The organism is Nostoc sp. DedQUE08 (genome assembly GCF_034530895.1).
Classification (GTDB): domain Bacteria; phylum Cyanobacteriota; class Cyanobacteriia; order Cyanobacteriales; family Nostocaceae; genus Nostoc.
On sequence record NZ_JAVRCD010000063.1, the window covers coordinates 1 to 45,180 of the forward strand.

The window sequence follows — 45,180 nt, forward strand, 5'->3', positions numbered from 1 at the left end:
GATATTGCTGTTTACGCTGCTTGATTGAATTAAAAATGGATAAAGTCGAGCTAAGGTAGCATAGGCGTGCTACCTTACTAAAAACGAATGTTAACCTTCTTTGATCGCAATCGCTGCTTGATAGCGACCTAGTGCGATTAAAGGAAAGTATTGTTGATACAGATGATACTTGAGATAAAAATGGCAAGGGAAACCAGTACCTGTAAAGTCTGCCTCAAACCAAGTACCATCTGGCTTTTGAGTTGCCACCAAATATCCAATTCCCCGCTCGATCGCATCAAGAGCTAATTTACCTGTTGCTTCACCTGCTGCCAAAAGACCAATTAAAGCCCAAGCCGTTTGAGATGCAGTACTATTTCCTTTGCCTTTGAGACTGGGATCGTTGTAACTACGGCAAGTCTCGCCCCAACCACCATCTGGGTTTTGACATCCAACTAACCAAGCTGCTCCCCGTTCTATACTGAGTTTGTGTCTTTGAGGATCGATTAACGCCAAAGCTGACAAAACGCCACTGGTGCCGTAAATATAATTTACACCCCAACGACCAAACCAACAGCCTTCGGTTTCTTGTTCGCGCAAAAGATAAGTAAGCGATCGCTCCAAATTTTCACTATCAATTGACAAATCACAAGCACCCAGCATTTCTAGTACTCTAGCCGTAACATCTGCGGTGTTTGGATCGATCATGGCTTTCAAATCGCCATAAGGGATGGAATTAAGCCAATCTTGATCGTTATCCAAATCAAAAGCAGCCCACCCGCCTGGTTTACATTGCATAGATGCAATCCAGTTTAAGGCACGAGCGATCGCAGCCTGCTTGATTTCTTCATTGGGGAGTTTCGCTAAATGTAGTGCCATCACCACCACCGCCGAGTCGTCTACATCGGGATAAAAGCGATTCTCAAACTCAAAAGCCCAAGCCCCTGGTTTTCCTTGGCGATTTTTTACAGCCCAATCTCCGTAATCTAAAATTTGTTTTTGCAACAACCATTCGCCAGCTTTTACCACGACAGGATGATCTGGTGCAAAGCCAGATTCTATCAAAGCACGCATCGCCCAAGCTGTATCCCAGACGGGTGAAACACAAGGCTGAACTCGATAACTATCCTCTGTTTCAATGGCAAAGTTATCAATTGCTTGCAAACCTCGTTCCACAATGGGATCGCTTCGGTCATAATCCAGACAGCGCAAAGCTAGCATTGAATTCAACATCGCTGGAATAATGCCGCCCCAGTCGCCTGTAGCTTCTTGGCGCTCTAAAATCCATTTTTCGGCGGCTTTGATGCCTTCTTCACGAAAGGGTACTAAATTAAGGCTTTCTGCCAACTTAAACCCTTGATCGAGAGTGAGGAATAAATCCGTCCAATCGCCACTTTCAGGTAATTCCCACTGGACTCGATCGATACCTTCAGCGTATAGCTCATCTAGGTTGATAGCTGAGTCGGTGAGAAAAACAGGTTTGCGATCGCATACAATCAGTAATGGTACTGTACTAGAACGTGCCCAGCTAGACATCTCGTAGATATTGACAGGGAAAGCTTTCGGCAACAGCATTATCCAAGGTGGTAGCGAGGGAATACCGCGCCAGTTGTAGCAGCCAATCAAGGCTAGGTGCAACTTGGTAAAAATCCGAGTTTTGCCGATCCCACCCCGTTGAAGAATAAAAGCTTGCGCCCGAATCATCGCCGGATCGGTTGCTGGTACACCTAGCAATCTTAGAGCCATGTAGGCTTCAACCGAAGTGCTAAGTTCTCCGCCATCACCGTAGTAAAGTTCCCAGCCGCCATGCTCTCGTTGCTGTTGACGCAAATATGTTTCAACTTTGTGTAAAGGTCTGGTTTGGTCTGTTCCCCAAATTTTATGCAGGAGGACGACTTCAGCAGTGATGGTGACATTAGACTCCAACTCTGCCCACCAGTAACCTGCGGGATTTTGAATTGAAAGCAGATATTCTTGGCTAGCTGCGATCGCATCTGCAACTTTATTGACTTTTACCCTGTCTTGTGTTTGCATGAAAAACTATTTAACCTCAACACCCAACACTAGATATGAACGCGGTATTACAGCAAAAAAATTTTTTTTCCTCTATCAATAGACATAGTATTCTGTCTGAGTCACTGATAATTTGCAATAGGTCATGAATGTAATTGTATTAGGATTGATGCTCTTATCGTTGACAATTTGGTTAGTATTACTGGGTTTTTGGGGACAGTTTTGGCGAACAGACCAGCAATTAGAGTTTACAGAAACTCAGCTAGAATCGTTACCTGTGGTTTGTGCGGTCGTTCCAGCGCGTAACGAAGCTGAATTAATACCAACTAGTTTGCGATCGCTCCTACTCCAAGATTATCCTGGTTCTTTCAACGTGTTTTTGGTAGACGATCGCAGCACAGACCGGACAGCAAACTTTGCCGAAGGAGTTGCACACGCTGTTGGGAAACCTCAGCAATTGCATATTATTTCTGGCGCCTCACTACCTCCTGGTTGGTCGGGTAAACTTTGGGCAGTTGAGCAAGGTATAAAAAGTGCGAGTTTATTAGCACCTGACTATTTTTTGCTGACTGACGCAGATATCGAACACGATCCTGGTAATCTCCGCCGACTCGTGAAGAAAGCTGTGCAGGAAGATTTAGACTTGGTTTCGGTAATGGTGCGACTCAGGTGTGAGAGCTTTTGGGAAAAACTTTTGATTCCAGCTTTCGTCTTTTTCTTTCAAAAACTCTATCCTTTTCGCTGGGTGAATAATCCCAACAATCCCACAGCCGCCGCCGCCGGGGGATCTATTTTGATTCGTAGAGAAGCTTTAGAGCGAATCGGGGGAATTAAAGTGATTCGTCAAGCTTTAATTGACGATTGCGCCCTGGCTAAAGCTGTTAAGAAGAGTGGGGGACAAGGGGACAAGGGGACAAGGGGACAAGGGGACAGGAAGATTAACTCAATGCCCAGTCAAGGTCGTATCTGGCTGGGATTGAGTGGCTTGACTCGAAGCTTGCGCCCTTATGACTCGCTAGCGACGATTTGGGATATGGTTGCTCGTACTGCCTATACCCAACTGAATTATTCACCATTAATATTATTGGGAACTTTGGTGGGAATGCCTCTAATTTATTTAGCTCCACCTGTATGTGTGATTCTGGGTGCAGTTTTGAGTAATTGGGCGATCGCACTTACAGGTATATTAGGATGGCTATTAATGACTTTCGCTTACTACCCGACGATCCGCTTTTATAAATGTTCTCCGTGGTTCGCGTTGAGTTTACCTGCGATCGCTTTTCTTTATACTTTAATGACTCTAGACTCAGCACTCCGTCATTGGCAAGGGCGCGGCGGCGCTTGGAAAGGAAGAGTTTATCACAGCCCAGATAATTTATAGCTGGGATAAAATTAGATTTAAAAATTTGAATCAAGATGCAAAAGACCTTATTCAAAATAAGATAGCTTTACGTGTTGATAATAAAAACAAGCCAATTGATTCACCTCTTAAATCATCTTTACTGGCTGAAACTTCAATGACTGATCATCTGCTAGATTCAGGGATTTCTGTAGTATAGACCTTGGATGATCTCACCATCTGGAAACGAGGTTTCCAAGAAGAGAGCGCCTCTGCTACTGGGAAAGAGCATTCCAGTTTGTTCCAAGGGTGGAATACCCAGTTTCTTGGCTCCCCGGAAATCAGTATTGGTCAGGATAGTCCAATCCAAATTAATCCCAGCGAACTCAACATCAGTCAAAGTAGCACTGTCCAAAACAGCCCCCGTAAAATTAGCATTGGTCAAGTTAGCGCCATCCAAGGAAGAGCAAGCCAAATTAGCACATCTCAGGTTACCGCTGGTCAAATTGGCATTAGACAAAATTGCCCCTCTCAAATCGACACCTCGCAAATTGGTGTAACTCAAATTGGCACGCATCAACCTAGCATCCTCAAGATTGGCACCGATCAAGTCAGCCCCTTCCAAGTTGGCATCCTCCAGAAAAATATATGCCAAATTAGCTTCTCTCAAACTAGCTCTAGCCAAATTAGCTCCCCTCAACTTGGCTTCACTCAAATTAGCTCTAACCAAGTTAGCTCCTTCCAAGTCAACCCCACTAAAATCTCTCTCCCCAGCAGCATATCGCTGGAGCAACTCCTGAGCAGTTATCCTCATCTATAGACCTCCGCAATAAATTCTGGAATGAACTATATTTCAATTTCAGTAACATTAACATTTCTTAAGTTTACTCAATTCCCTATTGCTCTGGGAGCAAAATTGGACTTGATCTTATATCTACGGGTACTGTCCTTGACTTATCAATACTTGTCGAGAAAGCACCCGATTGGGAACATTAAATTGAAGTAACCTTGCAGTCCCTTGACCAATCTGAGTTTTTCCTTCTATCCTGGCCTTCTCAAGATAAAAATGTTCATCCCAGACCAGGCGGCGGGGATTAAACAATGGGACAATTTCTTGAGTAAATTGGTCTATAGTAGCGAAATCAGAGCCTTTATGACGGTTACAGGATAAACATGAAAGTGCCAAATTCTCAGCAGTAGTTTCACCCCCATGTTTGACAGCAATAATATGGTCTACTTCATGGGTATAAATAGAAAAGTTTTGATGGATTTGGCAATATTCACAGCGTGCTGAAGCTCTCTGGAACACTAACCTACGGAGTTCTACAGAAATCGAATTAGAAGTCATGTTAGCTGATTGCAGAATAAGCTCGTGCTTTTAATAAAATCATCATCTGCTCTAGCTGCTCGTAAACATCTAATTCTGCTAATTCCATTTGATCGAGTGTTGCAGAGCGATTTTTTTCTAGTAATTCTTGTAGGCGTGTTTGAGATTGAAATGAAACTTTAAAATTAATAATTTCTTCTGGTTTTGGCCCCTTAATCAAAAAATCAATAACTTCTTGATAAACTGCTGGAATATTTGTAGTCTCAGGACTAACTGTTGGCTGAATATTTGTTGGTAGATTAACAACGTCTAGTAATCGCCAAAGCAATTCGGGTAAGCGATTTTGCAGAGGTTCTAAACGTTGAGCTAGTTCATCGGGAATTTGAATAGTGAATTCTGCCATTGGTGCTTTTGTTGCGATTTTGCACTTTTAAGAATATGTGTTGTATCCTAATTATAGCTTTCAAACCTACCTCTGCATCAGATGCTATTGCCTCAATTAGGGCATCACACCCCAATACTTAGCGGCAGATAGATTTTTTTAGATCGCCCGCTTTATATTTCGTCATTGATTTGTCCTTCTCAAATACCATGGCGTGATATAAGGCGTGAAAGCTAAAATTAAAGTAAGCCAAAAGTGGTTGATTAAAAGAATTATGACAACCGCAACACCAACAAATAATCCTGTTATTGTCCCTAAAAAGCTGCCTTTTTTGGAATCAATTTGTTGGCAAACTGCTGATGTATATCGGTTTACTCCAGAAGAAATGCTGAGTCGCTACGAGCGTGGTTGGCAATATCGCAACCTATTTAATAATCTTGAGGGTGAAGAACTCAATTTTCTTCAGGAACTCGCCAGACGCTATAAATCCTGGTTGCAAGTTTATTTATGACCTCCAGATTTGAACATAATATATAAAATTCTCACAGTTCTTGAATCCTTAGATTCGGACATACTATCGATCTAGCAGTTCTCAGGCTGCGATCGCCAATACCTCAAGTATCAATTGAGAAGGCTGAAAAAGCTTATCAGGTTATGCGCCCTTTGAAAAGAGCGATCGCCCCATACCCCATACCCCATACCCCATACCCCATACCCCATACCCCATGCCCCATGCCCCATGCCCAATACCCCTAAATCCTTGAAACTGTTTGTTTAGTACTGGCAGATTCAACAGGTAATGGTTGAGCAGCTTTCAATACCACATCCAATAACCCTGGAAACAGCACCTCTAAATCTTCACGCCGCAGGATGTTAATATGGTGTGTCCCTTCTTTGCGTGTCAAGACTATCCCCGACTCCCGCAAAATCTTGAAGTGGTTGGACATAGTTGATTTGGCGATCGCAAAATCAAACTTCGCACAGCATTGTTCCCCCTCACTCGCTAACAGCCGCACAATCTCTAGCCGCACCGGATCGCCCAATGCATACAACACGCCTGGTAAAGAAATATTTTTTCTATCTGGATGATAAAGGAATCTCATAGTTGCATTATCTCATCAGGTGGCATATATTTTTATTATTCGATATTATCGAATTATAGAATTAAGTAGGAAGGCAATTTATGTCATCCATTACAAACGTCACAGAAGCCACATTCAAGCAAGAAGTCTTGGAAAGTGAAATTCCGGTATTAGTAGACTTTTGGGCACCGTGGTGCGGCCCTTGCCGGATGGTGGGCCCAGTCGTCGATGAAGTTGCTGTTGAATACGAAGGACAGGTGAAATTTGTGAAGTTGAACACAGATCAAAATCCTACTGTCGCTAGCCACTATGGAATTCGCAGCATTCCGACATTGATGGTTTTTAAAGGAGGTCGCCAGGTTGATACTGTCGTCGGGGCGGTTCCAAAAACTACCTTGAATAAGACCTTAGCACAGCATCTTTAATTTAAGTTAAGGGGATTAGGGACTGGGGACTGGGGACTGGGGACTGGGGACTGAGGATTGGGGAGAGACTTGTTGAATATTCTTTGTCCCCCTTCCTTGTTCTTCTAAAGTTCTGAGCGCCGACTTCCGGCGCTTAGACCTTTGTGCTTGTCCCCCTCGCATTCTCCCCAGTCCCCAGTACCCAATCCCCAATCCCAGATCATTTTGTTTCAAATAACGGGGAAAGAGCGAAATGGACTTGAAATTGCATGGTAAATCCGCACTGGTCAGTGGCTCAACCGCAGGTATTGGTTTGGCCATCGCTCTTGGGCTAGCTCAAGAGGGTGCATCAGTAATTGTCAACGGTCGGTCTGAAGAACGAGTAGCTCAAGCGATCGCTAAAATTAAGCATTCTACACCCGACGCAAAAGTTTCTGGTGTTGTTGCTGACACAGCCACCGCATCAGGGATAGAGAAACTCATTCAAGAGGTTCCTCACGTTGATATACTCATAAACAATGTGGGTATTTATGAGCCAAAAACCTTCTTTGATATTACTGATGAAGACTGGTTAAAAATATTTGAGGTTAACGTTCTCAGTGGAGTTCGTTTGAGTCGGCAATATCTGCAAAAGCAGCTAGAGCAAAACTGGGGGCGGATAATTTTTATCTCCAGCGAATCTGCTATTCAGATCCCAGTGGAAATGATTCACTACGGCACAACTAAGACGGCACAACTTGCCATTGCCAGAGGTTTAGCCGAAATGACTGTGGGGACTGGAGTTACAGTAAACTCCGTCCTCCCAGGGCCAACTCGTTCCGAAGGAGTTGAAGATTTTATCACCAACCTGGCACAGGAACGCGGTATTACTCGCGCTGACGTTGAGGCGGAGTTTTTTCAAAATGTGCGTCCAAGTTCCTTAATCAAACGCTTTGCAACTAATGAAGAAGTAGCAGCGATCGTAGTTTACCTTTCTAGTCCCGTAGCATCGGCAACTAATGGTGCAGCTTTGCGGGTAGATGGTGGCGTTATTCGATCGATTGTTTAGTGTGTGGGATTAGGGACTGGGGACTGGGGAATGGGGACTGGGGAAGAGTTACCAATGCCCAATGCCCAATGCCCAATGCCCAATGTCCAATGACTAAAATAATTTGGAGATATAACCAATGACTACTGAGATCGACTTATTCTCTCCTTACCAATTAGGAAATCTGGAACTACCTAACCGGATAGTGATGGCACCCTTAACCCGAAACCGGGCAGGTGAAGGAAACGTACCACATCAATTAAATGCTACTTACTACGTCCAACGTGCTTCCGCCGGACTGATTATTTCTGAAGCAACACAGGTAACTCCTGAAGGACAGGGCTATCCCGCGACACCAGGAATTCATTCACCAGAACAGGTAGAGGGATGGAAGTTAGTAACCGATGCCGTACATCAGCACGGCGGCAGAATTTTTCTGCAACTATGGCACGTAGGCAGGATTTCTCACCCTGATTTACAACCGAATGGAGTTTTACCTGTGGCACCTTCTGCTATTGCTCCTAAAGGTGATGCCTCAACTTATCAGGGGCCAAAACCCTTTGTTACTCCCCGTGCTTTAGAAACTTCGGAAATACCCCAGATAGTCGAACAGTACCGTCAAGGAGCCGCAAATGCCTTAGCGGCTGGGTTTGATGGCGTGGAAATTCACGCAGCTAATGGTTATTTAATAGATCAGTTTCTCCGAGATGGCACGAATCAACGCACAGATAAATACGGGGGTTCGATTGAGAATCGCGCCCGATTTCTGTTAGAAGTGACAGAGGCGGTAACTTGTGTGTGGGATTCTAATCGAGTTGGGGTGCGTTTCTCTCCCAGTGGGACTTTTAACGATATGCATGACTCCAATCCCCTGGAGACATTTGGTTATGCGGCTCAAGCCTTGAACCAGTTTAATTTGGCATATCTGCATATTTATGAGGCAACAGAAGCAGATATTAGACATGGCGGGATAACTGTACCCACTAGCCATATACGCGATCGCTTTACAGGTACACTGATCGTCAATGGTGGTTATACCCGTGAAAAAGGCGATGCAGTACTGGCAAATAAAGCAGCAGATTTAGTTGCCTTTGGCACATTATTTATATCAAATCCCGATTTACCCCGACGCTTGGCTTTGAATGCACCACTAAATGAACCAAATCAAGCAAGCTTTTATGGCGGCGGTGAAGAAGGATATACAGACTATCCATTTTGGTCGCCTGCTAACGAGCAGATGGTCAATGCCTAATTCCAATTCGTAATTCGTAATTAAGAAAGTCAGGTAGGGTCAGGGTTTCGGGGTTTGAATCTGTTGCCAGATTTTAGAGAATTGGTATAATTCTTCTCATCTAAATAATTAAAACCCACTTTCTGCACTCTAAAGTATCAAATCAAACTGAGGATTTTTAGATTTTTCCCAGATACAACATCAGTAAAATGATTGTAAAAATTGGTTGTGAACTATGAAAGATACTTTAGATGCAGCAAAAATCAAAGAACGCGTTAACGATTGGCTAGCTGCGTTTAGTCCAGGCAACAAATCCTTTGATTTTTCTCTTTTAGACAATCTCTACTGGCAAGATGAACAATTCCTCGCCTTCGATACCCTCTCACCCCAGACCACTCGAATTCAAGGATGGCAATCCTACGAGGAAATATGGAAGCCGTTCATGACAGCAATAACCCAGTGGCAAGTTAAATCAGTTGGGGATATTCAGATATTTCCAGGTGATAACATTACCGTCTCTGCTTTGATCTTCCACAGTACAGCAACCACCATAGGGAATGAGGCGGTTGGAATTACGGCTCATGCGACACTTGTATGGGAAAAGCGAGAGGGACAATGGCGCATTATCCACGAGCATATCTCTAACCCAGTTAACATTGCCAATTAGAGAGGAACATATTTGGATTGTCCTGCTCTTTAGAGCTTTTAATCACTTGAGATATAAAATCCGAAACCCTCTTATAATCCAACTATCAGGAGAATATCATGAGTTCCATCATCCAAACCCAACCTTTAGATGTACCCAGTGCGATCGCTCAACGTCGTTCTATCAAAACTTTTAAAACAGACCCCATCGCCCCAGAACTGCTCAAGCAACTGGTAGAGTTAACCGTGGCTGCACCCAGCAGCTATAATCTCCAGGACTGGCAAATTATTCTTGTGCAAGATGAAGCGCAAAAGGCAGCACTGTCAGCAGCATCTTTTAATCAACAGCAAATTGTTCAAGCACCTGTAACCTTCGTTTTTGCCGCCGATCCTAACGCAGGCGAAAAAAACTTGGCCCCAATTATAGAGCAAGGACTGGAAACTGGGGCATGGAATGAAGGCACAGTAAACTACTTTAAAACCGCCGTTCCGCAATTTCAAGCAACGCTAGGCGAGAAGCGACGCGAATATGCGATCAAAGATGCGATCATTGCCGCTACCCATTTGGTGCTAGCGGCAGAAAGTCTAGGATTGTCCACTTGTTTTATGAACGGTTGGATTGAGGATCGAGTAAAACAAGTGATTGGTGCAGGAGATAATCCAGATTTAGCGATCGCTGTTTTAGTTCCTGTGGGTTATGCAGCCGAACCACGCTTAAATCCAGGTCGTTTGCCATTCTCTTCTAACGTGTCTGTAGACAGAATTGGCAACCCTTATGCAGGGTAGTTCTCTCTAAATTGGCAATGGAAAATGGGGAATAGAGAATGAGTCTTTGATACTCGCCGACGAGTGTTTGATACTCATGAATGAGTCTTTAATACTCGCCGACGAGTCTTTGATACTCGCCGACGAGTGTTTGATACTCATGAATGAGTCTTTAATACTCGCCGACGAGTCTTTTATACTCGCCAACGAGTCTTTTATACTCGCCAACGAGTCTTTTATACTCGTGAATGAGTCTTTTATACTCGCCGACGAGTCTTTTATACTCGTGAATGAGTCTTTTATACTCGCCGACGAGTCTTTGATACTCGTGAATGAGTCTTTGAACTCCACTCCCCTGCTCCCCTGCCCCCTGCTCCCTGCTCCCCACTCCCCCCTCCAAACCATGTCCTTACCCTCCTTCCTAGCGCGTCGTTCGTTCCACTATGCTTGGATCGTCGCGGGTTTAACATTCCTAGCCTTGCTGGTGGCAGCCGGAATCCGCTCTGCTCCTGGAGTTTTTATAGTGCCTCTCGAACAAGAGTTTGGCTGGAGTAGAGCGACTATATCTTTGGCAATCTCCATTAACTTAGTACTTTACGGATTAATTGGCCCTTTTGCTGCCACAGTTATGGAGCGAATCGGCATTCGTCGGATGATGGTATTCTCACTTGCCATCATCGCGCTTGGTGTCGGTTTAACCACTTTGATGTCAGCTTCTTGGCAACTAGTTTTGCTGTGGGGTGTAGTTGTCGGTTCTGGTAGCGGAGTTATTGCCCTGGTTTTGGGTGCTATTGTCGTCAATCGCTGGTTTTTGGAAAAGCGGGGTCTAGTTCTGGGCATCTTAACCGCCAGTACAGCTACGGGGCAACTAGTGTTTCTGCCGATGTTGGCCTCAGTAGCCGATCGCTTTGGCTGGCGAACTGCGGCTCTGGCTCTGACTGGTGCAGCACTTCTAATTATTCCAGCGATCGCAGTCTTTATGCGCGATCGCCCGGCGGATGTTGGTTTGCGAGCCTTTGGCGACAACAGCGAAACTGTAGAAGTGTTACAGCCTAGAGCAAATTCCATTGCCTCCACCCTTAACGCCCTTTGGCTGGGAATGCGTAATCGAGACTTCTGGCTGTTATTCGGTAGCTTTTTTATCTGTGGCGCAAGTACAAATGGGTTAATTGGAACTCATCTAATTCCTGCTTGTATTGACCACGGTATCCCTGAAGTCAATGCTGCTGGGCTTTTGGCAATTATGGGACTATTCGATTTTTTTGGAACTACTATGTCCGGTTGGCTATCTGACCGTTGGAATAATCGCTACTTATTGTTTTGGTACTACGGACTGCGGGGTTTATCTTTGATTTTCTTGCCCTTCAGTTTCAACTTTTCCTTCTATGGACTTTCCATTTTTGCCGTCTTCTATGGACTTGATTGGATTGCCACCGTACCACCAACAGTCCGTCTTGTTGCCAACGCCTTCGGTAAAGAAAATGTCGGCGTGATGTTCGGTTGGATTGTCGCCGGACACCAGGTTGGTGCAGCGACAGCTGCATTCGGAGCCGGAGTCTTGAGAACTTGGACGGGTAGTTATTTACAAGCGTTTATTTTATCAGGCGTTCTCTGTCTGATTGCCGCAGTTTGTGTACTGCAAATTGGTCAAACTCCCACTAAGGATAATTATCTCGTAGAAAAGAATTCGTAGAGTGTGCGTAAGTATTAGGATACAGCAACATTTTTGAGGATAGTCATCGGCCCTTGGGTTTTGAGAATCTCCATTTCTGCTGCGTTTCGCACCAGCAGCGCACCAGCGAATCCTAATGAATTCACAGAGATAGATTGGAAATGCTCTTGCGATCGCGGTACGATTAACATCCATTCTCGTGTCGCTAACAAATTGTAAGCACCAGATTGCTTGTCATCTAAACCGACAGCGTGACGCAAAGTGTGATAAAGTTCCAATGTTGCTTGACCCCCTGCCAATGGCGATCGCACCCAATTAGAATTTAATGGTGCGAAAGCGTGTACAAAAGGAAGTTTTGCTGAAGGTGGGTTCGATTGAAATTGTGCTGATGTTAGTAAAGTTTCAATCGGTATTTGCAACCCTGAAGGGGCAAGTGGTAGAGGTACTAATTGTAAGTGCTTGTGTCGCTGACTAGCACCTGCGGTTTTGCTACTGTTGTAAAATGCTAAACCATCGAAATCAGCCAAACACGCCCACATAGCCGTAAAATCTTCCAGGGTGAGTAAGCTTTCTTGTTCCTCGAAACCACGGGTGATGATTAGCAGATGATAATCTACAACATTGAATTTATTTAAAATACATACATGGGTATCGGAGATATCCGCCACAAATAAATCCTCTTCGTAGGGCAAAAAAGGATTAAACTCTACACCAGAAGTAACAGATTGTTTTCCCTGTTTATCCTTCGCTGCTTTTTTGCGATTCAGGTTAGACAAAATCCGTACCAAAAAGCGCACGCCATCCTGTTCAACAAATTCAAATTCTGTTGGAATCGAGAGTAGCGCCCCGCATTGCAAAGCATATTCAGTTCGTTCTTTAACACTTGTCCATAAAGTGTCAGGTTTAAGTAAAATTTTCCCCTGTGCCATTTTCATTCCTTCAGGCATGATCAAGAGTGCTGAGTTCTGAGTGCTGAGTTCTGAGTTTAAAAACCGCCCACAAGGGGCCTTGCTCAAACCCAAGTACATAAATACTGAGTAATTCTTCATTTAACGTGAGTTCGATGAACCTCTCCCGGACAACCTCACTCTCCCACGGGGAAAGGGAGGAGCAACGAGAAATTAGGGTTTTGGCTCCCCTCTCCGACACGGAGAGGGCTTGTCTCACATTAATTTACTCAGCACGCGCTAAACGCCCCGCTTCCGCTAACAGCACTCAGCACTGAGATTGGTAAAGAGTACGCAGCGATGTAGGTCTCTACGAATGACTATATTCCAATACGGTTCAATAAAATACCAAAGCTTTCACAACAACGCAATACCTTTGCAACAAAACTGTCATAAATCATATCTACATTAGTAATACATCTAAATATCCTTCCAGACAGCAATGCAAAACGAATCTCGCGACAGAGAACACCCATCAAATAGCATTTTACATAACACTGCTGATGCCAAATATTATCAACCCTGGCGAAAAGCTGCCGCCTCTCTATCGCTGGTGCTGCTGGGATCGGGGATGACATTGGCAGGCGGTTATATAGCTGGACACTCTCAGCAGGTGTCTGAAAATGCATCTAATTTGGCAGTAAGTCGAGTAAATGCTGCTCCTCCAATACCAGCAGGCACAGATCCTAACTTTGTTACCCAGGTGGTGCAAAAGGTAGGGCCTGCTGTAGTGCGAATTGACTCTTCCCGAACCGTAAAAACCCAGTTACCAGATGAATTTAACGATCCACTCTTCCAACGCTTTTTTGGTTCTCAAATACCGCAACAACAGGATCGCGTAGAACGGGGTACAGGTTCAGGTTTTATTATTAGTGCCGATGGTCGTATTCTTACCAACGCTCACGTAGTTGATGGTGCTGATACCGTAACAGTAACACTCAAGGATGGGCGTAGCTTTAAAGGAAAAGTGTTAGGAAAAGACGAGTTGACCGATGTTGCTGTTGTGAAGATTCAGGCAGATAATCTTCCGTTAGTAGCCTTGGGTAACTCAGATCAACTACAACCCGGAGAATGGGCGATCGCGATCGGCAATCCCCTTGGGTTAGATAATACAGTAACTACCGGAATCATTAGTGCCACCGGACGCAGTAGCAATCTCATCGGCGCTCCCGATAAGCGAGTAGAGTATATTCAAACCGACGCTGCAATTAATCCCGGTAACTCCGGCGGGCCTTTGCTAAATTCTCGCGGTCAGGTAATTGCCATGAATACTGCCATTATTCAAGGGGCACAAGGATTAGGCTTTGCTATTCCTATCAACACAGCACAACACATTTCCAGTCAACTAATAGCTACAGGTAAAGTACAACATCCTTACTTGGGAATTCAGATGGTGGGGTTAACACCTCAGCTAAAACAAAATATCAACTCAGATCCTAACAGCGGTTTGAGTGTGAATGAAGATAAAGGTGTATTGGTTGTAAAAGTTGTACCAAATTCACCAGCCGCTAAAGCAGGGATACGTGCTGGTGATGTGATTCAAACCCTTGGAGGTCAAGCAGTCACAGATGCCAGCAGTGTCCAAAAGGCAGTAGAAAATAGCCAAGTCGGCAGCGATTTACGTATGGAATTACGTCGCAATGGGCAGAATCTTAACATAGCTGTGCAACCTGGTGCTTTCCCCACCCAAGTGCAATAAAAGGCGTTGCAGAACAGAGGGATGAATTTAGGCAGGCAGGGGAGGCAGGGGGTGCTGGCGTTGCAGGGGGGGAGATTTTATAACTTGCGAAATCATCCCGCAATTATGCAACGCCCAATAAAAGTTTTGCGATCGTTTTCTATCAATTGAATATAACAACAGCCAAAAAGGTTAGGACATTAACAGATGATAAAATTTAGACACAAAAAGGCTTTTCACCCAGTCCCCAGTCCCTTGCTATAAAAGTGAATTTTCTGGGATAGGTATTTTACCCGTCCCTTTTTTTCAGGTGGCAAAATTGAATTGCAGTAACCGTATTGCCGTCAGATAGGCACTGCCCCAAATATCAAAATCGGAGTTTTCAGTATTAATAGTTCTACCTTGTAAAAATCGTTTTATTCAATAGCCAGTCATCTTTACAATTTTTATCCATGACATTAGTCACGATTCAAAAGTTAACGTGAGTTCGACAAGCCTTTTTTTGACCTCTCCCCCAACCCCTCTCCGACACGGAGAGGGGAGCCAAAACCCTAATTTCTCGTTGCTCCTCCCTTTCCCTGTGGGAGAGGGAGGTTGTCCGGGAGAGGTTCATCGAACTCACGTTTAGTTTAGTTAGTGTTTAAAAATCCCCTTTAGAATATTTGTAATATGATGTCCGGGTAATTACAGCAATTTTCAGGTAAATGAACCACAAATAGACCTCTCTCCTCGTAGGAGAGAGGCTTTGATTTTCTCCCCTTCCCTTGTAGGGAAGGGGCTGGGGGTTAGGTCTGATAATTGTGGTCTAAATACATGAAAACTGCTGTAACCATAATAACCGGAACCCCACCCCGCAAAAGCTGCGCTTTAGCTCCCCTCCCCGCAAGCGGGGAGGGGTTGGGGGTGGGGTTCTTTTATTATGGGTGATTTGGCGGACATAATATAAAGGGGCATCATTGCATTTTTACAATAAGTAGGTAGGCATAATTAAACATACAAAAAAATCCTAGTTTGTAGCGAGCGATTTATCGCTTCTTCGGATTTATCAGCACTAAAGTCCTGACCCTTCGGGTTCGTTAGTCGCTTATGGGGGAAACCCCCTTGGCGCTAGCCTCTCCCTTTGGGAGAAGACCGCGCTAACTCACTACAAACTTTAATTTATTTATGCCTAGCAATAAATTGCAACTAAATTTTAAGCTAGAGCCACTGCTGGTTGCTTCCAGCGTCCCACTGCCTTACCAATTACTGACAATTCTTGCATCAAGTTATCGAAACGGTCTGGTGTCAGAGATTGGGGCCCGTCGGATAAAGCTTTGGCAGGATTAGGGTGAACCTCTATCATCAGGGAATCTGTGCCAGCTGCGATCGCAGCCATTGCCATTGAAGGCACAAACTCAGACCAACCTACGCCGTGGCTGGGATCAATCATAATTGGCAGGTGAGTCAGTTTCCGCAACACTGGCACTACCGATAAATCCAGTGTATTTCGCGTATATTGACGGTCAAAGGTGCGTATTCCCCTTTCACACAAAATTACATTGGGATTGCCAGATGCCAAAATATACTCGGCTGCCATCAACCAATCTTCAATAGTCGCTGCCATTCCCCGCTTCAACAGAACTGGTTTCGGCTGCGCTCCCACTTTTTTGAGCAAGGAGAAATTTTGCATATTTCTTGCTCCCACCTGAATTACGTCAGCAACTTCGGCAATTTTATCCAGGTCTACGGCATCCATCACTTCTGTAATAATACCTAATCCGCTAACTTCCCGCGCCTTCGCTAACAAATCCAAAGCACTCTCGCCGTGTCCTTGGAAAGCATAAGGTGAAGTCCGGGGTTTGTATGCCCCTCCGCGCAAAAATGCCGCTCCAGCAGCCTTGACGCGCCGCGCCGTCTCTACAATCATTTCTTCATTTTCTACGGAGCAGGGGCCAGCAACGACTACCAAAGGCTGATGTTCGCCAAATACTACCGCTCCATCAGGAGTATTAACCACCACATCTGACGCTTCGCCGTGGCGGTACTGACGGCTAGCTCGTTTGTAAGGCTGCTCTACCCGTAACACCTGCTCAATCCAGGGGCTAAGTTCCTGAATTTGTAGCGGATCTAAGCTGGCGGTTTCACCTACTAGACCAATAACTACTTTGTGTTGACCAACAATTTTTTCTGGAGTTAGCCCCCAGCTACTGAGTTCCTCATCAATGCGGTTTATTTCCGCCTCTGGGGAACCACTTTTCATTACTATAATCATCTGAAAGTTCCTGATTAATTGAGTAAAATTTTCTGTGAATAGGCTAACTTTATTGTTGCCTATTGGCCTAATTACAAATAGTTAAAAATAAAATTTGTTTACAAAATAAATAGATAAAATGCAGCGCTCAGTCAGTATTTTTACTGCTAAATAACTAGATATGGGGTATAAAAATGATTGTAGAATTTTAACTAGCAATGTTGAAGCGATCGAATTTCAACTTCAACATTAACTTTTTCATTTACCCAATATCACAGTTACTTAATATCTGAGCGCCGTTCATCATAAGTTTTTTTGCCGAGTTTCGCGCCAAGCTGCCACCATTCGTCCCAAATTGGTGTTGAACTCACCCAAACCCAGAAAACTTCCGACTTTTTCTTCATCCCAAGAGGCAGAGAGAACGCCATAAGTTATCCCTAAAACCCCCAAACCAAATAATCCCATGTTCACCAATAACACAGCGATGGGAGGTAGTCGGATGTCGGAGTAGGCAGCAAGCAGATAGCTAGCAACCAAAGCGCTAATGCCCAAAGCTGTTGGTACACCAGAGAACCCAGCTACCCGTCGGATCATCCGTTGGCTGACTACTTGGGGAATTGCCATCTCTTGTTTGGTGTAAACCACTTTTTTATCAGCCTTTTTGACAGATTCTTGGGGCTGTGCTGCTGGTTTACTTTGAGCTTTTGCGGGTTTTTGGCGCTTTTTGTTCGGTTCAAAAGGCAAACGACTGCGTTCAGATTCTTCAGCAGACATAAGCGGTAATCCTATCCACGAATACCGAGACGAGCAATCAAAGCTTGATATTTTTCCCGGCTTTCCTGCGATATATAAGCTAGAAGACGCTTACGCTGTCCGATTAGCTTCAACAGTCCTCTTCGGGAAGAATGGTCTTTTTTATTTGCTTGGAGATGTTCGCTGAGGCGGTTAATGCGCTCAGTTAGCATAGCGACTTGGACATCGGCCGAGCCAGTGTCAGTTTCGTGAACTTGGTAGTTGGAGATTATTTCTTGTTTCCGCAGTTGCGTGAGGGCCATGGTCGATTCAGTTTCTAGTTTTTCTAAAGTGTATGCAGCAGTCTCCTATAATATCACAGCCCTCAAGCTGGATGTGGAATGACCCTTAAAGTAATATTTGTATTTTTTAATACTAACTTTTAGAGGTTAAGTCTCGGTATACTTCGTTTCAATCCCTGATAGGGATTTGAATTGATTGCGATATTATTGCACCATCGGGCGATCGCACCAAGACGATAGAAGAAAAGTTTCAATGCCTAATAGGGATTTTAGTTAATTGCGATGATAATTACTGGCTAGGGGGAATTACGACAACTCGTTTCAATCCCTAATAGGGATTTTAGTTAATTGCGATGTTAGCAGCTTCTAATGCTAAGGTTTTCGCCGAATCTAAGTTTCAATCCCTAATAGGGATTTTAGTTAATTGCGATTTTAATGCAAGGATTAGGTTTAGATATACATGTTTCAATCCCTAATAGGGATTTTAGTTAATTGCGATGTGTAAGGGCAAACAGAAACCCTTCCTAATGGTTTCAATCCCTAATAGGGATTTTAGTTAATTGCGATCCCAGGGCAACCCATCGTTAACTATGTTATCCCTGTTTCAATCCCTAATAGGGATTTTAGTTAATTGCGATGTGAAAAACCTCAGATAGTTAACGAGTCACTAAGTTTCAATCCCTAATAGGGATTTTAGTTAATTGCGATCTGCATTAATAGTGACTTTAGAATTATCTTTAAGGTTTCAATCCCTAATAGGGATTTTAGTTAATTGCGATCCGGCAACGATCGAAACCAACTGAGTAAGAGAGAAATGTTTCAATCCCTAATAGGGATTTTAGTTAATTGCGATTTAAATAATTTAATTTTGGTTGATAACAGCTACGGGCTGTTTCAATCCCTAATAGGGATTTTAGTTAATTGCGATATATCTTGCAAAAGTAGACGGTGGTAGGTGTCGTGTTTCAATCCCTAATAGGGATTTTAGTTAATTGCGATTATTAATCCACCTGCACTAGCTTTTACCTTACCAAGTTTCAATCCCTAATAGGGATTTTAGTTAATTGCGATATCTGGAAGTCCGTGGAATATTGCAATGGCTGTAGTTTCAATCCCTAATAGGGATTTTAGTTAATTGCGATATTTATACTTGCGTTTAAGCTTTCCACAACTCCTGTTTCAATCCCTAATAGGGATTTTAGTTAATTGCGATTCTACCGACCCTACTAAGATTCTTGGTGATTTTGTTTCAATCCCTAATAGGGATTTTAGTTAATTGCGATAATACCTGCGTAGGCTGCGGTGTTAGACAGGATGTTTCAATCCCTAATAGGGATTTTAGTTAATTGCGATCGCAGGCGTCTGAAAGACTTGTGTTATTTGGTTTTCAAGGTTCAATAGCGCGAATGCAAAAATCATAACATAAGGACTGGCAATTGTGCTAACTGTAAATAGCTGAAAGTCAGTCTACATAAGGTGCGCGGATGGTTTCAAGATGCTATAGCCATCAAATCCTTACATATAGGGCAATTCAGGCATTTTTGTGTTCCCCCTTCCCCAACACCTACCCATCCGCGCATTTAGCGAAAAAACTAATCCGATTGGAAAGCTGTTTCTGTTTACTTCATAGATATCTTACTCGATTAGGTTCGCTGACTTTCGGGTGATGCTTACGCCTACCCAATTCCAGCACTTCCATAACTAACCTTATTTGGCAACGTCTTCAAAATCTGTTATCGCATAAGCAAATTCTCTAAAAGCTGTTTTAATCAGAACCTCTTTCGTTCCTCTTTCCAGAGAAGAGTTGCGGATAAGGTCTGTTAATTCTATGAACAACAGAGAAAACATAAAACGATCTTGGCGGTCAACTTGTTTTAAGCAAGACGATATAAACTGATAAAGCTCTGTTTTTCTGGGTTTAGTTTGTTCATCCCATATTTGCAACCCAAGCCGAAAAGTTCTCAAGCGGATTTCATTGGTGTTGAAGGACGCGTCTTTGTAGCGGACTGATACGCGTTGGGGTAGTTCCATGAGTTTTAGCTATACATATTCAATGTAAAGTAATTATTCACTTATATTTTGGCTTAACCGGAAAAATCTGATATTTTGCACCAATGGCAATAGCCGCCAGATGTTAGAAACGAATGACTGGCGTAGAATATAGAGAATTTTGCAGGGTAGTACAGCAGTTCTACCCTACATCGCCAATTTAGAGGATACCCCAGAAATGGAGTAGCCCTTGACCAGAAAAAGCTTCAATTAAAATTGCAGAGACAAAACCAATCATTGCAAGACGACCATTCCAATTTTCACTCTGAGGAGTGAAGCCAAAACGCACAGCATTAGGATCTTCTGAAACAATAGACGCAGAATTCTTAAAATCTGACATGAGCATAACTCCAAAATTCAAGTGTTGTAGCAGTTATAACTGTCTGTAAAGTAATGTAACAGATGTTAAAAAAAATGCAAGATTGAGTGAATTAGGGCTTACTCACTCTTTACGAATTCTTTGTCTATGAGACGCTGCGTAATGTTGATGATAACAGCGAATTAGGGCGAGAAAATTGGACTATTAGCTTGAATGTAGATAATAATTTTCGCGATTTTTGATAGTTAAAGCGCTTTCCAAATCCATAAACTTTTCTCCTAAAAGGTTACGCTGTACACATAAGTTATCCGATTACCCAAAAGTCCTCCAAAACCTCACCTTGTCTTATCCTTAGTCAGGATAGGACAGGGTGAGGTATCTCAGGGGCTATCTACGAGACTAACCGTAAATTACCTTGACAAAGGCTTGTGTGTACATCGTAAGTAAACTTTTTGGTAGAGTTATTAAAGTTACGCCGGATAAATCCGTAATCTTCTATTTGGTTCTTCGCCAAAACTATGCGACTTGAGGCGATAATGTTCTACCAACTCATGTTGCATTTTGCGAACTTGGGGAGAACGCGGCAATAACTCGACTGGCTGTCCTTTAGGAATCACAATTTGCTCAACGGCAAGTCTAGCTTCTTCAAGAGCATCCATCTCATCATCGCTACCATTGTGTAAAAACAATTGTAGTTCTCTATCATCGGCCATCTCTGGGTCGTCAATATTCAGCAACCGCCGCAAACCACGGGTAATTTGGGGAATGGTGCTGGACTTAATCATGTGAATGGGTACATGACGAGCTTTGGCCATTTGGCGTAATTTGGCGTGGTTTTTGACGTGCGATCGCAGTGCTAAAATTGCATCAGCACTATCTATATCTTTTGTCAATAGTACAGGCAAAGTTAGCACGCTAATCACCTGTTCCAGTTGGTGACGGCTAACGCCATAAGGGTAAACGTGCAATGGCAAATCTTCCCCATTGGGCCCTGGGTGTCTGGTAACAGCATCAAAATCAATGCTTTCAGAATAATTGAACGATTCATCCAGCAAACGGTCAAACTCACTGCGCCCAGTTACCCGCTCTACAGGCAATTGGGGTAGTGCAACCATTTGTCCAGATGAACGCCAGCCATTAGACGGTCGCGCCGGTGGGAAAGAATCCTCTACTGTTCCTAGCTGTCCACCACGACCGTTGACAACAGCTAACTGACGTGTAACCGCGATTTTGCCGTGGTCATCAACGGTTCTCGTTTGTGGAGTAGGCTGACGCCCCCGCAGCAGATTATCTACGGTGTCAGCAACACTTTCGTGTACTGTCCAGCGTTGGCGTTCCAACATTTCCACAGCAATTTCAAAGGTAGGTGGGGCTTTCCGCTCCAAAACAGTCTTTTGAGAGCCTCGCCGTCTGGCTTCATCGTCTCCCAAGGTCACAGCTTGGATACCCCCAACTAAATCAGCCAGGGTGGGGTTTTTAATCAGATTTTCGATCTGATTTCCGTGGGCAGTACCTACCAACTGTACGCCCCGTTCTGCAATGGTACGAGCCGCTAAAGCTTCCAGTTCCGTGCCAATTTCATCAATAACAATGACCTCTGGCATGTGGTTTTCCACTGCCTCAATCATCACCTGATGCTGTTCGTTTGGATGAGCCACTTGCATCCGTCTGGCGCGACCAATGGCGGGGTGAGCAACATCACCATCCCCAGCGATTTCGTTGGAGGTGTCAATAATCACCACTCGCTTATGCAGATCGTCAGCTAAAACACGGGCTATTTCCCGTAAGGCGGTAGTTTTACCCACGCCTGGACGCCCCAGCATGAGAATCGATTTACCAGTTTCTACCAAATCACGGATCATGCCAATGGTTCCGAATACGGCTCGACCAACGCGACAGGTCAAGCCAATAATCTTACCAGTGCGGTTGCGAATAGCGCTGATCCGATGCAAAGTTTGCTCAATTCCTGCCCGATTATCTCCGCCAAAGATTCCGACTCGTTGAATGCAATCATCTATTTGTTCTTGAGTAACGGGTACTTCGCTCAAATACTCAGCTTGATTAGGAAAGCGAGCCTCTGGGCGACGACCCAAATCCAAGACCACTTCTACTAAACTATCTCGTTTGGGATGACTCTCTAGTACTTGTTGCAGGTCTTGGGGCAAAATGTCTAATAACTTTTGGAGATCGTCTGTAATCGTCATGCGTTCTATGGTGACGTTTTTAGAGATAGCGAGGACATTTGCGTGCAGGAGAACCCGCTCTGGGGATTTTTCCGAACGAGCAATTAACGCTCCTGCTGTGACTTGATCTGGGAAACGAGAGAATGGGCAAGTTCTACAGCTTGCCAAAGCAATACTTCATCTTCTTCTAGGCGAACAGTCGCCTTCATATTGGTGTTACTTACCTCCTTATTCTCTAACTGTTCGAGAATTGGTGACAGCAGTACGCGGGCGTAGCTACCGTAGGCGACCCCAGAAATTTTGGATTTTGGATTTTGGATTTTAGATTGTGGATTAGCTTCTTCTAATCTAAAATCTAAAATCGGCAATCCAAAATCTTTGAGTAGTTCCATTGCCTTTAACTTAGCAACGGTATACTTATTTGTGCCGCCTGCTAACTGCACATATCCTGGTAACTTAGCTGCCAAAACTTTTTGCCCTAATTTCACTGCGGCTATTGTGGTGCCATCGCCAATATCACCACTCATCGGACGACCATCGGTTTGCCAAATTAAAGCACCCTTGAATGGGGCAATCTTCTCGTAGAGCGTTCTTAAGTAATCAATCATCCCTTCACCATCAGGACAGCTGATGGCTAGTAACTTTAGTTTATCAACCCACGGTGAAATTGCTTGCCATAATCGCTCAAATTCTGCCAATCGCCCGACTTTTGTATGGATTTCTACGGCATCTACTCCCGTTGACATTACCAATGGCGCGATCGCTCCTGGCGTTGTCACGTATGAAGCTGTATAAATTATACCATAAGGGCAAACTGGAATGCAACGACCGCAGCCATAACACTTTTCGGATACTACTCCTGAAAAGTCTTCTTTGATACTGTCAAACACAATCGCTTGTGCCGGACAAATCCGTTCGCAGGGTCTAGGGCAGTCTGTAGGACACTCATGAGGATTAAATTCTGCTTTGCGAAAATGGGGGTCTTCTCCATCGTTTAGGCTGACCATCAAAAAGGGTAAATTGCCTTTGTAGTCAAAGCCTCGCTTTTGGGCATCCTGAGCCAGAGATTTGGCTGCTTGTAGCCCTGATTGCGCTGCTGCAATTACTGCTGGATCAGCTGCAACATCTATGCAGTCAGCGCCCGCCAAAGTATAGGCTAACGTTAAACTTCTGACTGCCGGCAAATGCTGGAAGCTGGCTCCGCAGATCAGCTTGAACCAGTCACCTTGTTTGAGAGATTGTAAAGGGGCGAACAGATCAGTCACTATTCTATTATGCGTTTATACGACTAAAAATAGTAGTCTGCGATCGAGAAAAAGTCCGAATTTGCTAATTTAGGGGGCATGGGGCATTGGGGACTGGGGACTGGGGATTGGGGACTGGGGCATAGGGCATTTGTCATTGGGCAAAACAGTGTTGAGTAATGAGTGCTGAGTTAGGAGTTATTCTCCCCCTGCTCCCTGTTCCCTGCTCCCTACCCCCTCATCTCCCTGCCTCCTGCTCCTCTGCTCCCCCACTCCTCACTCCCGCAGCTGTCTTTAGGAGGGCGACAACATGACAACTATATTTTTTGTAGAAGACTCTGCTGAAGATAGAGCTTTGTATCGACGCTTCCTAGAGCGGGACGATCGCTACACTTATGATATTTCCGAATTTGAATCTGGCAATCAGGCGCTACAAGCTTGTCAAGAGAAAATACCAGATGTGATTTTGTTGGACTATCGATTACCAGATTTAGATGGGCTGGAATTTCTCACTCGGCTACAGAGGCAAACTTATAACAGTCAAATTTCAGTAATTCTACTGACTGGACAGGGAGACGAAACGATCGCAGTCCAAGCCATCAAGAATGGGGCGCAAGATTATCTAGTCAAGGGAAAACTGACTTCTGATAATTTACGTCGAGCGGTTCATGGGGCGATCGAACAGATGCAGCTAATGCGGCAGCTAAAACAACAACAGGAACAACAAAAGTTAGTAGGAGCGATCGCTCTTAATATTCGCCAATCGTTGAAGCTTCAAGATATCCTTGCCACGAGCGTTCAAGAAGTCCGCAAGTTACTGAGCACCGATCGAGTACTGCTATATCAATTTACGCCTCAAATGCGAGGTAACATCGTCGCGGAGTCGGTATTACCCCAATGGACACCAATCTTCGGAATGCAGATTGAAGATACCTGTTTTCAGGAAAATCAGGGGGGAGAATATCGCCGAGGAAAAATTTGGGCGGCGACAAACATCTACGAAGCAGGTTTAAGTGATTGCCATATTCAACTTTTGGAACAGTTTCAGGTGAAGGCGAATTTAGTTGTCCCGATTTTGTTTGAGAGCAAGGAGACTCAAACAGTTGAACTTTGGGGGTTATTTATTGCACATCAATGTTCTGCCCCGCGACAATGGCAGACATTTGAGGTAGAATTGCTCTCTTCACTGACGGTGCAGCTAGCGATCGCTATCCAACAAGCCGAACTCTATCACAATCTCCAGACCCTCAACACCGAGTTAGAAGCCAAGGTACAAGAACGCACTGCCAAATTGCACCAAAGCGATCGCCGTTTCCGTGCCATCTTCAATAATACTTTCCAGTTCATCGGACTGCTAACGCCAGCTGGCATTTTACTGGAGGCGAACCAGACGGCGCTAAGTTTTGCCGGACTGAAACTAGAAGATGTCATCAATCGCCCTTTTTGGGAAGCACACTGGTGGACAATTTCACCGCAAACTCAAGCAGAATTAAAACAAGCGATCGCTCGTGCAGCCCAAGGAGAGTTTATCCGCTATGAAGTTGATGTTCTCGGTGCAAATAATCGGGTAGCAACAATCGATTTTTCACTCCGTCCGCTTTTAGATGAGACAGGTCAAATTGTTTTGTTGATTCCAGAAGGGCGAGATATTACCGAACTCAAACAGGCTAAAGAAAAACTCCAACAAAGTGAAGCACTGCTAGCCACTACTCAACAAATCGCCCATGTAGGCAGTTGGGAATTGAATTTAGAAACGAAAAAGCGCTCCTGGTCAATGGAAACCTTTCGCATCTCTGGTCTAAATCCCACTCAAGGCGAACCCAGCCAGACGGAACTTCTCCAAATAGTTCATCCAGACGATCGCGCCTGGATAGAGGCTCAACTGGAACAGGCGATGTCTACGACAGACTACGCTCAACAAGCCCCTTTCAATCTTGAGTATCGAATTATCCGACCTGATGGTTCGGTGCGCTACGTTGAGTCGAAAGCAGAGATAGCTTATGATGCTCAAGGGCAGCCAGTTAAGCTATTGGGAGCGGTTCTAGATATTACAGAACGTAAACAAAATGAGTTAGAAATAATCCGTAGTCGTGACCTGCTAGAAGCTGTTTATAACGAATCCGCTGATGCACTTTTTTTGGTAGATGTTGAAACATTACTGATCGCTGACTGTAACGATCGAGCAGTGAAGCTATTTGCAGCCTCTAGCAAAGCCGAATTAATTAACATTAAAGGTAACACTCTGCAAAAACAACCGTTTACTTCCGATGAGATTGCCACCTTTATACAAGAAATTCACCAGCAAGGGTTTTGCAGTCGAGAAGTTGAATATATTACTAAGCAGGGCAAATCCTTTTGGGGAAACATCGCAACCAAACAAATTACGGTCGCTGGTACTGTGATGCAACTAGTACGAATCACGGATATTACTGCCCGGAAGGATGGTGAAAAAGAGCAGCAACGGGCAGAAATAGCTCTCCGAGAAAGCGAGGAACGACTACAATTAGCCCTTGAGGCTTCTGGGGATGGTTTGTGGGACTGGAACTTTTTGACTGGAGAGGTGTATTACAGCCCTCGCTATTTAGAAATGCTCGGATACCGCTTTGATGAACTCCCACAGAATTTGAGTACTTGGGAGCGATTAGTTCATCCAGACGATCTACCTTGGGCAAAGAAAATCTTGGCAGCTCACTTCAAGGATAGTTCAATACCGTACAAATTTGACTATCGACTTTGCACTAAATCGGGCGAATGCAAATGGATTGCCAACTACGGCAAGGTTGTGATGCGAGATGCAGATGGTAATCCTCTGCGAATCACTGGTACTCATCGAGATATCAGCGATCGACAAGCCGCACTACGCGAACACAAACAAGCCGAAGCAGCCTTAGCCAAAAGTGAAGAACAACTGAGACTAACGTTGGAATTTAACCACATCGGTCTTTGGGATTGGAATGTTCAAACAGGCGAAGTTATCTGGAACGACAACCATTTTCGTTTGTTAGGTTTAGAGCCAGAAATATCAGCCAGCTATCAATTATGGCGCGATCGCGTGCATCCAGAGGATGTTGACGGAATTGAACAGACTGTATCAAATGCACTGGCACAACATATTAATTTTCAAGCTGAATATCGAGTGATTTATCCCGATGGCAGGGTTCGCTGGCTCACGGGAAAAGGGCGTGCTGCTTACAACGAAGCAGGCGAACCTGTACGGATGTTAGGAGTAATTATTGATGTAAGTGAGCAAAAGCAAGCAGAAGCAGCTTTGCAAGAAAGTGAAGCCCGATTTCAGGCATTTATGAACAACAGCCCAGTGCTAGCTTGCATCACCGATACAGATGGGCGTGTACTTTACTTAAATCAAACATACCTGCGGACATTTAAATTACTACCCGAACAGGTGATTGGGCAATATATTTCTGACCTCTACCCAGATGAAATTGCTAGGCAGCATTTCGATCACCTTCGCACAGTCATAGAGACAAATCAGGCAATTGAGGTGATTGAATTTGCTCCTCAACCAGACGGTTCCCTCGGTGAGTTCTTGGTATACAAATTCCCGATTCTCGGATTGTCTGCACAAAAGCTAGTGGGTAGAGTGGCGATTGATATCACAGAACGCAAGATTCTAGAGCGAGAAGTAGCTCACAAGCAAAAGTTATTGGATACCTTCATCAATAATGCACCTGTTGGTATAACCATTCTCGATCGGGAACTGCGTTATTCATTGATTAATGAAGCATTAGCAGAAATTAATGGCATTCCCGCAGCAGAGCATATTGGTAAGACACCGTGGGAGATTGTCCCTGATATTGCACCAAAGCAAAAGCAACTCTTTCGACATGTCTTAACAACAGGTGAACCAATTTTAGATTTGGAAATCAGTGGAGAAACCCCAAAATTTCCAGGTGTAATCAGGACTTGGCTAGCTTCCTATTTTCCAATTCAGTCTGAAGCTGATGAACCTATTAGCATGGGCATTGTGGTAGTTGAAATCAGCGATCGCAAACGCGCTGAACAAATGTTAGAGTTGCAAGCAGTCATTACCCGCAACATGGCGGAGGGAATTTGCCTAGTTCGTGCAACAGATGGCGTGTTTGTCTACGCCAATCCTAAATTCGAGCAGATGTTTGGTTATGAGCCTGGTGAATTAATCGGTCAGCATGTATCGCTCGTTAACTATGGTGATGAAAATAATACACCTGAAGATGTTAATCAGGCGATTAGCACTGCTGTTTTAGAACACAGTGAAGTAATCTATGAAATTTATAATATTAAAAAAGATGGCACTCCATTCTGGTGTAGCGCTACCGCTTCCGTTTTTGAACATCCTGAGTATGGAAGTGTCCTTGTGGCTATCCAACAAGATATCACCGAGCAAAAGCAAGCGGAAGAAAAAATCAAAGCCTCTCTAAAAGAAAAGGAAGTATTACTCAAAGAAATTCATCATCGTGTTAAGAACAATTTAGGAATTGTCAGCAGTTTGCTGCAAATGCAATGCAGACGAACACAAGATCCTGTGGTGACAGCTATTTTGCGCGATAGCCAAAACCGCATTGCTTCCATTGCCCTAGTTCATGAAAAACTATACCGTTCTGAAGACCTCGCTGATATTGATTTCGCTCAATACATTCCAGATTTAACAACTCATTTATTTGATTCCTATAATGTCAGTTCTAGCCAGATTCAACTACATATTCAAGTTGATAATGCTAGCCTTGACATCGAAACCGCCATTCCTTGTGGTCTAATTATCAACGAACTGGTTTCTAATGCTTTAAAATACGCTTTTGTTGGTAATCGTGGAGGCAAAATTGAGGTTAAGTTTTATCAAGAACCCGCATCTACTTTGACACTCATTATTAGAGATAATGGTGTTGGCTTACCCGAAAACTTTGATAGTAAGAAAACTAAAACACTGGGTATAACACTTGTCCAGGGTTTAGTCAAGCAGCTAAGAGGAAAACTTGAAATTGACTCTCAACAAGGAACAGAGTTCAAAATTACTTTTACAAACAGCCGGATATGAACATAATTGACCTCTCACCAAACACGCACACAAAAGAGACAGTTCGAGTCCTTGTTGTTGAAGATGAATATATCCTTGCTATCAACTTACAAGAAACTTTAGAGTCTTTAGGATATGTTGTTTTAGATATTGCCGATTCTGCCGAAGAGGCAATTGCAAAAGCAACTGAATTACGCCCAAACTTGATTTTAATGGATATCAGATTACGCGGTGAAATAGATGGTATCCAGGCATCAGAGCAAATTTGGCATCATTTGCAAATCCCGATTATCTACGTCACTGGGCACTCCGATCAAAGTACTGTCGAGCGAGCAACGCTGACATCCCCCTTTGGATATATTCTTAAACCCATTAAAGAGCAAGAACTTTACGTTGCCATTCAAACAGCACTCAATCGCTACGATCGCGAGCAATTTTTGAGTTCTGTGCTTCGAGGAATGGGCGATGGGGTAATTGTAGTCGATACTAATTTAAATATTAAATACATCAATCAGGTAGCTGAAGCTCTAACAGGGTGGCAATGGAATGAAGCTAAAGACAAGACGTTAACTGAAGTCATCAAAATCATTGATGAACAAACTCAGTTGCCGACAGAAAATCCAATTATTGCAGCCCTCCAACAAGAAACTACTATATATTTAGGCAGTGGTGTTCTACTAGTTGCTAAAAACGGGACAACTACACCAATAGCTGATAGTGCTACTCCCCTGAGAAATAATAATGGTGTAATTACAGGAGCCGTATTTGTTTTCCGGGATGACACGCAACGACGGTTAACCGAAGAACGCAATCTTGCAGCTGAACGCGCCCAACAACTAGAAGTTCGAGTGGCAGAACTGCAACGCCTGAACCAATTAAAAGAGGATTTTCTGGCAACCACTTCTCATGAAATGCGAACGCCCTTGTCAAACATCAAAATGGCAATCTCTGTGCTAGAAAATATTCTCGATCGCCAGGGTATCTTAAATTCAAACACACTTCCCCCATCTGAATCTGTAGACCGCTATTTACGTATTGTGCGCGAACAGTGCGAACAAGAACTGGATTTGGTTGACAATTTACTGCATCTACGAATGATTGATGCAGATGTCTATCCATTGGAATTAACATCAATTCAACTCCAAAACTGGCTGCCTCACGTTGCCGAGTATTTTCAAGAACGCGCTCAAGCTAGAGAACAGTCTTTGCAAGTTAGTGTTTCTCCAGATTTACCACCTTTAGTTTCAGACTTGGCTAGCCTGACTGAAATTATCTCAGAGTTACTCAACAATGCTTGTAAATACACTCCACCTGATGGACAGATTGTGTTAAACGTTCAGCTAATTTATATCACAAAAAGTCCGATCGATGAGGATGCTAAATCTAGTGTATTAGATAATTTTCAAGTTCCTTATTTTCAAATCACATTTAGCAATTCTGGGGTGATAATTCCAAAAAAAGAACAATCTCGAATTTTTGAGCCGTTTTACCGGATTCCTGAAAGCGAACGCTGGCAACAAAGCGGCACAGGATTAGGTTTAACATTGGTTAAGAAGTTAGTAGAATATCTCCAAGGCACGATTGAAGTTACCAGCTCTCAGGGCTGGACAACGTTTACAGTTCAGCTGCCTTTAAGTTTGTGATGGTATTTGTCATTTGTTATTTGTCATTAGCTCGACTTTATCCATTTTTGCCTACAGGTCATCACAAATGTAGGCGATCGCTAAAAGATGCGGGTTTTGCTGCATACATAACATTTAAATACAGCCTTGGCGAATAGTGATGGCACAAGTAATACACTGAGGCTGAAGGATAATTGTGTGTATCTTCCCATGAATACAACAATACCATTTGAAATTGCCAATATCCTACTAACGTAATGGATAAAGTCGAGCTTAGGACAAATAATTTAGCAAACGACAACAGCAAACGACATTTAGTATTAGCATTACTGAAAACATCAAATTCCATGACTTTTTCCAATTACCCAATTACGTCGGAAAAACCGAGCTAAAGCTGATTCTTCTAAAGATAAATAAATTGGTCGTCCATGAGGACAGGTGCGAGGGTTGCGAGTACGTTGCCAATTATCTAAAAGTGTCTGCATTTCTTGCTGATTCATGGGTGTACCATTACGAATAGCACTGCGACAGGCAACAGCGACTTGGGCTGTTTGTAAATCCCCTCCCCAACTAAGCTCTAAAATTGCTTCTGCACAGTCGTTTCGCTGTTGCAAAGGTGCGGGAATATTACGGACTGCCCAAAGTTGTTCGCCAAAGGGTTCTATTTCTAAACCAATGCGTTGGAGTTGCAATACTTGCGCTGGCGATAATTGATAAAGAATTATTGGCGGTTCGACGGGTAAAAGTTGCCAATCATCGCATAATTGCTCATACAAAACTCGCTCATGGGCAATGTGCTGTTCTACTAACCACATCCCACTTGAATGTTCCGCCACAATATAAGTGTTGCTTACTTGAGCGACAGCTTTTAAAGAGTTAGGAGTTGGGAGTGAGGAGTTAGGAGTTTTGGGATTTTCATTAGGATTTTGAGAATTGAAATTATAGCTGCCTTTGGCTTCTGCGGCTTTGAGTAATTTACTAACTCGTGTTGTGTGAACAGCTTCTTTGAGATTGTTAGAAGAAATGCTGAGTGCTTGGTTAATTGCTTGGGTAATTTGCTCTTGCCAATAAATGATTTCGTTGAGGTAAATTTCTGTTTTTGCTGGATTGCGATTCCAGTTAATTTGATCGGGGGAAATGGCAAGATGTAAGAAACAAATTGGATAGCGATCGCGTGGTAATGTTCTATGAAATGCTGATAATATGGTTTGCTCTAGTTCCGGTGTCTTAATCATGCGTCTGTTGATAGCTACACGTACCCAATCTGGACGATGACGATGAGTGCGATCGGGTAATCCTACCACTAAATTTAGTGCTGAGTGAGGAGAGACGCGATGAATCGCCTCTGTACAAGTGTCCGTAGAGACGCGATGAATCGCGTCTCTACAAGAGTTGGGGGGGTTGGGTATTTCGAGTTTGACTTCTTGCAAGTCACCTTGTCGCACTTGTGGTAAAATCTGCGGTAGCAATTGCCCAATTGTCGCTGCCGGACAAATGGTGAACCATTGACGATCATTTTGCCAAATCTGCCAAGTAACGTGGGGATGACAGAGGGCAATTTGGTGAATTGTGGCTTGCACAGCTTTCATTTGCTGTGCTGTTGTAGGTAATCCCTGACGACGAGATGAGCAATTACCGAAAAGATGAGAAACTGTAACTACTGTACCAGGTGCGATCGCAGTTGCTTCAACTTGTACAACTTTCCCGCCATCGCCATAAATTATCCGCCATCCTAAATTTCCCTCCAGAGGACGACTCAAAATTTCTAAATCAGCCAGAGTCGTTAAACTGTGCAACGCTTCACCACGAAACCCTAAACTGTTAATTTTCCACAAATCGGCACTAGAGCGAATTTTACTAGTACTGTGGGCTGTGGCTGCTTGTTGTAAATCATCTAGGTTCATTCCACAGCCATTATCTGCCACGCGAATTCGCCATTGCTGCGGCCACAAAGAAACCACAATTCGCGTTGCACCTGCGTCTAGGGAATTTTCTACCAATTCCCGCACCACAGAGGCTAAAGAGTCGATTACCTCTCCAGCTGTAATGAGATATACAACTTCTGTTGGTAGAGCTTGAATAGTAGATGCCATAAATTATAGTTTATAGCTTCTGGGGCACGCTATATACGACTTATATCAAGAATCCTTTCTCAGCAACAAAAGAACCACAAATAAACACTGATAAATTATCTGTGTACATCTGTGGTTTAATTTATAAAACATTAATTTTGCAAGATATCTATTATGTATTACAACTTTTTCTATGCCATCAGAAAAAGTTAGTAATTGCAACATTAATTAACATTAAATCACCTGACTTTATGGATATTTTTAGGCGATTCGTTAATTACTATCTCTCATGGACAAAATTTTAGCTGGTTCAGGTTTGAGCAAACCGTTCAACAGTGATGCAGGACGTTGACTATAAGGCCAAGCAAAAGCATGACGGAAAGCCGCATCTTGACAAGCTTGTAGTTGTGCAAAACTAATGATGTTGTAAGTCAAGAGATTCTCATACTCAAACGGTAGACGTACATTGTGCAATCCGGCATTATCAGTACAGATAGCGATATCAACTCCAGCATCAAGACAACGGTCAAAAACTAATTTGAGTTGACGTATATCTTGCAAAGTTCCAGTTTTTAGGTAAGTTGTCGGACAAACCTCTAAACATTGCCCGCGTCTAGCTACATCATTAAGTAGCTCTGGATATAGTAGGGGAATTTGAATGCCGTGACCAATCCGCATCAAATATGGTAACAGTTCTGGGTAACAACCAGCGGTAGTTTCATATAGATGTCCTGTGGTGTTAACGCCCAGCGATCGCGCATAATCATATAAGCTAATCCATTCTTCTAAGCGATCGGCGTAATAACTATCACCTCCGGCTACATCTACTGCACAGACATACTGTTTATTTTGTGCTGCCAAATCAACAATCGCCTTGTTCACCTCATAAGGTAGGCGTGTGTGCATACAGAGAATTTGGCTAGTAACAATCGGATATTCTGGCTGTTGGCTGGCAAGTCCTACGACTCGCACAATTTCTGCCATCTTGTCAATTCTTGCAGATTGACTCAGATGCTCAGGTGTCCGCAAATAAGGAGTGTAGCGCAGTTCCAGATAAGCCAAATTTTCAAATATGTAAGCACCCCGCACCAAGCGATAGATAAAGTAAGGCAAAGTTTCTACAGTTTGCACGCTTTCTACCAAGGTGTGTAATTCTAGATACTCGTCTAGGGTGTTACGTGGGCGGGTATAAAAATCTTCAAATTCTGAATAGTCAGCAAAGCGGGAAATTAACTCCGAAGAATGCCGCTCGAAATATCGCCATAAAACTCGTGGTACGACCGAGCCGCCTAGATGTCTATGTAATTCAGCATATAAAGCCATAGTGGTATTTTTAGGTAAAAATTTCAATGATTGTAACAAAAACATCGAAAGAAAAATTTGTCTTCAAACAAATTTTGCTCCAACTTCTTTGGAGTAGAGGTTTCCCTACATCTTAATTTCAACAAATACTCCGACCTGTAAACTGCGCAAACGATTTGGTGGCTTGGAATTAGATAGGGTTGAGAGCAACAGATAAATTTCTGCTTCCTACCTCCTGCACTAATATTTGCAGCACGAACAAACTTGACATTACCAAGATTAAATTGATAGCATTGATATCCTTTTTGTGCTATAGTAAAGAAACATTGCTATTGTTAAGCGAATGAAATATAGCAATATATTTTTTCTTTAACAAAGCAAATTCCTGGCAAGGTTGGTATTAATTGAAAATTCAAGCGTTGGAAGTCAAGGCTGGCGATCGCATTATTGCTTACTGCAACAATAAAATGCAAACCTGCAAGGTAAAACGCATTTTAGATCCAGGTCAAGCCAATATCACACTATCAGTATTCACCTCTGAGAATTATCGCGGTTGCTCAGTTTCATCTATAGTTCGCTTCCAAAGCAACGCTTTAGTTGATTTGGTAAGTTAGCTAAAAACCAAGTAAATATTCAAACTCAAAAATATTTCTAGCTATTGTCCAGCCTCAAACTGGACAAAATTTTTGTGAAAGGTGCGATGCCTGCGGTAAAGATCGCCTACGCACATCCAAATTCGTTAATTGTGGCTAGATGATTTTTCTAAAAATGTAAAGCGCAATTTAGGTATTGCTAAACTGTTCCAGATATAATTTGTACATCTAAATTTAATTAAAATATTGTGGGGTGGACAGCGTTCGGCTGACCTGTACTGAGCGTTATTAAAGTAGCGCTGACGCCAAATTATTGCCCACCCTAATTATGCAAGTTAAAGGTGGAACAGCTTATTACTATTAACCCTCTACTTGATGGCTTTTGTTAGTTCTTTTTCACATCACGAGCCATGTTGAGGTAGTAGTCGTCAAGTTTAGCATTAGAACGACGGCGGTTAGGGGCAGGAATTTTAGTAGTGTTATCCCGATTCGTTTCAATTGGCTGTTTAGTTGAAGCTTGATTTACGTCTTGCACCCGATCGGATTCTAAGAAATAACCAGACTCAGAGAATCCGAAAAGCTTGGCAAACAAACCAAATAAATTTCCGAAAAAATTAGAAATACTTTGGAATAAAACACCAAACAAGCCTTCAAGACGAAGGAACAAGTTCCGAATAATTTGAGTTAGACGAAGCATAATAGTACCTTCAATGATTGCCTATTACCATTGTGACGCAATTCGGATTCGGGAATTGCTGATATGGAAAAAATCTACCAGTAGGTAGGTATAATTCCCACAATCCCTACCTTTTCTGAACCAGCAAAACCGACTTTACAGGACGCTTGATAGAATTCCCCTCCAAATCAACCTTTCCGTAAAAAGTTTTCCCATTGTAATAAAGCGAAGACGAACTTCCTCCATCCAGATTCATGGCGCGATCGGCTCCAAGAGTTTTCATCAAATCAGCTAATGCTGGCAAAGATATTCCATTCGCGGGAGCCGAGGGTTTTTGAGCCACCATAACTAAAATAACGCTGCCATCAGGGGTGATACCTACAGCAGTTCTGGCATTGGGTTGATTGCTGCCAAGCGCATCTCGTTTATTAGCATTGTCCACAAAGCCCTCTTTTTCTAAGGTGAGTTCTGGTAATAGGCGCGGGCCAGCACCGATAGCATCAACTAACTGACAACCTGCTGGTGGTGACTGATTGTGTTGGGCAATGGAATAGCGGCTAGTTTGCCCGCATAAGTAACGACGGAATTCTGTGCGATTGAATATTTGGCCCAAATAAGATTTTAAGTTGGGATTGTTCACCAGCCGCTCATTTTCCTTGGGATCGGCTATCAACTTTCCTTGTCGGACAACATAAGATGTAGTTTTTTGGTTGACTGGATCAAAAAAGCCTGCATTCAAAATAGCCACGGCTTGATGCTTTTGGGCAAATTCCTCTACAGTGGCTACCTTCTGTGATAGTGCAGGAGTTACCAAAAATTTGCTATCAACTGGAATCAACACGATGTGAGCGATGCTTTGGGGCAAAGTGCGATCGAAGTAGCGGATAGTTTTTGCTGGTGAAGCTGCAATAGTGGGTATTGAAGGTGTTGAAAAACGCAAATTAAACCACAACACCATTGCTAAACTAATTAATATCAAAGCCAGTAGTTTGATTTTTCTCACTTTTAAACTCACGTGCGGTTAGCTCAAAAAAGTTGATTTAATCGATTTAATTAAAATACTTTAAGCTGAAAAATAAGCAATTAACTTTAATTATTCCCGGTTCGCCCATTTTTTAAGGATTTAGGAAAAATAGATAGTCAAAAGTATACCGAAGGGCGTATTCCCAAAAAGGCTCAATTAGGTATATGTTCGCAATTATGGCTACTAAACCCATAATTACAAAAATTTAACTTTAAAATAACTAAACTATCTAGATTCAACAGAATATGAATAGAGTTATCTTCAAAAACATCAAGGAATAAAATATGTGCGCTATTGAATTGGAAATTAGCAAACCAGTATCTTGCAATTGTCCACAGAGATATCTGCGGTTTTGATAGTTGCTTAAGTTCGGATCGATTGAAATTGTTAACTGCTTATGCGTCCTCGTCAAAAAATTATCGAGATGTTCTCAACCTTCGTTGAATTAGAAGGAGACAGATTCAGCAAATGGTTGATTGATATCAAACTACATCGAAATATTCAAAATTGCTTGGAGTCTTCATCATTCGTCCCTAACTCAGAAAACTTTTGGGCATTACATTGGTACAAATGCTGGCGAGAGGAATCTAATAGCCTTGCTAGAATGCATTTATCTGCTTATTTACAGGAATCAAATTATTGGGCTGCTAAAAAAACTATTGCCAAATTTACAAATAGTCAACATAGCCTAGCAGATTATTTTCAAATGGCGAATGCTGAAATTGAAACAATTCTCAAAAATTTTAATCTAGAAAAATGCTCTAGCTTAAAAGCCTATGCTACTATGGCAGTTCCGAGTCGGCTAAAAGATATTTTACGCCAACGCAAAGAAGCTGATATTTGCACAAATTGGGCATTGTTACGCAAAGTAAGCAAAAAGCAGTTTTTAGAAGCTCTTGCTCAAGCTGGATTATCACCGATTCTAATTGTTCAATATCGATTAGCCTGGACTTGTTTCAAAGAACTGTATGTTCAAAACCAACCAGGTGGCACAAAGTCACTACCAGAACCAGAACCTCAACTTTGGGAAGCTATTGTCAAGCTCTACAACCGCGATCGCCAAAATCAGTTAACTCAACCTACTCCAGAATCCACGAGAGAGAAAATTGAACAGTGGCTAACCCAAGCAGCTATCTACGTGCGTGGTTATCTGTATCCACCTGTTAGTTCTCTAAATGTAGTGATACCAAAAGATGACTCCACAACAACTTTTGATTTGCCAGATCCATCCTCTGAATCATTAATCACGGAGATGATAGCCCAAGAGGATGCCCAAAACCAACAAAATCAACGATCTCAGATTGAAGCTGTTTTGTTAAAAACTTTACAAGCTTTTGAGGCAAAAACTCAAGAAATACTTCAACTTTATTACCAACAGGGATTAACTCAGCCACAGATTGTAGAACGCCTACAAATGAGTCAGCCTACTGTTTCTCGTCGGCTGATCAAATGTAGAGAATCAATGCTGAAAGCATTGATCCAATGGAGCCAAGACACGCTTAATATTTCTGTGACTTCCAACCTAGTTAATGATATGAGTAGTGCTTTGGAAGAATGGTTGAAAGTTAAGTATGGGGAATATCGCTGAAATTATGAATGATGAGGTAGTAAGAATGACTTCGGCTTTTACTGAACCGCAGGAATTATTGTTAGAAATATCACCATCCTTGCAGACAAGTTCTTGGCAAGAAAGCCAAATGTACGCCACACCTAGCAGTCGCTGGCGTGCTTACATAAATCAAATTTGCGTTTATGGGTTTTTGAATTGGGTAAAAGCTGAATATGTTCCAGAAGCAAGTATCTGGCATAGTTCTCCTGGTATTCCTGCTTTTTGGGAATTTGTCAATGGCACAGCAATTTTGTTAAATCAAAAGCGAGTCGTTTTAATTCCTAGCGAGGCAATTGATGATAGTGAGTTAGAAGTTCCTCAAGAATGGGTAGACATTCCTAGTTGGGCAGCAGACTATTATTTAGCAGTGCAAGTTACAGCAGATGGGAAGTGGGTAAGAATTTGGAGCTATATAACCCATGAAAAACTTAAATCACTAGCAGACTACGACCAAGTAGATAGGACTTATTGTATAGATGCACGGCACTTAATTAAAGACCTTAATGCTTTTTGGATCACCTACCAATTTTGTGGAACAGAGGAGATGAAAGGTGCGATCGCTCCACTACCAGAATTATCGAATGTTCAAGCAGAAAATCTTGTGCAACGGTTAAGTGATTCCTCTGTAACATTTCCTAGACTAGCAGTGCCATTTACAACCTGGGGAATGCTACTAGAAAATGAGCAGTGGCGGCAGCGTTTGTACCAAGAAAGACTGCAATCTGCACCTACGCAATTTTCACAAGTACAAGTGAGTCTCAGTCGTTGGCTGGAGCAGATTTATGATGCTTCTTGGCAAGCTATAGAGACTTTTTTTGAGCCAAACTCCAGTAGCCTAGCTTTTAATTTCCGCACTTCTTCCGGGTTAAATGCTGCCGCGATCAAACGCGCCAAGCTGATTGACTTGGGAATAGAAATAGAGACTCAAAAAGTTATTTTATTAATCGCCTTAATACCAGAAGCTAACCAACAAGTTAGTATTCGCGTGCAACTACATCCAGCTTGTAATCAACTTGACCTACCTGCTAATATCAAGCTAATTTTACTTTCAGATCGAGGGGAAATACTTCAACAAGTACAAGCAAGAATTCAAGATAGTTATGTGCAGTTAAAACTCTTTGATGGGGAAGTAGGAGAATGTTTCAGCATCCAGGTTGGTCTTGATAATTATCAAATAACAGAAAATTTCATAATTTAGTTATTATGAGCCAGCAGGGTCAAATTGGTTGATGCAATCTCTTTGTGGTGGCTTGTAAACGTTGTCGTTGTTTTTGCTCGAAAGTCATAGGTTTATACCAAATTTGTCTTGTGTAGTCCTTATACTGCACTTTTATTTGGTATTTTTGCATAAGTAGAATGCTCTCTGTTGATTAGTCATTAGTTAATCACGAATGGCTAAGTCCATTTAACTTATGAGTAAGCTAGTTGTCTTCAGCTTCTTGGGAGGAGATTTAAATCAAGGATTTCCTGTTGTCACGGCTCAAGTTTGGTGTGATAACCAATTTGTACCTGTGAAATTAACAGGGAGTCTACCACCAGCACCAGAACTAAGCGAACTCTACCGCAGATGGCAGTTACTCTACGCAGCAGTTCATCAACGCCTGGGTAGGAATCAACGGATAAAAGTACATTCGCAAGACATAACCAATATTTCTGTCAATGACTTTAATGAAGTGTGTCAACAGCTACAAGCAAATATCAATGCTTGGTTAAAATGTGAATCATTTCAGAATATTGAACGGCAGTTGCGAACTCTACTCAGTCGTAATAATGAAATTAGAGTCATTATTGAAACAAATATAGTTCTATTGCATCGCTTGCCTTGGCATCTATGGCATTTTTTTGAAGATTACCCGAAAGCGGAATTAGCTTTAAGCAATCATGAGTATGAATCTACTCACTTATTACAAAAATCTCCTACAGGTAAAGTCAAAATTTTGGCAATTCTAGGCAATAGAGTTGGTATTGATATTGATAAAGATGCCTCTGCTTTACAAGGTTTAACAGATGGCAAAACCACTTTTCTTATAGAACCAACACGACAAACACTTGACGAGCATCTATGGAATCATGATTGGGATATTCTATTTTTTGCCGGACATAGCACTAGTCTTACTGACGGAGAAATTGGGGAAATTTGCATCAATCAAACAGAAAGTTTAACAATTTCGCAGTTGAAAAATGGACTTAAGGCAGCAATTAGACGCGGTTTGAAACTAGCAATTTTCAATTCTTGTGACGGAATTGGCTTAGGACGAAATTTAGCTGATTTAAACATTCCCCAAATGATTGTAATGCGGGAAGGAGTGCCAGATTTAATCGCACAGGAATTTTTAAAAAACTTTCTTACCGCCTTTGCAGATAGCAAACCATTTTACTTGGCTGTGCGAGAAGCGCGAGAAAGACTTCAAGGACTGGAAAATGAATTTCCTTGTGCCACTTGGTTGCCAGTTATCTATCAAAATCCCACAACTTTTCCTACTACGTGGCAAGAATTGTGCGGTAATTTTGCTGATACTAAATTTGTAGGTGAAGTTCCGACAAAAGGTAAAATTGCAACACCAAAACTCAAACTTTTGACTGTACTACTTAGTACTTTGATTGTGGCTATTTCAACATTAGGTTTGAGATACTTGGGAGTATTTGAAAAAATCGAACTACAAACTTTCGATCAAATGCTACGGTTGCAACCTCAAGAAGAGCCAGATCCAAGGTTGATAATTGTAGAAATTACTGAAAAAGATATTCAATCACGACAAGAGATGACCAAAGGACTAAAATCCATTTCGGATAGTATGTTAGCTAAATTGCTCAACAAACTACAAAAGTATCAACCGCGAGTTGTTGGACTGGATATTTATAGAGACTTTGCCGATCCTCCAAATAAATCAAATCCAATACAACTTCCGACTGAACTTAATAAAGATAATGTTGTTGTTGTCTGCAAAAGCCGCGATCGCAAATATGACCCACAAGGTGTTAAACCTCCGAAAGACGTACCTGTAGAACGTCAGGGTTTTACTGATACAATTCAAGACCCAGATGGTATCGTCCGTCGCCAAATTTTGATGATGGCACAAGAGCCTTCTTCAACTTGTACAACGCCTTATTCGCTGTCGTTGCAATTAGTTACTCGTTACTTATCTGACGAAAATATTAAACCTAAATTTAATGAAGATTATGTACAGTTTGGCTCTAAAGTATTTAAACGCTTAAAATTTAGCCGCAGTGGTGCCTATCAACAAAGAGTTGATTTAGGTGGAAATCAAATACTTGTCAATTATCGTAATACAGATTATCAGAGAGTTTCTCTTGATGAGGTATTGAGTGAGAAATTCGATCGTAAATCAATGAAAGATAAGGTAGTAATCGTTGGAGTGACAGCTAATACAGTCAGCGATACTTGGTCAACTCCCTACAGTACTGCACAACAAGATTACCAAGAAATATCAGGGGTATTTATACAAGCACAAATGGTTAGCCAACTTTTGAGTGCAGTTTTAGACCAACGTCCAATTCTTTGGGTTTTGCCTTACTGGGGCGATATTCTCTGGATATGCGGCTGGTCTGTAGTTGGGAGTCTGATTATTTGGCGGGTGCGATCGCTCTCACATCAGAGATGCGCTATCTTTGTGACAGTTGTCATATTATATGGAGTTTGTGCGATCGCTCTTTTAAAACAAGGGCTATGGTTGCCATTTATTCCTTCTGCCTTTGCCGTGGTTGCAAGCGGTGTTGTTATAGTGTTGATTCAACGCCGTCAGGAATTTTTTACCCTTCCAGAACCCTTAGTTAAATAAAATTTTCCTTTATAACTGAAAAATAATGTCTTCAACTTCCTTTTCAAAATCAACAATTTGATTTTTGCAACCCTTTCGTAACAATGTTAGAATTCAACTCGCCTAGCTGTTCCTTTGAGCAACAAAGTTTTATAGGTTTGTATCTGCCCTTCAACGAAAGGAGGACGGTCGGGAGAGAATGGAACCTCGCGCTGGGTAGTCAAAATCGCCTCGGTCTGAATGAGATTTTGTCTGTCTTTGGCTAGCAGGTTAATGGTTGGTAGCAGCAGAGTCAGATAGATCGATTTCCCCGTATCGGCGTTGGGTTCGATGAGTACTGTGAGCAGCTTGCCGATTTGTGTTTCTAGCGTGTCGATCTCCTCGCCACTGAAGTTGCGGCTGATGTTCCGCTCCTTGTAATTGAGTTGTGGTACGCCAGCAAAACTACTTGCCGAGTAGGTAATTTGTGTATCCTTGTCTTGAAGTTCAAATAGATTTGGTCGATCTGGCTTGAGCGAGGGATCGATTGATGGATTCGGTGCGTTGACATCGGGGGAGTCAGTATTTACAATGTTTGTATTCATGATTAAGTACCTTTTTAGAACATTTAGATTTTGGATAAATTCGCACGCTCATCAACCATCATCCATGAGCGATCGCCTTACTTTTAAGACTGTCGCTACAAGATTAGCGATCGCACTCTTGAGAACAAACATCGCACCCCGATTAACCTTGATCAAAAGAGCGATCGCCTGACTTTTAAGATTGTCTCTACAAGATAAGCGATCGCCATAACCAAAAGCATGATTATCACGATCACTCCTCTCCAAAAATCCTCATAAAACTGAGTAGTTAAGAACAGGCGATCGCTATTGTCCCAACGGCGCAAAAGTTGGATCTATTTATGAGACACTTGGTCTACATTGATCCCGCCAATCTTGCATCGTTAACACCTTCTTTGTGTTTTTTCCATTCTTATCTTTCGTTTTTCTTACATAAGCGTTATACTGCTGTTTTTCTCTCGCTGCATCTGCCTTCTGATGGTCATCTTTGTTTTTCTTACCCTTTTTTGTTGTATCATGCCCTCCTTTGATGCCACTACTGCTGCCTTTCTTGCCTTCCAAACCTGCCCCTTCAACATCTCCCTCGAAGTAAGCTTCTAGGTCTTTGGCTACTTCCTCAAAAGATATACTGTCCAAGTCCGGAACTCGCTCTGCTTCAATGGCTTCTAATTCCTCTGGCACGAACTCTAGGCTCTGGAGTTCCGCTTCTGAAAAAAGCTCAACTTGTTCGACTATCTGTGCTTTCATGATTTTTGCTCCTGTTGTTGATGTGTATTGAATTGGGATCGGGTGACAGTGATGTTGAGCAAACGACGCACAGGGTTAAATGTCTTTAAAGACGACCCTGTTTGCATCAATTTTGGGAATCCTAATTATGTGATACGGATAGGTAAGCGCCTCTGTCACGAAATCGCCAGCACTAGGCTGGCGATGCTGAACGGTAATCGCGAGTTGCTCCTGAGTTTGGGAGCCACTGGTTTCGACACTCAGAATCTCAACCGAGTAACCACCAGTCGGCTGCTCTCCAGCAAAAACGGCAACTACGCTGTAGCGGGTAAAATCCACTTGAGGAACGGGTGGCGGTGGCTCGGCATTAGAGGTGTGCTGTTGCCAGAGATCGATCCATCGCTCTGAGTTGTCAATCACCATTTGACTAGCGCTTTGATAACCACTATCACTCCCCCGTGCAATAGTTGTGAAATCAACATTCATTTTGAATTTGAACCTCCTTACTAAGTTTTCGTTCTACTGACACAACGTTCTAGCGCTGAAGACTGGGAACTTGATGCGTTAGCTTGTAGGAGCGAGTTTTCTTCTTGCCAGTTGGCGTCGTGAAATTGAGGTTTAAAGTGAGCTGGCATTGAGGCAACTTAAACTTTGAAGGCACTTCAATTCCAAAGTCGCGGGTTATCTCTGCACCGACTCGCAATGTGCCATAGTCTTGTTCGGCACTCGTCACTTTCTTGCCGTCAAGCCCAATCAGATTAATGCCGTCAGGTCCAACCAGAGTTGCTTTCACCGCTTGCATCGTTTCGTCACCCGTGTTTCGCACAGCAATATTGACCTGTTCGCGCAGCGTCCATTCTTTAAGCGATGGAATGGCGGTGACTTTCTCTGCTTCCGCGAGCGGTTGCCCTGCTAGCTGTAACGCTTTGACGGCATCCACCAATCCCACCCCCTGGGCATTCTCATCGAATTCAGAAGAATCCAGTTTCTTGGCAGATTGCATCAGAATTTTCTTCACCTGCAAAGGTTGGAGCTTTGGATAACGCTCTAAGATCAGGGCAGCAATCCCTGCAATATGGGGGGATGCCATACTGGTACCCGACAGCCTAGTGTAGCCGCCACCCGGCTTGGCAGACATAATCAATTCACCAGGAGCTAGAATATCCGGCTTTGGTCGCTCGTCGCTCGTTGGACCCCGACTGCTAAAAGGCATGACGCTCGTACTATCGCGGCTAGACGCTCCAACCACAATCACATCCCCTCTAGCATCTGCTGGGATGGTAAGGCTTCCGGGTCCAGGTCTTTTAGTGCCTTCGTTGCCTGCGCTTTTCACTAACACTAAGCCGAGTTTCGTCGCTCGTTCAGCGGTTTCGGAAACGACGCTGTTGCCATCAAGCGTTTGGCTAAACGATCCCCAACTACAGTTGGCAATCCGTAATCGCTTCTCTTGCTGCATATCCTTCACGACATCCTCAATTGCATCGGCACCTCTCGATTCGGTCGATTCTCCGGGTGGGGTGGGAAAAATCTTATAGCTCCAGATTTCTGCCCCCGGTGCCATGCCTTTGTACTTGGAGCCATTGCCCGCGATGATGCCCGCCACATGGGTGCCATGCGGATGCGGGTTGCCCCACTCTTGCTGAGTGTAATTCTTCTTGTGAACCACACGACCCTTAAGGTCAGGATGGTTAATATCAACTTCTCCATCTAGGACAGCGATGATCACGCCTTTGCCCGTGCCAACCAGTCCTTGGGTTCTGGCTTCAACCACACCCACGCTAACAGCGCTCAGATCGAGTTCCAACTTTAGGGGCGTATCAAATTCTATTTGTTCTACATCGCTACGACTGGCAATTTGTTTAATTTCGGCAGGGGTGAGGTTGGCAACGACCGCATTCCCCAACCTTAAATGTTCGCCTGTCTCTGCGGTTGGCAACTCTTTCAAGAGTGACTCGATCGATTCATTTACCAAGCTTTCAAATTCGTCGAGATATTGGAATTCAAATTCTTCTCCGCGTTTCCGATATGAGTTATCCAAGTCCTCGAACTCGTTCAGGAAATCGTCGAACAACTTAGTTGGTTTGTAATGAACAATCACCTGCTGGCGCTTAGTAGACTCGATACCGCCATCTTCAGCCAAGATTTGATGCTCTAAAAGGTTTTCAAGTTTGTCGTCAATCTCGGCTCCCCACTGATTGCGGACTTCGCTTGAAGCGCCATCAAGTTGCTCGTCTGTTAAGTAAAAATCATCTTCTAAAATCATGGGGTTTTGCCTCCTGTATTGATGAAATGAAAGGAAAATCAGATCGCAGCCCCCAAACTCCCTAAATCAGAAGAGAAATCGGAGGGCATAGATGCAATGCAGTTTGTCATCAGCCATCGCCCGTCTTGAAGGAAAGTTGGTTCTTTCTCAAGCAGCAGAGGGCTTGATTAGAGCTGTACTGGCTCCTTATTAACGACGCGAAGCCGTCTTGTACGCAGTCCGTCCAAGTGATATAGCACGAAGTATCCAGGGCAAAAATGGAATAAATTCGGGCGCTTCTTCAACTTCTTCTGCTTTGACCCCAGCCTGTTTGCGAAGGGGTCCAAACAGGACACGAGTCACCAAAGGGACGTAGATAGGTGCCATCCAGCGAAAATAGCTGGGCAACAC

At 43.1% G+C, this 45,180-nt stretch carries 38 protein-coding genes and 1 CRISPR repeat array; of the genes, 15 read left to right on the forward strand and 23 right to left on the reverse strand.

Features of this window, described 5'->3' with window-relative positions:
* Positions 1 to 90 precede the first annotated feature (90 nt).
* Complete coding sequence (shc, locus tag RMY64_RS29945; protein ID WP_322701909.1) at positions 91 to 2,013, reverse strand: squalene--hopene cyclase; 1,923 nt, start codon at positions 2,011 to 2,013, stop codon at positions 91 to 93.
* A 124-nt stretch (positions 2,014 to 2,137) separates the two neighbouring features.
* On the opposite strand from shc, the gene RMY64_RS29950 reads away from it, so the two are divergent.
* Complete coding sequence (locus RMY64_RS29950) at positions 2,138 to 3,373, forward strand: glycosyltransferase (protein WP_322701910.1); 1,236 nt, start codon at positions 2,138 to 2,140, stop codon at positions 3,371 to 3,373.
* Positions 3,374 to 3,530: 157 nt separating this feature from the next.
* Here RMY64_RS29950 and RMY64_RS29955 read toward each other — a convergent pair whose 3' ends face one another.
* From RMY64_RS29955 to RMY64_RS29965, 3 genes are all read right to left on the reverse strand, one after another.
* Positions 3,531 to 4,145 carry a pentapeptide repeat-containing protein gene (locus RMY64_RS29955; protein ID WP_322675015.1) on the reverse strand — a complete coding sequence of 205 codons (615 nt, stop codon included), beginning with the start codon at positions 4,143 to 4,145 and terminating at the stop codon, positions 3,531 to 3,533.
* Between the two features lie 120 nt (positions 4,146 to 4,265).
* Positions 4,266 to 4,679, reverse strand: coding sequence for an HNH endonuclease signature motif containing protein (locus RMY64_RS29960; RefSeq protein WP_322675014.1), 414 nt, complete (start codon positions 4,677 to 4,679; stop codon positions 4,266 to 4,268).
* Between the two features lies 1 nt (position 4,680).
* Complete coding sequence (locus RMY64_RS29965) at positions 4,681 to 5,061, reverse strand: hypothetical protein (protein WP_322675013.1); 381 nt, start codon at positions 5,059 to 5,061, stop codon at positions 4,681 to 4,683.
* A gap of 253 nt (positions 5,062 to 5,314) precedes the next feature.
* On the opposite strand from RMY64_RS29965, the gene RMY64_RS29970 reads away from it, so the two are divergent.
* Positions 5,315 to 5,551 (forward strand): hypothetical protein, encoded by a 237-nt coding sequence (locus RMY64_RS29970; RefSeq protein ID WP_322675012.1) that lies wholly within the window; start codon positions 5,315 to 5,317, stop codon positions 5,549 to 5,551.
* A 241-nt stretch (positions 5,552 to 5,792) separates the two neighbouring features.
* Here RMY64_RS29970 and RMY64_RS29975 read toward each other — a convergent pair whose 3' ends face one another.
* Entirely contained in the window at positions 5,793 to 6,143 is a 351-nt protein-coding gene (locus RMY64_RS29975) for a helix-turn-helix transcriptional regulator (RefSeq protein ID WP_322675011.1), read from the reverse strand.
* A gap of 80 nt (positions 6,144 to 6,223) precedes the next feature.
* Between RMY64_RS29975 and trxA the strand changes: the two genes are divergently transcribed.
* The 6 genes from trxA to RMY64_RS30005 all read left to right on the forward strand — a co-directional run bounded on the left by trxA (position 6,224) and on the right by RMY64_RS30005 (position 11,887).
* The gene (gene trxA / locus RMY64_RS29980) at positions 6,224 to 6,547 is read left to right on the forward strand and encodes a thioredoxin (RefSeq protein ID WP_292829099.1); all 324 of its coding nucleotides are present in this window, start codon (positions 6,224 to 6,226) and stop codon (positions 6,545 to 6,547) included.
* A gap of 232 nt (positions 6,548 to 6,779) precedes the next feature.
* Positions 6,780 to 7,574 carry an SDR family NAD(P)-dependent oxidoreductase gene (locus RMY64_RS29985; protein ID WP_322689702.1) on the forward strand — a complete coding sequence of 265 codons (795 nt, stop codon included), beginning with the start codon at positions 6,780 to 6,782 and terminating at the stop codon, positions 7,572 to 7,574.
* A gap of 118 nt (positions 7,575 to 7,692) precedes the next feature.
* Positions 7,693 to 8,805, forward strand: coding sequence for an alkene reductase (locus RMY64_RS29990; RefSeq protein WP_322701911.1), 1,113 nt, complete (start codon positions 7,693 to 7,695; stop codon positions 8,803 to 8,805).
* A gap of 214 nt (positions 8,806 to 9,019) precedes the next feature.
* Entirely contained in the window at positions 9,020 to 9,451 is a 432-nt protein-coding gene (locus RMY64_RS29995; RefSeq protein ID WP_322684230.1) for a YybH family protein, read from the forward strand.
* 98 nt (positions 9,452 to 9,549) lie between these two features.
* Positions 9,550 to 10,215 carry a nitroreductase family protein gene (locus RMY64_RS30000; RefSeq protein WP_322684231.1) on the forward strand — a complete coding sequence of 222 codons (666 nt, stop codon included), beginning with the start codon at positions 9,550 to 9,552 and terminating at the stop codon, positions 10,213 to 10,215.
* Positions 10,216 to 10,291: 76 nt separating this feature from the next.
* Positions 10,292 to 11,887: an MFS transporter gene (locus RMY64_RS30005; RefSeq protein WP_322701912.1), complete on the forward strand. Its 1,596-nt coding sequence runs from the start codon at positions 10,292 to 10,294 to the stop codon at positions 11,885 to 11,887.
* A 14-nt stretch (positions 11,888 to 11,901) separates the two neighbouring features.
* Here RMY64_RS30005 and RMY64_RS30010 read toward each other — a convergent pair whose 3' ends face one another.
* A complete protein-coding gene (locus tag RMY64_RS30010; protein WP_322684269.1) occupies positions 11,902 to 12,795 on the reverse strand; it encodes a phosphorylase in 894 nt (297 codons plus the stop codon).
* Between the two features lie 460 nt (positions 12,796 to 13,255).
* Here RMY64_RS30010 and RMY64_RS30015 point away from each other — a divergent pair, with 460 nt between their 5' ends.
* Entirely contained in the window at positions 13,256 to 14,512 is a 1,257-nt protein-coding gene (locus tag RMY64_RS30015; protein WP_322684233.1) for an HhoA/HhoB/HtrA family serine endopeptidase, read from the forward strand.
* Between the two features lie 1,171 nt (positions 14,513 to 15,683).
* On the opposite strand, the gene aroF is transcribed toward RMY64_RS30015, so the two are convergent.
* The 7 genes from aroF to ldpA form a co-directional block, all read right to left on the reverse strand.
* Positions 15,684 to 16,742, reverse strand: coding sequence for a 3-deoxy-7-phosphoheptulonate synthase (gene aroF / locus RMY64_RS30020; RefSeq protein WP_322675195.1), 1,059 nt, complete (start codon positions 16,740 to 16,742; stop codon positions 15,684 to 15,686).
* 282 nt (positions 16,743 to 17,024) lie between these two features.
* Positions 17,025 to 17,495 carry a PAM68 family protein gene (locus RMY64_RS30025; RefSeq protein WP_322668932.1) on the reverse strand — a complete coding sequence of 157 codons (471 nt, stop codon included), beginning with the start codon at positions 17,493 to 17,495 and terminating at the stop codon, positions 17,025 to 17,027.
* Positions 17,496 to 17,506: 11 nt separating this feature from the next.
* Positions 17,507 to 17,776, reverse strand: coding sequence for a 30S ribosomal protein S15 (rpsO, locus tag RMY64_RS30030; RefSeq protein WP_041565894.1), 270 nt, complete (start codon positions 17,774 to 17,776; stop codon positions 17,507 to 17,509).
* Positions 17,777 to 17,921: 145 nt separating this feature from the next.
* A CRISPR array of direct repeats spans positions 17,922 to 19,108; the repeat unit is 37 nt; unit sequence GTTTCAATCCCTAATAGGGATTTTAGTTAATTGCGAT.
* A 354-nt stretch (positions 19,109 to 19,462) separates the two neighbouring features.
* A complete protein-coding gene (locus tag RMY64_RS30035) occupies positions 19,463 to 19,786 on the reverse strand; it encodes a hypothetical protein (RefSeq protein ID WP_194046858.1) in 324 nt (107 codons plus the stop codon).
* A gap of 178 nt (positions 19,787 to 19,964) precedes the next feature.
* A complete protein-coding gene (locus RMY64_RS30040; protein WP_099103697.1) occupies positions 19,965 to 20,144 on the reverse strand; it encodes a chlorophyll a/b-binding protein in 180 nt (59 codons plus the stop codon).
* Positions 20,145 to 20,593: 449 nt separating this feature from the next.
* Complete coding sequence (locus RMY64_RS30045; RefSeq protein ID WP_322701928.1) at positions 20,594 to 22,327, reverse strand: R3H domain-containing nucleic acid-binding protein; 1,734 nt, start codon at positions 22,325 to 22,327, stop codon at positions 20,594 to 20,596.
* Between the two features lie 83 nt (positions 22,328 to 22,410).
* On the reverse strand, positions 22,411 to 23,571 hold the full coding sequence (ldpA, locus tag RMY64_RS30050) for a circadian clock protein LdpA (protein ID WP_322701913.1): 1,161 nt from the start codon (positions 23,569 to 23,571) through the stop codon (positions 22,411 to 22,413).
* Positions 23,572 to 23,860: 289 nt separating this feature from the next.
* Here ldpA and RMY64_RS30055 point away from each other — a divergent pair, with 289 nt between their 5' ends.
* Together RMY64_RS30055 and RMY64_RS30060 are read left to right on the forward strand one after the other, a co-directional pair.
* Positions 23,861 to 28,582 (forward strand): PAS domain S-box protein, encoded by a 4,722-nt coding sequence (locus RMY64_RS30055; protein ID WP_322701914.1) that lies wholly within the window; start codon positions 23,861 to 23,863, stop codon positions 28,580 to 28,582.
* Entirely contained in the window at positions 28,579 to 30,204 is a 1,626-nt protein-coding gene (locus RMY64_RS30060) for a response regulator (protein WP_322701915.1), read from the forward strand. Before RMY64_RS30055 ends, RMY64_RS30060 begins: the two co-directional genes overlap by 4 nt.
* Positions 30,205 to 30,521: 317 nt before the next feature.
* Here the strand turns inward: RMY64_RS30060 and mutL are convergent, their stop codons facing one another.
* Positions 30,522 to 32,276 (reverse strand): DNA mismatch repair endonuclease MutL, encoded by a 1,755-nt coding sequence (gene mutL, locus RMY64_RS30065; protein WP_322701916.1) that lies wholly within the window; start codon positions 32,274 to 32,276, stop codon positions 30,522 to 30,524.
* 252 nt (positions 32,277 to 32,528) lie between these two features.
* Positions 32,529 to 33,578 carry an adenosine deaminase gene (locus tag RMY64_RS30070; protein ID WP_322701917.1) on the reverse strand — a complete coding sequence of 350 codons (1,050 nt, stop codon included), beginning with the start codon at positions 33,576 to 33,578 and terminating at the stop codon, positions 32,529 to 32,531.
* Between the two features lie 383 nt (positions 33,579 to 33,961).
* On the opposite strand from RMY64_RS30070, the gene RMY64_RS30075 reads away from it, so the two are divergent.
* Complete coding sequence (locus tag RMY64_RS30075) at positions 33,962 to 34,171, forward strand: hypothetical protein (protein WP_094352741.1); 210 nt, start codon at positions 33,962 to 33,964, stop codon at positions 34,169 to 34,171.
* Between the two features lie 364 nt (positions 34,172 to 34,535).
* On the opposite strand, the gene RMY64_RS30080 is transcribed toward RMY64_RS30075, so the two are convergent.
* Together RMY64_RS30080 and RMY64_RS30085 are read right to left on the reverse strand one after the other, a co-directional pair.
* Positions 34,536 to 34,847, reverse strand: coding sequence for a threonine dehydratase (locus RMY64_RS30080; RefSeq protein ID WP_322684240.1), 312 nt, complete (start codon positions 34,845 to 34,847; stop codon positions 34,536 to 34,538).
* A gap of 106 nt (positions 34,848 to 34,953) precedes the next feature.
* Positions 34,954 to 35,829, reverse strand: coding sequence for a phosphodiester glycosidase family protein (locus tag RMY64_RS30085; RefSeq protein ID WP_322701918.1), 876 nt, complete (start codon positions 35,827 to 35,829; stop codon positions 34,954 to 34,956).
* A gap of 418 nt (positions 35,830 to 36,247) precedes the next feature.
* Here RMY64_RS30085 and RMY64_RS30090 point away from each other — a divergent pair, with 418 nt between their 5' ends.
* From RMY64_RS30090 to RMY64_RS30100, 3 genes are all read left to right on the forward strand, one after another.
* Positions 36,248 to 37,438, forward strand: coding sequence for a sigma-70 family RNA polymerase sigma factor (locus RMY64_RS30090; RefSeq protein WP_322701919.1), 1,191 nt, complete (start codon positions 36,248 to 36,250; stop codon positions 37,436 to 37,438).
* Entirely contained in the window at positions 37,422 to 38,657 is a 1,236-nt protein-coding gene (locus RMY64_RS30095) for a DUF1822 family protein (protein ID WP_322701920.1), read from the forward strand. The genes RMY64_RS30090 and RMY64_RS30095 overlap by 17 nt, the downstream gene beginning before the upstream one ends.
* Before the next feature lie 214 nt (positions 38,658 to 38,871).
* Entirely contained in the window at positions 38,872 to 41,259 is a 2,388-nt protein-coding gene (locus RMY64_RS30100; protein ID WP_322701921.1) for a CHASE2 domain-containing protein, read from the forward strand.
* Between the two features lie 86 nt (positions 41,260 to 41,345).
* Here RMY64_RS30100 and RMY64_RS30105 read toward each other — a convergent pair whose 3' ends face one another.
* The 6 genes from RMY64_RS30105 to RMY64_RS30130 form a co-directional block, all read right to left on the reverse strand.
* Positions 41,346 to 41,822: a hypothetical protein gene (locus RMY64_RS30105; RefSeq protein ID WP_322701922.1), complete on the reverse strand. Its 477-nt coding sequence runs from the start codon at positions 41,820 to 41,822 to the stop codon at positions 41,346 to 41,348.
* Positions 41,823 to 41,873: 51 nt separating this feature from the next.
* Positions 41,874 to 42,068, reverse strand: a complete 195-nt coding sequence (locus RMY64_RS30110) for a hypothetical protein (RefSeq protein ID WP_322701923.1) — start codon at positions 42,066 to 42,068, stop codon at positions 41,874 to 41,876.
* A 72-nt stretch (positions 42,069 to 42,140) separates the two neighbouring features.
* Positions 42,141 to 42,548, reverse strand: a complete 408-nt coding sequence (locus tag RMY64_RS30115) for a hypothetical protein (protein WP_322701924.1) — start codon at positions 42,546 to 42,548, stop codon at positions 42,141 to 42,143.
* Between the two features lie 75 nt (positions 42,549 to 42,623).
* Positions 42,624 to 43,013 carry a protease complex subunit PrcB family protein gene (locus RMY64_RS30120; protein ID WP_322701925.1) on the reverse strand — a complete coding sequence of 130 codons (390 nt, stop codon included), beginning with the start codon at positions 43,011 to 43,013 and terminating at the stop codon, positions 42,624 to 42,626.
* A gap of 49 nt (positions 43,014 to 43,062) precedes the next feature.
* Positions 43,063 to 44,790 carry a S8 family peptidase gene (locus RMY64_RS30125; protein WP_322701926.1) on the reverse strand — a complete coding sequence of 576 codons (1,728 nt, stop codon included), beginning with the start codon at positions 44,788 to 44,790 and terminating at the stop codon, positions 43,063 to 43,065.
* 189 nt (positions 44,791 to 44,979) lie between these two features.
* Positions 44,980 to 45,180: hypothetical protein (locus RMY64_RS30130; protein WP_322701927.1), on the reverse strand; the 201-nt coding region annotated here is incomplete at its 5' end.

What these genes read in the sequence shown, in the direction of transcription:
- RMY64_RS30100 (WP_322701921.1), top strand. Translation starts at nt 38,872, where the DNA reads ATGAGTAAGCTAGTTGTCTTCAGCTTCTTGGGAGGAGATTTAAATCAA.
- RMY64_RS29965 (WP_322675013.1), bottom strand. Translation starts at nt 5,061, where the DNA reads ATGGCAGAATTCACTATTCAAATTCCCGATGAACTAGCTCAACGTTTA.
- RMY64_RS30125 (WP_322701926.1), bottom strand. Translation starts at nt 44,790, where the DNA reads ATGATTTTAGAAGATGATTTTTACTTAACAGACGAGCAACTTGATGGC.
- RMY64_RS29960 (WP_322675014.1), bottom strand. Translation starts at nt 4,679, where the DNA reads ATGACTTCTAATTCGATTTCTGTAGAACTCCGTAGGTTAGTGTTCCAG.
- RMY64_RS30070 (WP_322701917.1), bottom strand. Translation starts at nt 33,578, where the DNA reads ATGGCTTTATATGCTGAATTACATAGACATCTAGGCGGCTCGGTCGTA.
- RMY64_RS29950 (WP_322701910.1), top strand. Translation starts at nt 2,138, where the DNA reads ATGAATGTAATTGTATTAGGATTGATGCTCTTATCGTTGACAATTTGG.
- RMY64_RS29955 (WP_322675015.1), bottom strand. Translation starts at nt 4,145, where the DNA reads ATGAGGATAACTGCTCAGGAGTTGCTCCAGCGATATGCTGCTGGGGAG.
- RMY64_RS30035 (WP_194046858.1), bottom strand. Translation starts at nt 19,786, where the DNA reads ATGGAACTACCCCAACGCGTATCAGTCCGCTACAAAGACGCGTCCTTC.
- RMY64_RS30005 (WP_322701912.1), top strand. Translation starts at nt 10,292, where the DNA reads ATGAATGAGTCTTTAATACTCGCCGACGAGTCTTTGATACTCGCCGAC.
- RMY64_RS30090 (WP_322701919.1), top strand. Translation starts at nt 36,248, where the DNA reads ATGCGTCCTCGTCAAAAAATTATCGAGATGTTCTCAACCTTCGTTGAA.
- RMY64_RS30000 (WP_322684231.1), top strand. Translation starts at nt 9,550, where the DNA reads ATGAGTTCCATCATCCAAACCCAACCTTTAGATGTACCCAGTGCGATC.
- RMY64_RS29990 (WP_322701911.1), top strand. Translation starts at nt 7,693, where the DNA reads ATGACTACTGAGATCGACTTATTCTCTCCTTACCAATTAGGAAATCTG.
- RMY64_RS30095 (WP_322701920.1), top strand. Translation starts at nt 37,422, where the DNA reads ATGGGGAATATCGCTGAAATTATGAATGATGAGGTAGTAAGAATGACT.
- trxA (WP_292829099.1), top strand. Translation starts at nt 6,224, where the DNA reads ATGTCATCCATTACAAACGTCACAGAAGCCACATTCAAGCAAGAAGTC.
- RMY64_RS30120 (WP_322701925.1), bottom strand. Translation starts at nt 43,013, where the DNA reads ATGAATGTTGATTTCACAACTATTGCACGGGGGAGTGATAGTGGTTAT.
- RMY64_RS30115 (WP_322701924.1), bottom strand. Translation starts at nt 42,548, where the DNA reads ATGAAAGCACAGATAGTCGAACAAGTTGAGCTTTTTTCAGAAGCGGAA.
- RMY64_RS30045 (WP_322701928.1), bottom strand. Translation starts at nt 22,327, where the DNA reads ATGACGATTACAGACGATCTCCAAAAGTTATTAGACATTTTGCCCCAA.
- RMY64_RS30025 (WP_322668932.1), bottom strand. Translation starts at nt 17,495, where the DNA reads ATGTCTGCTGAAGAATCTGAACGCAGTCGTTTGCCTTTTGAACCGAAC.
- rpsO (WP_041565894.1), bottom strand. Translation starts at nt 17,776, where the DNA reads ATGGCCCTCACGCAACTGCGGAAACAAGAAATAATCTCCAACTACCAA.
- RMY64_RS30105 (WP_322701922.1), bottom strand. Translation starts at nt 41,822, where the DNA reads ATGAATACAAACATTGTAAATACTGACTCCCCCGATGTCAACGCACCG.
- RMY64_RS30040 (WP_099103697.1), bottom strand. Translation starts at nt 20,144, where the DNA reads ATGTCAGATTTTAAGAATTCTGCGTCTATTGTTTCAGAAGATCCTAAT.
- RMY64_RS29995 (WP_322684230.1), top strand. Translation starts at nt 9,020, where the DNA reads ATGAAAGATACTTTAGATGCAGCAAAAATCAAAGAACGCGTTAACGAT.
- RMY64_RS29970 (WP_322675012.1), top strand. Translation starts at nt 5,315, where the DNA reads ATGACAACCGCAACACCAACAAATAATCCTGTTATTGTCCCTAAAAAG.
- RMY64_RS30080 (WP_322684240.1), bottom strand. Translation starts at nt 34,847, where the DNA reads ATGCTTCGTCTAACTCAAATTATTCGGAACTTGTTCCTTCGTCTTGAA.
- RMY64_RS30060 (WP_322701915.1), top strand. Translation starts at nt 28,579, where the DNA reads ATGAACATAATTGACCTCTCACCAAACACGCACACAAAAGAGACAGTT.
- mutL (WP_322701916.1), bottom strand. Translation starts at nt 32,276, where the DNA reads ATGGCATCTACTATTCAAGCTCTACCAACAGAAGTTGTATATCTCATT.
- RMY64_RS29985 (WP_322689702.1), top strand. Translation starts at nt 6,780, where the DNA reads ATGGACTTGAAATTGCATGGTAAATCCGCACTGGTCAGTGGCTCAACC.
- RMY64_RS30055 (WP_322701914.1), top strand. Translation starts at nt 23,861, where the DNA reads ATGACAACTATATTTTTTGTAGAAGACTCTGCTGAAGATAGAGCTTTG.
- shc (WP_322701909.1), bottom strand. Translation starts at nt 2,013, where the DNA reads ATGCAAACACAAGACAGGGTAAAAGTCAATAAAGTTGCAGATGCGATC.
- RMY64_RS30015 (WP_322684233.1), top strand. Translation starts at nt 13,256, where the DNA reads ATGCAAAACGAATCTCGCGACAGAGAACACCCATCAAATAGCATTTTA.
- RMY64_RS30010 (WP_322684269.1), bottom strand. Translation starts at nt 12,795, where the DNA reads ATGGCACAGGGGAAAATTTTACTTAAACCTGACACTTTATGGACAAGT.
- RMY64_RS29975 (WP_322675011.1), bottom strand. Translation starts at nt 6,143, where the DNA reads ATGAGATTCCTTTATCATCCAGATAGAAAAAATATTTCTTTACCAGGC.
- aroF (WP_322675195.1), bottom strand. Translation starts at nt 16,742, where the DNA reads ATGATTATAGTAATGAAAAGTGGTTCCCCAGAGGCGGAAATAAACCGC.